This is a genomic window from Acetivibrio ethanolgignens, from assembly GCF_001461035.1.
GTDB classification, from domain to species: Bacteria; Bacillota; Clostridia; order Lachnospirales; family Lachnospiraceae; genus Velocimicrobium; species Velocimicrobium ethanolgignens.
In genome coordinates this window covers 1-57,671 of sequence record NZ_LNAM01000219.1, presented here as the reverse complement: position 1 = coordinate 57,671, position 57,671 = coordinate 1, and the positions used below count along the sequence as shown (strand labels likewise).

General features: G+C 42.5%; 51 protein-coding genes and 2 pseudogenes (1 of these 53 running past the window's edge). 5 read left to right on the top strand and 48 right to left on the bottom strand.

What is annotated here, in order from left to right:
* The 7 genes and pseudogenes from ASU35_RS17755 to ASU35_RS18975 form a co-directional block, all read right to left on the bottom strand.
* On the bottom strand, nt 1-534 hold the 5' portion of the coding sequence (locus tag ASU35_RS17755) for a metallophosphoesterase (protein WP_058354294.1). The gene continues 111 nt to the left of window position 1, outside the view; the window shows 534 of its 645 coding nt (coding positions 1-534); the start codon lies at nt 532-534; its stop codon lies beyond the left edge, outside the window.
* Between the two features lie 226 nt (nt 535-760).
* A pseudogene (locus ASU35_RS17750) lies at nt 761-1,117 on the bottom strand (AAA family ATPase); the annotation flags it as partial.
* Nucleotides 1,118-1,175: 58 nt separating this feature from the next.
* Nucleotides 1,176-2,015, bottom strand: coding sequence for a MerR family transcriptional regulator (locus ASU35_RS17745; RefSeq protein WP_058354293.1), 840 nt, complete (start codon nt 2,013-2,015; stop codon nt 1,176-1,178).
* Between the two features lie 124 nt (nt 2,016-2,139).
* Nucleotides 2,140-3,180: a Gfo/Idh/MocA family protein gene (locus ASU35_RS17740; protein ID WP_083504381.1), complete on the bottom strand. Its 1,041-nt coding sequence runs from the start codon at nt 3,178-3,180 to the stop codon at nt 2,140-2,142.
* An 87-nt stretch (nt 3,181-3,267) separates the two neighbouring features.
* The gene (locus ASU35_RS17735; protein WP_058354292.1) at nt 3,268-3,699 is read right to left on the bottom strand and encodes a flavodoxin; all 432 of its coding nucleotides are present in this window, start codon (nt 3,697-3,699) and stop codon (nt 3,268-3,270) included.
* 28 nt (nt 3,700-3,727) lie between these two features.
* Nucleotides 3,728-4,315, bottom strand: a complete 588-nt coding sequence (locus ASU35_RS17730) for a DUF3793 family protein (RefSeq protein WP_058354291.1) — start codon at nt 4,313-4,315, stop codon at nt 3,728-3,730.
* 11 nt (nt 4,316-4,326) lie between these two features.
* Nucleotides 4,327-4,464 carry a FeoB-associated Cys-rich membrane protein gene (locus tag ASU35_RS18975; RefSeq protein ID WP_083504380.1) on the bottom strand — a complete coding sequence of 46 codons (138 nt, stop codon included), beginning with the start codon at nt 4,462-4,464 and terminating at the stop codon, nt 4,327-4,329.
* A gap of 221 nt (nt 4,465-4,685) precedes the next feature.
* On the opposite strand from ASU35_RS18975, the gene ASU35_RS17725 reads away from it, so the two are divergent.
* Nucleotides 4,686-5,192, top strand: a complete 507-nt coding sequence (locus ASU35_RS17725) for a GNAT family N-acetyltransferase (protein ID WP_058354290.1) — start codon at nt 4,686-4,688, stop codon at nt 5,190-5,192.
* A gap of 326 nt (nt 5,193-5,518) precedes the next feature.
* Here the strand turns inward: ASU35_RS17725 and ASU35_RS17720 are convergent, their stop codons facing one another.
* From ASU35_RS17720 to ASU35_RS17670, 11 genes are all read right to left on the bottom strand, one after another.
* Nucleotides 5,519-6,049, bottom strand: coding sequence for a PD-(D/E)XK nuclease family transposase (locus tag ASU35_RS17720; RefSeq protein ID WP_278278088.1), 531 nt, complete (start codon nt 6,047-6,049; stop codon nt 5,519-5,521).
* A gap of 604 nt (nt 6,050-6,653) precedes the next feature.
* The gene (locus ASU35_RS17715; RefSeq protein ID WP_083504379.1) at nt 6,654-6,974 is read right to left on the bottom strand and encodes a thioredoxin family protein; all 321 of its coding nucleotides are present in this window, start codon (nt 6,972-6,974) and stop codon (nt 6,654-6,656) included.
* Nucleotides 6,975-6,986: 12 nt separating this feature from the next.
* Nucleotides 6,987-7,994 carry a permease gene (locus ASU35_RS17710; protein WP_058354288.1) on the bottom strand — a complete coding sequence of 336 codons (1,008 nt, stop codon included), beginning with the start codon at nt 7,992-7,994 and terminating at the stop codon, nt 6,987-6,989.
* A gap of 89 nt (nt 7,995-8,083) precedes the next feature.
* Nucleotides 8,084-8,392, bottom strand: a complete 309-nt coding sequence (locus tag ASU35_RS17705) for an ArsR/SmtB family transcription factor (RefSeq protein ID WP_058354287.1) — start codon at nt 8,390-8,392, stop codon at nt 8,084-8,086.
* A 69-nt stretch (nt 8,393-8,461) separates the two neighbouring features.
* Nucleotides 8,462-9,514 carry a sulfate/molybdate ABC transporter ATP-binding protein gene (locus tag ASU35_RS17700; RefSeq protein ID WP_058354286.1) on the bottom strand — a complete coding sequence of 351 codons (1,053 nt, stop codon included), beginning with the start codon at nt 9,512-9,514 and terminating at the stop codon, nt 8,462-8,464.
* Nucleotides 9,514-9,999, bottom strand: coding sequence for a cyclic pyranopterin monophosphate synthase MoaC (gene moaC, locus ASU35_RS17695; RefSeq protein WP_058354285.1), 486 nt, complete (start codon nt 9,997-9,999; stop codon nt 9,514-9,516). Before moaC ends, ASU35_RS17700 begins: the two co-directional genes overlap by 1 nt.
* Before the next feature lie 21 nt (nt 10,000-10,020).
* Nucleotides 10,021-10,725: a molybdate ABC transporter permease subunit gene (gene modB, locus ASU35_RS17690; RefSeq protein ID WP_058354284.1), complete on the bottom strand. Its 705-nt coding sequence runs from the start codon at nt 10,723-10,725 to the stop codon at nt 10,021-10,023.
* A 14-nt stretch (nt 10,726-10,739) separates the two neighbouring features.
* On the bottom strand, nt 10,740-11,642 hold the full coding sequence (gene modA / locus ASU35_RS17685; protein WP_058354283.1) for a molybdate ABC transporter substrate-binding protein: 903 nt from the start codon (nt 11,640-11,642) through the stop codon (nt 10,740-10,742).
* Nucleotides 11,643-11,684: 42 nt separating this feature from the next.
* Nucleotides 11,685-12,620 (bottom strand): MOSC domain-containing protein, encoded by a 936-nt coding sequence (locus tag ASU35_RS17680; RefSeq protein WP_058354282.1) that lies wholly within the window; start codon nt 12,618-12,620, stop codon nt 11,685-11,687.
* A 5-nt stretch (nt 12,621-12,625) separates the two neighbouring features.
* On the bottom strand, nt 12,626-13,603 hold the full coding sequence (moaA, locus tag ASU35_RS17675; protein ID WP_058354281.1) for a GTP 3',8-cyclase MoaA: 978 nt from the start codon (nt 13,601-13,603) through the stop codon (nt 12,626-12,628).
* Between the two features lie 10 nt (nt 13,604-13,613).
* Nucleotides 13,614-14,648: a molybdopterin-binding protein gene (locus ASU35_RS17670; RefSeq protein ID WP_058354280.1), complete on the bottom strand. Its 1,035-nt coding sequence runs from the start codon at nt 14,646-14,648 to the stop codon at nt 13,614-13,616.
* A 198-nt stretch (nt 14,649-14,846) separates the two neighbouring features.
* On the opposite strand from ASU35_RS17670, the gene ASU35_RS17665 reads away from it, so the two are divergent.
* The gene (locus ASU35_RS17665; RefSeq protein WP_058354279.1) at nt 14,847-16,175 is read left to right on the top strand and encodes a 6-phospho-alpha-glucosidase; all 1,329 of its coding nucleotides are present in this window, start codon (nt 14,847-14,849) and stop codon (nt 16,173-16,175) included.
* 55 nt (nt 16,176-16,230) lie between these two features.
* Here the strand turns inward: ASU35_RS17665 and ASU35_RS17660 are convergent, their stop codons facing one another.
* From ASU35_RS17660 to ASU35_RS17645, 4 genes are all read right to left on the bottom strand, one after another.
* A complete protein-coding gene (locus ASU35_RS17660; protein ID WP_058354278.1) occupies nt 16,231-16,761 on the bottom strand; it encodes a dehydroquinate synthase/iron-containing alcohol dehydrogenase family protein in 531 nt (176 codons plus the stop codon).
* Nucleotides 16,762-16,784: 23 nt separating this feature from the next.
* Entirely contained in the window at nt 16,785-18,944 is a 2,160-nt protein-coding gene (locus tag ASU35_RS17655) for a PTS sugar transporter subunit IIABC (protein WP_058354277.1), read from the bottom strand.
* A 33-nt stretch (nt 18,945-18,977) separates the two neighbouring features.
* Nucleotides 18,978-19,655, bottom strand: coding sequence for a transaldolase family protein (locus tag ASU35_RS17650; protein ID WP_058354276.1), 678 nt, complete (start codon nt 19,653-19,655; stop codon nt 18,978-18,980).
* A gap of 65 nt (nt 19,656-19,720) precedes the next feature.
* Entirely contained in the window at nt 19,721-22,126 is a 2,406-nt protein-coding gene (locus ASU35_RS17645; RefSeq protein WP_058354275.1) for a glycyl radical protein, read from the bottom strand.
* A 145-nt stretch (nt 22,127-22,271) separates the two neighbouring features.
* Here ASU35_RS17645 and ASU35_RS17640 point away from each other — a divergent pair, with 145 nt between their 5' ends.
* Both ASU35_RS17640 and ASU35_RS17635 read left to right on the top strand, forming a co-directional pair.
* The gene (locus ASU35_RS17640; RefSeq protein WP_341417699.1) at nt 22,272-23,255 is read left to right on the top strand and encodes a glycyl-radical enzyme activating protein; all 984 of its coding nucleotides are present in this window, start codon (nt 22,272-22,274) and stop codon (nt 23,253-23,255) included.
* 40 nt (nt 23,256-23,295) lie between these two features.
* Nucleotides 23,296-24,042, top strand: coding sequence for a DeoR/GlpR family DNA-binding transcription regulator (locus ASU35_RS17635; protein ID WP_058354274.1), 747 nt, complete (start codon nt 23,296-23,298; stop codon nt 24,040-24,042).
* Between the two features lie 10 nt (nt 24,043-24,052).
* Here the strand turns inward: ASU35_RS17635 and ASU35_RS17630 are convergent, their stop codons facing one another.
* The 18 genes from ASU35_RS17630 to ASU35_RS17545 form a co-directional block, all read right to left on the bottom strand.
* Complete coding sequence (locus tag ASU35_RS17630) at nt 24,053-24,589, bottom strand: DUF5662 family protein (RefSeq protein WP_058354273.1); 537 nt, start codon at nt 24,587-24,589, stop codon at nt 24,053-24,055.
* Nucleotides 24,590-24,974: 385 nt separating this feature from the next.
* On the bottom strand, nt 24,975-25,703 hold the full coding sequence (locus ASU35_RS17625) for an ABC transporter permease (RefSeq protein ID WP_058354272.1): 729 nt from the start codon (nt 25,701-25,703) through the stop codon (nt 24,975-24,977).
* Entirely contained in the window at nt 25,700-26,494 is a 795-nt protein-coding gene (locus ASU35_RS17620; protein WP_058354271.1) for an ATP-binding cassette domain-containing protein, read from the bottom strand. The genes ASU35_RS17625 and ASU35_RS17620 overlap by 4 nt, the downstream gene beginning before the upstream one ends.
* Complete coding sequence (locus ASU35_RS17615; protein WP_058354270.1) at nt 26,478-27,413, bottom strand: ABC transporter substrate-binding protein; 936 nt, start codon at nt 27,411-27,413, stop codon at nt 26,478-26,480. Before ASU35_RS17615 ends, ASU35_RS17620 begins: the two co-directional genes overlap by 17 nt.
* The gene (locus ASU35_RS17610; protein WP_058354269.1) at nt 27,410-28,009 is read right to left on the bottom strand and encodes a UbiX family flavin prenyltransferase; all 600 of its coding nucleotides are present in this window, start codon (nt 28,007-28,009) and stop codon (nt 27,410-27,412) included. Before ASU35_RS17610 ends, ASU35_RS17615 begins: the two co-directional genes overlap by 4 nt.
* 12 nt (nt 28,010-28,021) lie before the next feature.
* Complete coding sequence (locus ASU35_RS17605) at nt 28,022-28,912, bottom strand: 4-hydroxybenzoate octaprenyltransferase (protein WP_172794675.1); 891 nt, start codon at nt 28,910-28,912, stop codon at nt 28,022-28,024.
* 6 nt (nt 28,913-28,918) lie between these two features.
* A complete protein-coding gene (locus ASU35_RS17600; RefSeq protein WP_058354268.1) occupies nt 28,919-30,631 on the bottom strand; it encodes a menaquinone biosynthesis decarboxylase in 1,713 nt (570 codons plus the stop codon).
* Between the two features lie 15 nt (nt 30,632-30,646).
* On the bottom strand, nt 30,647-31,696 hold the full coding sequence (locus ASU35_RS17595) for an FAD:protein FMN transferase (RefSeq protein ID WP_058354267.1): 1,050 nt from the start codon (nt 31,694-31,696) through the stop codon (nt 30,647-30,649).
* 64 nt (nt 31,697-31,760) lie between these two features.
* The gene (locus ASU35_RS17590) at nt 31,761-32,840 is read right to left on the bottom strand and encodes a hypothetical protein (RefSeq protein WP_058354266.1); all 1,080 of its coding nucleotides are present in this window, start codon (nt 32,838-32,840) and stop codon (nt 31,761-31,763) included.
* A 65-nt stretch (nt 32,841-32,905) separates the two neighbouring features.
* Entirely contained in the window at nt 32,906-33,904 is a 999-nt protein-coding gene (locus ASU35_RS17585; RefSeq protein ID WP_058354265.1) for a polyprenyl synthetase family protein, read from the bottom strand.
* Nucleotides 33,897-35,915: an NAD(P)/FAD-dependent oxidoreductase gene (locus ASU35_RS17580; protein WP_058354264.1), complete on the bottom strand. Its 2,019-nt coding sequence runs from the start codon at nt 35,913-35,915 to the stop codon at nt 33,897-33,899. The genes ASU35_RS17585 and ASU35_RS17580 overlap by 8 nt, the downstream gene beginning before the upstream one ends.
* 113 nt (nt 35,916-36,028) lie before the next feature.
* Nucleotides 36,029-36,685, bottom strand: coding sequence for a Crp/Fnr family transcriptional regulator (locus ASU35_RS17575; protein WP_058354263.1), 657 nt, complete (start codon nt 36,683-36,685; stop codon nt 36,029-36,031).
* A gap of 33 nt (nt 36,686-36,718) precedes the next feature.
* Entirely contained in the window at nt 36,719-38,779 is a 2,061-nt protein-coding gene (locus ASU35_RS17570; RefSeq protein ID WP_058354262.1) for a methyl-accepting chemotaxis protein, read from the bottom strand.
* A 151-nt stretch (nt 38,780-38,930) separates the two neighbouring features.
* Nucleotides 38,931-41,048 (bottom strand): glutamine synthetase III family protein, encoded by a 2,118-nt coding sequence (locus ASU35_RS17565; protein WP_058354261.1) that lies wholly within the window; start codon nt 41,046-41,048, stop codon nt 38,931-38,933.
* A 162-nt stretch (nt 41,049-41,210) separates the two neighbouring features.
* Nucleotides 41,211-42,077, bottom strand: a complete 867-nt coding sequence (locus tag ASU35_RS17560) for a mechanosensitive ion channel family protein (RefSeq protein WP_058354260.1) — start codon at nt 42,075-42,077, stop codon at nt 41,211-41,213.
* A gap of 27 nt (nt 42,078-42,104) precedes the next feature.
* Complete coding sequence (gene glgB, locus ASU35_RS17555; protein WP_083504385.1) at nt 42,105-44,471, bottom strand: 1,4-alpha-glucan branching protein GlgB; 2,367 nt, start codon at nt 44,469-44,471, stop codon at nt 42,105-42,107.
* Nucleotides 44,472-44,494: 23 nt separating this feature from the next.
* Nucleotides 44,495-45,151, bottom strand: coding sequence for a YesL family protein (locus ASU35_RS17550; RefSeq protein ID WP_058354258.1), 657 nt, complete (start codon nt 45,149-45,151; stop codon nt 44,495-44,497).
* A gap of 121 nt (nt 45,152-45,272) precedes the next feature.
* On the bottom strand, nt 45,273-46,715 hold the full coding sequence (locus ASU35_RS17545) for an MFS transporter (protein ID WP_242861320.1): 1,443 nt from the start codon (nt 46,713-46,715) through the stop codon (nt 45,273-45,275).
* 154 nt (nt 46,716-46,869) lie between these two features.
* Here ASU35_RS17545 and ASU35_RS17540 point away from each other — a divergent pair, with 154 nt between their 5' ends.
* Complete coding sequence (locus tag ASU35_RS17540) at nt 46,870-47,379, top strand: flavin reductase (protein ID WP_058354256.1); 510 nt, start codon at nt 46,870-46,872, stop codon at nt 47,377-47,379.
* A 45-nt stretch (nt 47,380-47,424) separates the two neighbouring features.
* Here the strand turns inward: ASU35_RS17540 and ASU35_RS17535 are convergent, their stop codons facing one another.
* The 8 genes and pseudogenes from ASU35_RS17535 to ASU35_RS17500 all read right to left on the bottom strand — a co-directional run.
* The gene (locus ASU35_RS17535) at nt 47,425-48,588 is read right to left on the bottom strand and encodes a phosphoglycerate dehydrogenase (RefSeq protein WP_058354255.1); all 1,164 of its coding nucleotides are present in this window, start codon (nt 48,586-48,588) and stop codon (nt 47,425-47,427) included.
* A 32-nt stretch (nt 48,589-48,620) separates the two neighbouring features.
* Entirely contained in the window at nt 48,621-49,712 is a 1,092-nt protein-coding gene (serC, locus tag ASU35_RS17530) for a 3-phosphoserine/phosphohydroxythreonine transaminase (protein WP_058354254.1), read from the bottom strand.
* Between the two features lie 21 nt (nt 49,713-49,733).
* Complete coding sequence (gene ilvB, locus ASU35_RS17525) at nt 49,734-51,413, bottom strand: biosynthetic-type acetolactate synthase large subunit (protein WP_058354253.1); 1,680 nt, start codon at nt 51,411-51,413, stop codon at nt 49,734-49,736.
* 20 nt (nt 51,414-51,433) lie between these two features.
* The gene (ilvD, locus tag ASU35_RS17520) at nt 51,434-53,095 is read right to left on the bottom strand and encodes a dihydroxy-acid dehydratase (RefSeq protein WP_058354252.1); all 1,662 of its coding nucleotides are present in this window, start codon (nt 53,093-53,095) and stop codon (nt 51,434-51,436) included.
* A 40-nt stretch (nt 53,096-53,135) separates the two neighbouring features.
* On the bottom strand, nt 53,136-54,218 hold the full coding sequence (gene leuB, locus ASU35_RS17515; RefSeq protein ID WP_058354251.1) for a 3-isopropylmalate dehydrogenase: 1,083 nt from the start codon (nt 54,216-54,218) through the stop codon (nt 53,136-53,138).
* Nucleotides 54,219-54,467: 249 nt separating this feature from the next.
* The gene (locus ASU35_RS17510) at nt 54,468-56,189 is read right to left on the bottom strand and encodes an ABC transporter ATP-binding protein (RefSeq protein WP_058354250.1); all 1,722 of its coding nucleotides are present in this window, start codon (nt 56,187-56,189) and stop codon (nt 54,468-54,470) included.
* Entirely contained in the window at nt 56,186-56,881 is a 696-nt protein-coding gene (locus ASU35_RS17505) for a B12-binding domain-containing radical SAM protein (RefSeq protein WP_058354249.1), read from the bottom strand. The genes ASU35_RS17510 and ASU35_RS17505 overlap by 4 nt, the downstream gene beginning before the upstream one ends.
* A 532-nt stretch (nt 56,882-57,413) precedes the next feature.
* Nucleotides 57,414-57,671 (bottom strand): annotated as a pseudogene (locus tag ASU35_RS17500) (IS110 family RNA-guided transposase); the annotation flags it as partial.

The following is a 57,671-nucleotide window of genomic DNA, read 5'->3' as shown; positions in this document are numbered from 1 at the left end:
AGCATTGGACATAACTCGCTGGTAGCGGCTACCCTGGTCGGTCAGAGACAAGGAATAGAAATGAGGATCCGTTATCTGTACAATCCTTACGGTATTTTCCTCTTCTGTCCACGGAATCCGGCTACTTTCTTCCCATGCCGGAGCTTCCGGGACATCCTTTCCTGCTCTTTCATCTGCTGTACAGCCAGACAGTAAAAATAACACTATAAAAGTCAGCAGCACAGCGGCGCTATAATCAGGCATTCTTGCTGTCATTGTCTGGTTATCTCCATTACCAAGATTGTAGCTGGAAAGCTGCTCTCTCATACGGTAAGCCTGGTTAGAAAGCTTCTCGCTGGTAGCTGCACATTCCTCACTCATAGCAGAATTGGTCTGTATTACCCGTGACACCCGGGCAGAGCTTGTAGTTACCTGGTAAGCAGAAGCACTGATATTCGTTAATGCATACTGATTTTTCTCCACTAGCTTCTTTAAGGAAGTCCGAATGATTTTTACCAGATTAAAAGCTACGATACCACATATTATTACCGTCAAAATCTATTTTTTATACCTCTCTTTCCTACTAGAATATCCTTTAGTTTTTCATAAGCTGCAGTCTTTTCATAAATTCCCTTCTACACAGCCATTTTAAGTCGGAGCACTTGCGTTCTGATTATCAAGAGGCATTTTTTTGTTCCCAGATAATCTTCTTTTGTAAGCATCATCTGCTGATAGAACCACATATCCTCTCATTAAGTAAAATAAGCTTCTAAATGCTCCTCTATTTCCCAAACAACAGGTTTAGCATTTGTTCTGGATTATCTAAAAAAGATTTTGTTACTAAGTAAGGCTCCGTTTCCTTATACCCCTTTTTTTCAATTCCATCTTCGCCAAATTCGTATATATCAGCATTTGGATATGCCAACAGAATTGGTGAATGTGTAACAATAATAAACTGAGAATCTACTTTTTCTAATTCCTTTAAAATACACAGCATCGACATCTGTGTTGTGGGAGATAATGCTGCTTCTGGCTCATCTAGCAAATATATACCATTTCCCCTGAAACGGTTCATCATTAAAGAACGAAAGCTTTCTCCATGTGACTGGGAATGCATAGACTTTCCACCATAACCATCGAAGTTGCTGCCCTTAGCTCTTTTCTATTCCTGCTAATGATATCGATATTAAGAGAGATTAAACACCATAATACTTCTGAATAGCATATGCAACATATTCAGAACAACCGCTCCCAAATTGGCTGTCTGTCGCTTCGGCCAATTTCTGTTTTTGCAGATATTCACTTGCTAAATCCAAAAGTATGCTTCTAGCATTATCAAGTTTAAACATCTCCTTATAATTTTGTGCAAGCTGCTCGACTGCTTCTTTTTCTACATTAGCGTCACCAGTTTCTTTGGCTACCATAAACTTCTTATAAATTTCAGCATTTTCGTCCTGCTCCTGCTTCAATTCCTTAACATCACCAGTTGACTGCAGAATAGCTTCCATTGCCTTTTCTTTACTGCCATACCATTTAAAAACATCTGCAATCGCTTGTTCATTTAAAAAGCCTGCTGCCAAATGCTCCCGATATTTTTCCTCGCTCCCATATTTTAGTATCTGCTGCTTAAGTGATTCTTCTGACATACATCTCAATATATGGTCTAAAATTTTCTGAATTTCGTCATTGCTAAATGCCTCAAAGCTCATAGTATTAACTCCTTTCATCACGTCTGATATTAACTCAATAATCCCATTTAGTCGGTTTCGCTTTTGCTCGAGTAAATTTTTTTGAGTTAATAAAGCCTGCTCTTTATCATAATTAGGATTATCCATTATTTTCTTTATAGCTTCTAATGGAATATCTAATTCTTTAAAGAACATAATTTCCTGTAACCTTCCTAATGCTTTGTTGTCGTATAAGCGATATCCTGCATCTGATAATTCCGTCGGCTTTAATAAACCAATTTCGTCATAATATCTCAATGTTCTTATGCTTACTCCGCTTATCTCTGACACGTCTTTGACTGTCTTCATTACTTCCTCCTTTCAATTTTATCCTAAACCGTTACGCTACGAGAGAGTCAATACACAAATTTAATTTTTTTATTTAAGCAAAAATCACTCTTTATGATACCAAAAATTTTAACCTCATACATATCTAAAAAGCAGCAATGTGTTCTGTTATGCCCTCTGCCTGCTTTGCTGCTTCCATAATAGAAGCCATATTTTCCTCCTCCGGATATCTCATTCCCCACTCCATCCGAATATCTGTCATTATCTTCATAACATCAATAGTCAAATTCAGAAAGCCTTTATCCTCTCCGTTTATCGCAGCCTCCATATCCTCCATCTCATATTGCAGAGCACGACTTCTTTCTCCTTCACGGATAACCTCACGTTCGCCTGTCTGAGTATAGGTAATCACAGCCTCCTCAGCCCTCGGATATTCCATAATTTCAACATAAGCCTTATCGCAGGAAATCATCGCCCTCTTCGGCTGCTTAGAATGAAGTGTCAGAGAAATCGTTACCATCTGTCCATCTTCATTCATCATAAGAATCCCCGCCTGTTCATCTACTCCTGTCGGTGCATATTTCACCTGGGACATTATCCGGTCAGGTGTTTTCGTCATATAGAGCCGTGCCAGGGAAATTGCATATACACCGATATCCAGCATAGCTCCACCAGCCAGCTTCCGATTAAAAAAGCGGTTCGACATATCATATTCCTTGTAACTGCCAAAATTCAGCTGAATCATATTAACCTTTCCCAGCTGCCCTGAATGAATCAGCTTATACAGTTTTTTGTGCACCGGCATATGAAAAATCGTCATAGCCTCCATCAAAACAGCATGATTTTCCTTCGAAAGCTTTATTGCCTCTGACAGCTCCTCACTATTTAAGGTAATTGCTTTCTCGCACAGCACATGTTTTCCATTTTTTAAGGCCTCTCTCAAAAAACCAATGTGCGTATTATGCGGTGTTGTGATATATATAACATCCACCTGCGGATCAGAAAACATTTCATGAAAATCCTCATATACCTTGGTAACCTGATATTTTTCAGCAAAAGCCTGTGCTTTTCCATAGGTCCGATTCCCCACGGCATAAATCTCTTTCCCTGCATTATGAAGAGCCTGTGCCATTTCATTGGCAACGACTCCAGTCCCCAGAATTGCCCAGCTGTAATTTTTTCCCATTTACATTTCCTCCTAAAAAAATGGTATAACCACACTCAAGCAGGTTATACCATTTTTTTATTTATATGTCAATTCTTTCTGATTTTTCTAAGCTTCTGCCAGAAGCTTTCCAAGCTGCTCGCAGGCTGCCAAAGCCTCATCGTCTGGTGTTTCATTACAAATAACTCCTTCGCCGCCAAGGATTTCAGCTCCGGCTGCCTTCATTCTATCCTCCCAGTTACGCATCCATTGGCCGTCACCCCAGCCATAGGCACCAAATAAAGCGAGCTTTTTCCCCGAAACAAAATCCTCCAGCTCCTGCACAAAAGGCTCCATCTCGCTTTCCTCCAGCTCTTCTGCTCCCATAGCCGGGCAGCCAAGGGCAAATACCGTTTCTTCCTTAAGCTCACTGGCAGAAAGCTCTCCTACAGTCAATATCTTCGCTTCCTTTCCAGCAGCCTTAACACCTTTTTCTACTGCTCCTGCCATGATTTCCGTATTCCCTGTCTGTGACCAGTAAATAATCTTAATTTCACTCATTTTATATTATCCTCCATTCCGCGGACTCTCAGACCGCATTTACAATACTTTTTATACTATTGCCCTGATAAATCGTAATAACGGCTCTTTCCGTTGCCCGGTCAAAGGCTTCAAATAGCTGCTTTGCCTGCTCTGGATTTTCATATACCTTCCAGTAACCTTTATAGAGAAAATTCTGTCCCTGATGAACTATAAAACCAATCACATCCTCCACCGGATAGCCTAATAAAAGTCCCAACTCATGTGGAAAGCTTCTCTCATTCTTCATATAGCTTTCATAGCGGCGGGATATCTCCTCTAAAATTTCCTCAAGCTTTACCCTTTGATAGCCCAGCATTTGAAGCACTCTAAAAACCTCCGGGTTTTCCATATAAGCAAGCAGCTTATTTCTATCATAGATCAGATAAACCAGCTTATCCCTTACTTCATAAAGCAATCGGTAAAAAAGTCCTTCTCCCACCAGAACACCAGGAAAATTCATAGCACTGTTCTTATCTATAATCAGAAGATTGGCTGTTTTAATTCCTGTCAGTACTGGTGCACACTGCAAAGCCAGCTGAACCTCCAGACTTTTCTGATTCATTGTTTCTACAATCGCAAGCAGCTCTCTGCTCATACCATACCTCCTTAATGGCAGTGGCCACCGCAATGCTTACAGTCTCCTCCGCACTGAATTGACTTCCCTGCCCTTTTGTCTTTTATCATACCTTTTACAATTATACATACAATACATACAAGCAAAGCTCCAACAGCAGCTGTTCCCATATAGTTTCCTCCTTTTTAGCTTGCTCCGGTAAAAGAAAATTATGTAAGCCGAAATTGTTTTACCACTGCAATGTTATCTTTTCATTATTGAGAATGACTTTCATTTTCTTTAATGCATTTATATATTATCACTTTTCCCTACCCTTTGTCAATAATTTTTTCTATGGAACTATCTGAAGAAATATGATATGATAAGCTAAATTAAAAACGAGGTGATGATTATGGAGATAACTATTTTAGCAGTTACACCAGAAGATGCAGAGGCTCATATTGAATTTACACGAAAAGTGGGTGGGGAAACTGATAATCTGACCTTTGGCAGCGATGGTATTAAAATCACTATCAAAGAAGAACGTAACTTCCTGGAAAGCTTTCAAAATTCATCCAGAAAAGCTTTCTATGTAGCTAAAAAAGATGGACAAATCATCGGTAATGCAAGCTTTCGTTCCTGTTCCGGTGAAAGAATCTCCCATAGAGGAGAATTTGGAATTGCTGTTCTGAAATCCGAATGGGGGCAGGGCGTAGGAAGTATGCTTCTTGAAAAAATCATAAAATTTGCCAAAGAAACAGCCAAAGTTGACATTATATCCCTTGAGGTTAGAAGTGATAATGAACGAGCTATCAGTCTGTATAAAAAATTTGGTTTTCAGAAAATAGGAACCTTCAAGGGATTTTTCAAAATTGATGGAAAATATATTGATTTTGATTTGATGGAGCTGTTTTTATAAATTTTGGTTTATAGATTTGTTTTGATTTTCAAGAAACGAAAAGAGTGTTGGTATTATAGCTCTTAAGCTAGGACTACGAAGGGCGATAATTCTAAAAAAATGCATATCATTTACTACAAGTAACGAGTACGCGGACATTCGACCTCCTGTCTCAAGTCCGCTCAAAAAACCTCCGTGTTTTTTGCCTCTGTGGGCTATGCATTTTTAAGAATTATCAACCCTTCTCCGTATAGCTTATTCTCTATAATACCAACACTCTTTTTTGTCTCCTGAAATTCAAAAAATCTACAGTCCAAAATTCCTATCATTCCAAGTAATGCTTCAACCTAGTGAAAGGGATTATCCTCCTTTAATTTCTTATAGACACCCTCTACTGTATAGACAGGCAGTTCAGAAATAATCTTAGTAATCTGCTCAATTAAAGCTATATCTGTTTCCACTTCCTCTACAATTACTTCGACTGTTTTTCCCTTTTCCAATTTTTTCTTGGTTAGAGAAATAATATTAAAAAATTCTCCTTCTGTACGTCCCTGCTCACGTCCTTCACGGTAGCCAGTTCTGTGGTGGGAATGAATGTCCCATTCGTACATTTCTCTGGCTTCACATTCCAGCTGTATTATTTCGTCTTCGTTTAATTCCTTTAAAACAGCAACAAATTCTCCACATTCCGGATGGTTCTTTTCAATCATATCCAATTCCTCCCAGGTTTGGGCTTTAAAAAGCTGAGCCCAGTGATAGATTTCCTTGTGTTCCTCGTTACAGCCATTTTTTAGCTTATTTAATTCTATCACATACATAGACAGCTTGTCATCATATGGTTGAAAAGTTTCTGTGTTCAAAAAGCGGTATTTGCCAATCTGTTCCCCGTGATTTATTGTAATTTCTTTTATAGGACAGACAGGTTCTGCAAAGTTTTGCTTGCGATAGCTCGCTCCTTCTCAACTTCTCCTAAGATGTTCTATATAAAATCTCAGGAGAACCTTCGATTTTAAGAACATCTAAGGAGCGATTTTCGAACTCACTTCCGCAATATCGCAAGCAAAATCTTTGCAGAACCTGTCTGGTATCAAAGAATTTACATTTACTAAAAGCTTTCAATGCATAAACCAAATTTGTTTGAATGATTTTGGACTGTAGATTTTTGAATTTCAGGAGACAAAAAAGAGTGTTGGTATTATAGTGAATAAGCTATACGGAGAAGAGCTGATAATTCTTAAAAATGCATAGCCTACAGAGACAAAAAACACGGAGGTTTTTTGAGCGGACTTGAGACAGGAGGTCGAATGTCCGCGTACTCGTCACTTGTAGTAAATGATATGCATTTTTTTAGAATTATCGCCCTTCGTAGTCCTAGCTTAAGAGCTATAATACCAACACTCTTTTCGTTTCTTGAAAATCAAAACAAATCGATAAAGCAAAATGCTACTTTGGGTTTTCCTTCAAAATGCCACTCTTTGCACATTATATTACCTCTTCTTTAATGACCTCCAGAAATATTTTTTCAATATCTGCAGTCTTCAGTACTTTTCCCGCAGAAACAACCTTTTCATTAACAACCAGTCCCGGCATACTCATAATGCCATATCCCATAACCTTCTCCAAATCAGTAACGTATTCTACTTCTGCGGACAGACCTGCATTTTTTACTGCCTTCTTTGTATTCTCGTATAGCTCATGACAGGACTTGCAACCGGAGCCAAGCACCTTAATACTTACCAAAGAAGCTCCCTCATCACTACCACAGTAATTTTCTTTCTTCTTTCCAAAATTAAATAATCCCACTTTTAAATCCTCCTACACTAATAAATACTGAATTGTATTAAAAAAGTAACCAACAATGACAATTCCTATCGTACAAATAGCAATAAATATTCCTAACAGCTTTGGTTTTACTGCTTTTTTTAGCATAACCATTGACGGCAGGGAAAGGGTGGTAACACCCATCATAAAGGAAAGTACAACACCCAATCTTGCCCCTTTTGCAAGCAAAGCTTCTGCAATCGGAATACATCCAAATATATCTGCGTACATTGGTATTCCAGCAATCGTAGCAATAATAACTCCAAAGGGATTACCTGTACCCAATACCTTTACAATAATATCCTCCGGTATCCAATTATGAATAATTGCACCTATACCAACACCGACAAGCACATAAGGAGCTACCTTTTTTGCCGTCCAAATAACCTGTTCCCAGGCATATTTTAATCGGTCTTTTGGGGTAAGTTCTTTCTTCACAACATCTATGGATTTACCCTTTCGGATAAATTCCTCTACCTGATTTTCCAAGTGCATTTTTTCAATTAAAGTTCCGCCAGCAACCGCAATAACAAGACCGACTATTACATACACAATAGCTACCTTCCATCCGAAAATACTCATAAGGAGTACAAGCGAACCTAAATCCACCATAGGGGACGATATGAGGAATGAAAAGGTAACACCTAAAGGAAGTCCCGCACTGGTAAACCCTATGAATAATGGTATTGATGAACAGGAACAGAACGGAGTTACCGTTCCTAGAAGGGCTGCTATGATATTCGCCCATATTCCTTTCAAGTTTCCAAGTATTTTCTTAGTTCTTTCTGGGGGAAAATAGCTTTGAATATAGGAAATCATCAAAATAAGGAATCCTAGCAATACCATAATTTTTATGGTATCATAGATAAAAAACTCTATGCTTCCACCTATTCTGCTGCCTGTGTCTAGTCCAGCTGCTTCTAAACCACTGCCAATGAGTCTGTTTAACCATTTCATTCCTAAAACTTCATTTTGAAAAAAATCCCAGAGATTTTTTAGCATGATACTTCTCCTTTCATTCATGTATCTAAATATTCAAATCTTTCTATATTTAGGGTATATGATTAGTCGTGCGAAAAAGTTCACTAAAACTACTCTTTACAACACGACCTTTCATCTATTCTGTCAGAATGCTCAGTAAAATAATCTAAACACCTTCTGACTTCCCTTAATCCTTCTTCGGAAATAGAGTAATGCATCCATTTACCTTCTTTTCTTCCTACTACAACTCCTGCATCGCACAAAATTTTCATATGGTGTGAAAGTGTTGGCTGCATTATCTGCATTTCTTCCAAAAGACTGCAGGCACATCTTTCACCCTCCCGCAATAGCTCTAAGATTCTCAATCTATTCTCATCACAAAAGGCTTTAAACATGGCTGCTGCTTTTTTATTATCCATGATAGCATCTCCATCCATTGAAGTTTATCTATATGTATTATAGGCATTATATAGAAATTTGTCAATAGACTATTCCCTTAGCAGCAGTATTTTCTCCTCTGGCAGTAAAAGCCAGTCTGGCAATCCTTTTTCTTCAAAAAGCGGCCATTTTTCTCTCTGGACAAACCAGCAGATTTCTTCACCGGATGTATTTTGAGCCTCTAAAAAATATTTCCGCTCAAAGGGAAGCTCTGCTATACTTTTAGGCTGTACAGGAATAGAATTTTTACAGTGTTCTCCCCAAACCGGTATAAAATCGTGAGCCCGAAAACCAATATAAGCAATGTCCTCTGGAATTTCCCGTTCTATCAAAAGCTCTGTCTTCCACTCTGGAATCCAAAGCTTATGTTTCTCTGTTTTCTCTGCTTTTACGATATTTTTACAGCCAGTCAGTCGTGCAGCCTCCTTCCAGTGAGGGTTTTCAAAAAGCTCCTTTGTTTTTCCCTGACAGATGCTTTTTCCCTCATGAAGAATCAAAAGCTCCTCACTGAAACGATAGATTTCATCCCTGCTGTGGGAAACCAAAATCACAGTGCCCTTATAGTCTGCAAGCATTTCCTGCATCTCCTGCTGCAGCTTATCCTTTAAAAAGCCATCCAGAGCTGAAAAAGGCTCATCCAGCAAAATAACCTCCGGCTCATAAGCCATGATTCTGGCTAATGCCACTCTTTGCTGCTGCCCGCCGGACAATTCTGCCGGGAAACGCTTTTCTAATCCCTCCAATTGAAATTTTTCCAGCATTCCCTCCACCGTTTTTTCTTTTTCCTTTCGTTTTCCCGCTACGCCAGCCCCGATATTCTCCCAGACTGTCATCGTAGGAAACAAAGCATAGTTTTGAAACAGATAACCTACCCTCCGCTTCTGGGTTTTCAGGGAAAAGCCTCTATCAGAATCGTATAGAGTTACATCATCCACCAAAATAAAGCCGCTATCAGGTTTTTCGATACCGGCAATACTTTTTAATGTCATACTTTTTCCACAGCCATAGGCTCCTAAAATGCCAATTCTCCTGCTTTCACTGTCTAAACTGACCTCCAGATGAAAGCCCTCCAGCTTTTTTTCTATCTGCAGCCGAATTGCCATCACAAACCTCCATTTTCAGCCTTCCACTCTCCACTCTTTCCACCGGACTTACAAAGCAGATGGATTTCTCCCAGCTCCATGCCCTTATCTGCTGCCTTACACATATCGTAAATTGTCAGAAGTGCTATATTTACTCCCGTCAAAGCCTCCATTTCCACACCGGTTTTTCCTTCCGTCTTAACAATACACCGGGCTTCTATCTTGTTTCCCTCTAAGAAAGAAAAGCTGATTTCTACCTTGCTTAAATTTAAAATATGGCAGAGAGGTATCAGGTCTGAGGTCCGTTTTGCCCCCATAATTCCAGCAATCCTGGCCACTCCCAGCACGTCACCCTTTTTCATACCACCGCTCTTTACCAGTTCAAAGCATTCTTCAGACATACGGATTGTACCGGAGGCTTCCGCCTCTCTCTTTGTTTCCTTTTTATCACTGACATCTACCATAATGGCCTCACCCTGGCTGTTAAAATGTGTAAATTCTCCCATCGTTTCTCCTTTCAGCTATACCTACCAGCGTTTTACCTGTTTTATATTTTTTCCTGCAATCAAGTTCATGAAAAAGATAACAAAAAAGGCAATCACCAGCACAATGCCTACCCAGACACCGGCTGTTACATAATCGCCATCCTGAATTACCATAGCGATTCTTTGGGAAATGGTTCCTGTCTTGCCTGGAATATTACCAGCCAGCATAGAAGTCGCTCCATATTCGCCTAATGCTCTCGCAAAGGTCAGAATTGTGCCGGACATAATTCCCGGCCCTGCTGTCGGCATAACCACTTTCCAAAAAATCGCTACATCGCTCATCCCAAGGGTTCGTCCTGCATACACCAGATTAACATCAATCTGTTCAAAGGCAGCTCTGGCATTCCGGTACATTAGCGGAAAAGCAATCACCGTTGCCGCGATAACACAGCCTGCCCAGGTCTGGACAATTTTAATGTCAAAGTTATCAAACAGATACATCCCCAATGGACGCCTCCGGCTGAATATAAGCAGCAGAAAAAAGCCTGCCACCGTCGGTGGAAGTACCATAGGCAGAGTCAGAATACCATCTGCTACTGCCTTTACCCTTGTCCCTGCATGAATTACCCTTCGGGCAGCAAAAATCCCCAGAAAAAAGGAGATTATGGTAGCCACCACTCCTGTTTTCAGGGAAATAAACAGGGGCGTCCAATCTAAATCTTTTAAAATATCGATAATCTCCTTCATTCCGGGGCTGCCTCCTAACGCTCTACATTTGTATCAAAATAGTAAGAATCAAAAACAGCCTTTGCTTCATCAGAAAGAATAAAGGCAAGGAAGTCCTCTGCTGCTTTATTCTGTGCTTCATCTGCTTCTGCATTCTGTACTCTGGCAATTGGGTAAATAACATTTCCTGTCTTATCATAGCCTACGGTTTCCAGAACTACCACCTTGTCCTCATAACCATAGGTATCAGAGTAATAGGTGGTTCCTACCTCACAGGAGCCTTCCGTTACAGCCATCAGTACCTTGGACACATTATCCTGCTCGCTGATTTCCACACCACCTAAGCCTTCTGATACCTCCTGAGTAGTAATCTGGGAAACATCTTCAGCCTCTGGCAGGATGCCTAAGTTTACCAGTGCCTGACGGGTATACTTTCCAACGGGTACACTGCCTCCGGCCAAAGCGATGCTTTCTGCCTTATTAAGGGTTTCCAGTCCACTTACCTTGGTTGTGCTGTCCTTCAAGGTAATCACTACCACCTGGTTGTTTAGTACATTTGCACGGGTTCCTTCTACCAAAAGTCCGTCTGCCTCTAACTGATCCATCTGCTTTTGTGCCGCACTGAAAAAGATATCGCATTCATAACCCTCCTGAATCTGTGTCATAAGGGTTCCTGAACTGTCGGCATTAAAGGTAATCTTTACCTCTGGATGCTTTTCATTGTACTGCTTTGCCAGCTCCGTCATTACAGTATTCAGACTTGCTGCGATAAAGACCTGGATTTCTGTCTCCTCTACAGCCTTTTCTTCCGTTTCTATAGCCGGGGTCTGAGCTGCCGGTGTTTCTGTACCTGCCCCCTCGTTTTTCGACTGTCCACAGGCTGTCAATCCCAGTGCCATACAGCCTGCCAGCATAAGTGCTAGTACTTTTCGTTTCATATTTTTTCTCCTCCTTATGAATTAAAAATTATTTCTATCGTACTACTTTCTGGCACATTCGCCTTCCGTACCACGAAGAATTCCTAAGCCATGCGGAAGCTGTGGTAATAAGAAATCCAGTGCTTCTGCTACTGCCTTTGGACTTCCCGGAAGATTGACAATCAGCGTCCGTTTCCGAATGCCAGAAACGGCACGACTGAACATCGCCCGTTTTGTAATCTCCATGGAATAATTCCGTATTGCATCAGCAATACCATTTGCCATCCTGTCGCAGACAGCAATGGTCGCCTCCGGCGTTACATCCCGAACAGAAAAGCCGGTGCCGCCAGTCGTAAAAATAACATTAACCTGTCTTTGGTCAGCCAGCCTCCGAAGCTGATGCTCCAATGCCTTCTGCTCATCGGCTAAAAGCAGTGCCTCTTTTATCTCATAGCCTTCCTTTTCCAGCTTCTCTACAATCTTAGGACCGCTTAAATCCTCTCTTTCTCCCTTTGCTCCTTTATCGCTAAGGGTAATCACGGCTGCAGTAAACGGCCGGTCAGCCTTTGGCGGCTCCATTGTCACCTCATCGCCCACCTGAATAGCTCCGCCTTTAAGTACCTCTGTAAATACGCCTTCTCTTGGCATAATACAGTCTCCCATAACCTTATAGATTTCACAGTGGCTGTGGCACTCCTTTCCAATCTGGCTTAGCTCCAGAACTGCTTCTCCAATGTGAAAACGTGTACCTACTGGGAGAGCTCGGAAATCAAAGCCTTCAATAATCAGATTTTCCCCAAAGGCTCCAAAATCCACACTGGCACCGCGGTTTCTAAACTCCTCTATTTTCTCATAAGACAATAAGCTTACCTGCCGATGCCATTTTCCAGCATGGGCATCTTCTTCAATACCCCAGCTTTCTTTCAGCTCTGCTCTTTCTATTTCTTTTTTCTGTATTCCCCGTCTGTCACTGACGCAGATTCCCAACAGCTTGCCCATTTGCTTCAGCCCCCTATTCTTACCATTTCCTTTTCCTCAGTCATCTGCTCTAAATGTTCAAAGCAGTGCTCCCCAGGCTTTTTATATATGCTTTCCCGCATAAGTGCAAAGACCTCTTCTTCCTTCCCCTCCCGGAGTAATGTTTTCAAATCAGCTCCTATGCCATAGCACAGGCATGGCTTTAAAAACCCCTGGGAGCTTAAACGAATCCTATTACATTCCTGACAGAATTTTCCATGAATTGCACTGATAAATCCCACACTGATGGAAAGCTCTGGTATTCTAATATAAGAGGCCGGACCTGCTCCATGCTCACTGCCTGACTGTATGGTTTCCACAAAGCTTTGTGGATATTTCTTCATAATTTCCTTTTTTAGCCGACAGTTATCTACTGGCATAAACTTACGGCCATGCCCTACCGGCATCATCTCAATAAAACGAATCGGCACCTGCTTTTTGGCAGCCAGCAAAAGAAGCTTTTCCCACTGCTCCTGATTGCGGCCTTCTGTAAGTACGGTATTCAGCTTGACCGAAATACCTGCTGCTAAAGCCGCATCCATACCTGCCAGTACATCCTCATAGCAGTCTCTTCCGGAAACCTGGGCTACCAGCTCACGGTCTGCTGCGTCAAGGCTTATATTTACGCCGTCCAGCCCGGCTGCCTTCAGTTCCCAAGCCATTCCTGCCAGCAAAGCTCCATTCGTTGTCATGTTTACCTTTTTTATCCCGGGTATCCGCTTTAGCCGTTCCACCAGGGAAGCTACTCCCAGACGCACCAGCGGCTCACCGCCAGTAATCCGAAGGGTATCTACCCCCAGAGCTGCCCCCATTTGTGCCAGAGTCTCAATTTCCTCATAGGTTAGGATTTCCTGCATTGATACAGTATCAATGCCCTCCGGCATACAGTATTTGCATCGCAGATTGCAGCGGTCGGTAATGGAAATCCTCATATAATGAATATTTCTTCCAAACTGATCCTTCATTTCTTGTCACCTATTTCCCTTTTCCAAAGCCACAGTTCGGGAAGGTACAGACCTCACAGGAAAGGCACATGCCGCCTTCACCTAAAGCCGCCAGCTCCTCCCTTGTTACTGGGTCTTCTGCCATAATTCTAGGTAATACCAAATCAAAAACAGTCCGTTTTGCATACATAACGCAGCCCGGCAGGCCCATAATTGGTACTGTTTTTCCATCTCTTTCATAATAAGCCAATAAAAACATAGCTCCCGGCAGTACCGGAGCTCCATAGGACACAATCCTCGCACCGGTATTTTTAATCGCCAGCGGTGTCTTATCATCCGGGTCAACACTCATACCACCACTGACCAAAACCATGTCCACACCCTTTTCTATCATAAAAAGACAGGTTTTTGTAATCTCCTCATGGTTGTCCGGCAGCTTAACATGCTCCGTCATCACGGCATCATACTCAGAAAGCTTTTCCTCCAGCACCGGAGTAAAGGTATCCTGAATCCTTCCATAAAAGACCTCATTGCCTGTCGTTATAATACCGGCTGTCTTCTTTCTAAAGGGCAGTACCGTAAGCACCGGAGCCCCGGCACATTCTTTTTCTACCTTTTTTAGCTTCTCCTCCTCAATCACCAGAGGTATAATCCGGGTTCCACCCAGCTTGTCGCCCTTTTTTACAGGAAAATTGCCATGACGTACTGCTGCCATCAGCTCTCCTGCTGCATTTATCTTATAAAGCCGTTCCCTGTCGACCTTTAAAAGTCCGTCATAGGTGGCTCTCCATTCAATTTTTCCTTCCTTTGGCTCGGAAGCCTCCATATTTTCTCCCCGACAGATTTTATCCAGAATTTCAGCACCTTCATTTTCATGAAGCATACCTTCTTCCTTTTCCCATATGTACAAATGGTCCTTTCCCACACTCAGCAGTACCGGTATGTCCTCTTCTCTCACCACATGCCCCTTACGAAATACCGCATCCCTTGTTACACCCTTGATAATCTGGGTAATATCATGACACAATACATGACCTACCGCATCCTCTGTCTTAATCAGCTTCATTTACAGCATCCCCTTTTCTCTTTTCGTTATGTTTTCAAAAAAATAACGCTGTTGTTATTATAATACATTTTTTTTTATTTAGCAACTCTATTTATCTTCTTTCTTCCAAAGTGGTTGACACTCAGGATTTTTTGGCCTAGTATACAAATATAGCTTAATAAAGCAAGACAAAATAACACAAGACAAAAGGAGTTAAGCATGAAGCAGGAATTTAAAATTGTAATTTGTGGCGGAGGAAGCACCTATACACCCGGAATCGTAAAGGATCTGCTGCAGGAAAAGGCTTTAAGGATAAAAGAGCTTTGGCTGTACGATATTGACAAGGAGCGGCAGGATAAGGTCGCTCTTATTGTAAGAGAGGTTATCAAAAGCATTTGTCCGACGCTTGCCTTCCATGTAAGCACAGTTCCCGGGGAAGCCTTACTGGACGCTGATTTTATCATGGCACAAATGCGTGTGGGAAAGCTGGAAATGCGTGTAAGGGATGAAAAAATTGCTTTAAAGCACGGATGCATCGGTCAGGAGACCTGTGGTGCCGGAGGCATGGCCTATGGCATGAGAACCATCTATCCAATGGTTGAATTGATTGATTTATGTGAGAAATATGCCACTAAGGATTACTGGATAGTCAATTACTCGAATCCGGCAGCCATTGTAGCAAAGGCAACGCAGAAGCTCCGCCCCCATGCCAGAATTTTAAATATCTGTGATATGCCAGTGGAAATCGAAGCACGTATGGCCGAAATTCTGGGGGTATCAATCGAAGATCTGGAGACAGACTACTTTGGTCTGAACCATTATGGATGGTTCACTAAGGTTCGCTGTAAGGGTGAGGATGTGACAGAGCAGCTGAAAAACCATGTTTCAGAACATGGCTACCTTTCAAAGGCAAGCTACGATGACGCACTGGTCAGGGACCCGGATTGGCTTCACACCTTTCAGAATGCAGGAAAGATTATGCGGCTGTTCCCGGACTATCTTCCAAATACCTACTGGCAATATTATCTGCTGGGTGATGATATCCTAAGTGATTCAGATATTGAAAATACCAGAGGACTGCAGGTAATCCAGAATCGTGAAAAAAAAGTATTGAAAGCAGCCTGGCAGCTGGAGCAGGGTCATGAAATTAATTTGGAACAATTTTATGTCGGCATACATGGAAAATTTATCGTATCCGTTGTAAAAGCTCTTGCCTATGATACCAGGAGCCGTCAGCTGGTAATAGTTCCTAACCAGGGGATTATCAAAAACCTGCCAGAGGATGCCATGGTTGAGGTACCTGCCTATCTCACCTCCAGAGGACCAGAGCCCATACGTATCGGCAGTATCCCAAGCTTCTATAAAGGTCTTATGGAGCAGCAAAACGCCTGCGAAGAGCTTTTAGTAGAAGCGGCTATCGAAGGCTCCTATAGCAAAGCCTTGCAGGCATTTACAATGAACAGAACCATTCCTTCTGCCAACATTGCAAAAGAAATTCTGGATGAAATGATAGAAGCCAATAAAGAATATTGGCCGGAATTAAAATAGCTTTCTAATCCAGACACAAAGAAGGACTGCTTTACAACAGTCCTTCTAAACAGTTTTATAGGTTTTCCAAGCTGCCAGCAATCTGATCTGCTGCCTTCATTGCAGCAAAGACATCCTCTGGCTTAACCTCAAAAGGCATATTCAGCATCGTATCATTTTCTGCACAGCTTGCCGTCGCCGCCTCCATCAGCCTTTCATCCCTTACACCCTCCAGCTTCAGCTCTTTTAAGGTGGTAGGAAGACCACAGCTTTGACAGAAGCGAATTATTTTTTCCAGCTCTTCCATTGGTCTGTTCTCCAGCACCATCTGGCAAATTGTTCCAAAGGCAACCTTTTCTCCATGGAGAAGACTGTGGGTTTCCTCTAAAACAGTCAGTCCATTGTGAATGGCATGGGCTGCTGCCAGTCCACTGCTCTCAAATCCGATTCCACTTAAATAGGTATTCGCTTCTACAATATTCTCAACTGCAGATGTGCTTACTCCTCTTTCAACGGCCTTTTTTGCCTTCAAGCCATCCTCCAGAAGGGTATCACGACAGAGCCTTGCCAGAGAAATTGCCGCCCTTGTTGTATAGCCACCAACCATTGTAGCTGCATTTGCCGTATCTTTTATCCTTTTACCTCAAGAATCGCCTCACCTATTTTGGCTGCGCCTGTCGCCAGAGGCCGAACTGCCTTGTATTCATCTGTATTGCACACAATAAGCGGTGTTGTACACTTATATCCGGCAGCCTTAATCGCTTTCAGGTCAAAGGTCATCATAAGGTCACCTTTTTTCACCTTTTGGCCATCCTTTACATTTACGTTAAAATGCTGACCCTTTAGTTCCACAGTGTTAATTCCCACATGAATCAACAGCTCGGCACCATTTTCTGTAGTAAAGCTGATGGCATGCTTTGTATCAAACACACTTGCAATTGTACAGTCAACCGGAGCATAAACCTTTCCTTCCGCCGGTTCGATGGCGATACCATCTCCTAGTGCACCTGCTGCAAAGGCCTCATCCTCTACCTGATTCAAAAGGCAGATATCACCATTCATATAGGCGCCAAAGACTTCATCTGCTTTATTTGCAGTTTTCTTTTCAGAGGCTGTCACACCCACGCTGTCGTTGCCGTCCAGCGCACTTTCCGAAATCACACCAGAATGGATCTGCTCTACAAAATCCTCCAGATTTGACTTAACTATGGTTACCGAAGGTCCATAAATAACCTGTATCGCCTGGCCCTTTATAACCACACCGGAAGCTCCTGTGCTCTTAAGCAGAGCTTCATCTACCTTTCCGGAGTCCACAAGCGTCAAGCGAAGACGTGTGGCACAGCAGTCAATTTCCTTCAAATTTCCAAGACCACCTACTCCTCGAAGTATCGTTGCGGATTTGGCATCAAAATGTCCGGCTTCAGCCTTAGCCACTCCAATACCGGTTGCTTTGCGGTACTCATCCTTTGTATACAGATGAGCCTCCTCATCATCGCCTTCTCTACCTGGTGTCTTTAAATCCCACTTCAGGATAAAGTAGCGGAATACCAGGAAGTAAAGAACAAAGTATACTGCAAATACCGGAAGCATAATCAGCCAGTTGGATTTAGCCTGTCCCGGCAGCACTCCATAGAGGATGAAATCGATCAAGCCATCCGAGAAGGTAGTACCGATACAGATATTTAATACATGACAGGTAACAAATGCAAGTCCTGCAAAAACCACATGGATTCCAAATAAAAATGGCGCCAGGAACAGGAAGGTAAACTCAATCGGCTCTGTAATACCGGTCAAAAAGCTTGTCAGTGCTGCTGAAAATAAAAGAGAACCAGCCACCTTTCTCTTTTCCGGTCTGGCACAGCGATACATAGCAAAGGCTGCACCTGGAAGTCCGGCCATCATAAATGGATACTTACCAGTCAGGAAACGGCAGGCGTCCACAGAGAACTTCATTGTATTTGGAGAAGCCAGCTCCGCAAAAAAGATATTCTGTGCTCCATAACAGGTTACGCCGTCGACAATCGCCTGGCCTCCCATGCCTGTCTGCCAGAGAGGTATGTAAAAAATATGGTGCAGACCAAAAGGAATTAAGGCTCTCTCAATACATCCAAAGAGGAAGGTTCCAAAATATCCTGAGGCCATAACAAGATTACCGAGAGCAAAGATTCCATTTTGCAGAATCGGCCAGATGAAATAAAGTATCACGCCGGTAATAATGGCAAATACGGTACACACAATCGGAACAAAACGGGTTCCTGCAAAAAAGGACAATGCAGAAGGCAACTGTGTCTTATAAAATTTATTGCAGAGGGCTGCCGCCATCAAGCCTGCAACGATACCTCCAAACACACCCATCTGCAAGGTCTGGATACCCAGAGTCGACGTAATTGCTCCATCCTTAACCGTTTCCTGGACAACGCCATCAATAATAGAACCATCCAGCTGTAACAGGGTGTTAATCGTAACCAGCATGACAATATAGAAAATACCAGAGGACATAACGGCTACGCCCTTTTCCTTCTTTGCCATACCTAAAGCCACAGCCAGTGCAAATATCAATGCCAGGTTACCAAAAATAGCACCTCCGGCATTATTCATCAACAATAAGATGGAATATGGAATGGTTCCCGGATGTATCACTTCTGTTAATCCATAGGTAGCAAGTGTTGTTGGATTGGTGAAGGAGCCACCAATACCTAATAAAATTCCTGCAAAAGGCAATACCGCTATCGGCAAAAATAGCGATTTACCAATCTGCTGTGCAACTGAGAAAACTTTTCCACTTTTCATTTTACTTTCTCCTCTCTCTTCTGTTCGTAAGCTTTAGCAATTACTCATATTTTTCCCTGAGCCTGTCAATGCTTCAAAATCCCTTACAAAATCATCTACTGCTGCCGTAATTGCCTGATTTTTCACCAGTCCTTCAATTATCTCCGGCGCTGCTGTAGACGCTCCGATTCCATAAGCACATAGCTCCAGAAGCTGCTGTGAGTTTTTAAAGCTTGCCGCCAGCACCTGGGTTTTCAATCCATTATTTTTAAAAATGTCATGAATACTTTTTGCCACCTCAATGCCATTGTACCCCATATTATCAATCCGGTTGATATAAGGGGCTGCGTAGGAAGCACCACATTTTCCGGCCAGAAACGCCTGCATCGGTGTATAGATAGCCGTTGCCGTAATCTTAATTCCTTCTTTTTCCAGTGTCTTCATTGCCTTGAAGCCTTCTGGGATAGACGGAATTTTTACGTAAGTATTTTCCCCCAGCTCATCCACGATCCTGCGGGCCTCTTTTACCATACCTGCTGCTTCTTTGGAAACTGCCTGAACATGAAGCTCTGCTTCCTGTCCAATGAATGTACGGATTTCCTTTAATACCTCATAAGGATTTCTTCCACTTTTGGCCAGAATAGATGGGTTAGTTGTTACTCCGTCTACCGGATATACGTCGTAAATCCCCTTAATCAGCTCAATGTGGGCATCGTCAATAATCAGTTTCATCCTTGTCCTCCTTTTTTTATTTATATTCTCCGGCAGAAGAGAAAACCTCCTGCCGGGAAATATCACTATAAGGTTTGTTCTGTCCGCTCGATAATGTCGTCCTGGGTCTTTTTGGACAATACATTGAAAAATGCACTGTAACCAGCAACCCGCACAATCAAATCTCTGTGATTTTCCGGATGCTTCTGTGCATCCAAAAGGGTTTCACGACTGACTACATTAAACTGCACATGATATCCATGAAGTCTGTTAAAGAAGGTGCGAAGAAGGAATGCCAGCTTCTGCTTGTTTTCTTCTTTTTCAAGCATCTGTGGTGTTACCTTCTGGTTCAACAGCACACCTCCTGTAATTTCCTTTGTCGGAAGCTTTGATACACTCTTAAATACCGCTGTCGGACCACATTTGTCTGCACCATGGCTTGGAGAGCAGCCCTCAGCCAAAGGCTCACCAGCTTTTCTTCCATCTGGCGTTGCCAGGGTTCCGGCTCCCTGAGGAACATTAGCAGAAATAGAGGAGGTACCTGCATAATAGACACCGCCAATCGGACCTCTGCCATAACGGGTATTATGGTATTTTTTCATTTCATCAATATATACATTATATGCATTTACCACCAGCTGGTCAACGTAATCGTCGTCATTTCCGTATTTTGGTGCTGCCTGTAGAAGCTTTCGGATTTCTTCGTTCTTCTCTCCTGCAAAATCTGACTGCAATGCTTCCCAAAGCTCTGCCGGAGTCACCTTCTTTTCCTCAAATACAATCTGCTTCATAGCTGCAAGGCTGTCTGCAAGGTTGGCAATTCCTACCTGCAAATCACTGATAAAGTCATAGACTGCTCCACCTTCCTTCATATTCAGTCCACGCTCAATACAGTCATCGGTCAGAGCTGAGCAGAGAATGTCTGCCGTATCCTTTTCCAGAACCATATCGCAGGTTGCATCGATAATGGTACACTGGCGGCACATCTCGCGAATCACCTTATCCCAGCACTCCAATACCTGTTCAAAATCTGTAAAATCCCTAAAATGGCCCACGCCCTCGCAAAGCTTTGTTCCCGATGCCGGATCCACGCCATCGTTCATGGCAATCAGTAGCGCCTTTGGGAAGTTCAAAAAGCTCATACCGGTACACCGATAGCCCCATTTTCCCGGAACAGCTGTCTCTACACATCCGATAGCACTGTAGTTATAAGCATCCTCCGGCTTTACTCCCTTTTCAATAAAGCTTGGAATAATCACCTCATCATCATTGAAGGCCGGCATGCCAAAGCCGCATCTTATGACCTCAATACATTCCCGCATGAACTCGTCACTGAGATTTTTGTGGTATCTTACCGTAAGGTTTGGCTGTGTCAGGTGGCATTTAGCAACACTCTTTAAAATCAGCCAGCTCATCGGATTGGTAGCATCCTTTCCATCGGTAGTCTGTCCTGCCACAGTAACATTCTGGTACAGAGGAGAGCCTGCTGAAAACTGCGTATGGCTCCATGAACGGATTTTATTGATTGTATATGTCTTAAGCCACAGGTTGCACATGAGCTCACAGGCCTCCTCTTCGGTAATGAGCCCTTTTGCCAAGTCTGCCTCATAATAAGGATTCAGGTATTGATCCATCCGTCCGTAGGACAGGCTGTGTCCGTTTGACTCAATCTGAAGAATAAGGTGTACCAGCCACAGGCTCTGTACTGCCTCTCGGAAGCTTTCTGCCGGTTCATAAGGCACCCTTTTTAAAATCCGTGCCATTTCTAAAAGCTCCGCTTTTCTCTTGGCATCCTTCTCCTTCTCTGCTGTCTCTTCTGCCAGAAGGGCATAACGGCCTGCAAAGCTCTTTACCGCTTCTATCACAATCAGAATCGCCCGGTAAAAATAGCTTTTCTCAATATTCTTATAGTCTGTTAAATCCAAAGACTCCAGCTTCTTTTGTGTCCTTTTTTCATAATCCTTTAATCCAACCCGCAGCATATTGCCATAGTCTACGGCACAATGGGCATCTCCCGAGGTGATATTTCCCTCGGATTTGATAATCCCAAGGTCATAATACTGCTTGGAATGAGGCGGAAAAGCCGCCAACCCCCTGTCAAGCAGGGTATTGTGCTCCCAGAACGGTGCAATGTCTCGGAGCTTTTGCTTATTTTCTTCTGTAATATAAAACACATCACCATCGCGGTGTTCAAATTCATCCAGCTCGTCAATGACCCACTTCATTGCATATTCCGGGAAGATTGGTGCACTGCGGTTTGTGGAGGCCTGATTTCCTGCAATCATGGTCTGTGGCTCAATGAAAATGCTCATCTTCTCCAGTACATTTTTCAGCATCCTTGCCCGCTTCAATGCAAGGGGCTGATCCTGGTTCTCCTGATAGGTCTGCGTTGTAATCACTGCCCTCTCCACGCATACCTGCGGTTTTACGTTTAAAAGCTCTTCTCTGAAGCTTTCCATTCTTGGCGTCAATGTTCCAAAATAATTATTCATAATTTATCCTCCAATCTTATATATTTTATATGAAATATTAATATCTTTCCTTCGTAATTAAATCCTATCATATTTTCCTATTATTTGTCAATTATATTTCTAAAAAATCAAATTAATTTTCATATGAAAGTTTTTTTACTTTCTCTTGTTTACTTTTTACACCTTTCATGATAGAATAAAAATACATTCAAAAATACAAATACTTAAGAGAGGACTTGATTTTATTAACACAATAGAAACTGGTATTATTTTCAACATACAAAAATTCAGTCTCCATGACGGACCAGGTATAAGGACGGTTGTATTTTTTAAGGGCTGTCCTTTAAAATGCAGCTGGTGTGCAAATCCAGAAAGCCAGAATAGCAAAATTCAGATTTTATGGGATCGAGAAAAATGTACTGGCTGCCAGGTCTGCATTGCAAATTGTCCTTTCGGTGCTATCACTGGAAAAGAGAAAAACATTCTGATTAATCACGCTATGTGTAAGCAATGCCAAAGCTGTGTTTCTGGCTGCCCTGCCCAGGCTTTAAAGGCAGAAGGAGAGATTCGCAGCATTTCTGAAATTCTGAAGGTCTGTCTTCAGGACGAAGACTTTTACAAAGAAAGCGGTGGCGGTGTTACCTTGTCTGGTGGGGAGCCTCTTATGCATCCGGATTTTGCCATTTCACTTCTGAAGGCATTAAAAGAACACCAGATTCACACAGCCATAGAAACAACCGGTTATGCTGCCCCGGAGATTTTCGACCGGGTAACCGAAAAAGCCGACCTGCTGCTGTTTGACATGAAGCATTGGAAGGAAGAAAAGCATCTGGAAGGAACCGGCGTTTCCAACCGTCCTATTCTGGAGAACATGAAACGTGCCATAGCATCCGGGAAAAAAGTTCTCCCGCGTCTTCCTGTTATCCCGGAGTACAATAATTCTCTGGAAGATGCCAAAGGGTTCTCCGAACGCCTCAAAGAGGTCGATGCCAAAGAAATCCAGCTTCTTCCTTTTCATCAGTTCGGCGAAAGAAAGTATGATATGCTGAATAGGGAATACAAATATACCGATTTCCCAGCCCTGCACGAAAAAGACCTGGAAGCCTTCCGGCAGATTTTTCTTCAGGCTGGTATTCATGCCTTTTTTTAGGTGTTTAAAAATATAAAAGAAAGGAACTTATATCAGTACAATGACAAAAAGAACTCACCAGATTTTAGAATTGCTAACCACCGAAAAACGAGTCGAAATCTCTCTTCTGGCACAAAAGCTTGGAGTTTCTCAAGTAACTGTCCGAAAGGATCTGGATGACTTAGTTCAGAAGGGAATTATCACAAGAGAACACGGCTTTGCCGTCCTTCGTAGTACAGATGATATTAACGGAAGAATTGCCTATCACTATGAAATCAAAAAAGAGATTGCCCGGAAGGCAGCCGAACTGATTACAGAGGGTGATACTCTTATGATTGAAAGCGGAAGCTGCTGTGCTATTTTAGCTGATCTTCTGACTGCCACAAAAAAAGATCTTACAATTATTACCAATAGTGCCTTTATTGCCGATTATATCCGCAGAAAATCAAATTTCCAAGTTATCCTTCTGGGCGGAATCTATCAGCAGGATTCTCAGGTTCTGGTTGGTCCAATGCTTCGCCAATGTGCCGAGAATTTCTGCGTTGATTTGTTCTTCATTGGAACAGATGGTTATTCTTTAAGAACAGGCTTTACCAACCAGGATCAGATGCGTGCACAGGCAGTCCGTGATATGGCTCCACAGGCAGAACAGGTAATTGTCCTTACCGAAAGTGAAAAATTTGCAAAGCATGGTATTGTTCCTCTGAACATCAAGGGTAAAATTCAAAAGGTTATTACAGACCGGCACATAGATTCCGGGACTATTGCAGAACTTGAAAAGCAGGGTATCTGTGTAATTACTGTATAAAAGAGAACTGTTATTTTTTCCCTAAAAGCTCCTGTTTCATATAGCGGAAGGTCTCCTCTTCTCCTTTTTCCTTAAGCATGGACAAAAGGAACTGAAGACTTTTCGCAGTCTCAGGATGAACCATATAATGCTCCTTGGAATTTAAAAAATAATCCAGTGGGTCACTGTCCTTATAAGCATCCTTTCTATAAGTCTTGCTGGCTGCAATCCTATCACATACCATCTCCACCAAATACTTATCCGGCATCCTAAGACCAATCATCCCCTCCTTCGGGTCTAAACTGTAATCAATCCAGTACTCCAGATGGTGCTTATTTCGCCCCTTGTGATGAAGCCACGCCATGCTATAGCCCTTATCCTCACGTTCTGCATTATTGGGACTTCTGTCACCCTGATAATACTTTGCCCCTACTAAAAATTCTGTCGGAGAATACTTGGACAAATCATGTAAAAGTCCCTGCTTATAAAGCCCTGCCTTAAAGCAGTGCTTCATTACCAACCGTTTATGATGATTAATCGTTTTTAAATGTCCCAGCCACTTCCACATTTTACATCTAAGCCTCCAAATTCTGATATCTTCGAATATTATATTTCATTTTTCACTAATTATCAACCTTCTGGATGTATTGAATAATTTAGTATTGTAGATTTATTTTGATTTTCAAGAAACGAAAAGAGTGTTGTTATTGTAGCGAATAAGCTATACGGAGAAAGACTGATAATTCTTAAAAATGCATAGCCTACAGAGGCAAAAAACACGGAGGTTTTTTGAGCGGACTTGAGACAGGAGGTCGAATGTCCGCGTACTCGTCACTTGTAATAAACTATATGCATTTTTCTAGAATTATCGTCTTTCGTAGTCCTAGCTTAAGAGCTACAATAGCAACACTCTTTTCGTCTCCTGAAAATCAAAACAAATCTATAAATCAAAATTACCGCCTCACAACTCTCGTCTCCAAAAGCTCTAAAATCAAAAACAGTAACGCTCCCATCAATGAAATTACCAGAATACCTCCGTACATTTCCAGATAGGAAATTCTCGACCAGGCATCCAAAATATAATATCCGATACCAAGTCTGGTTCCATAAGCCTCGACTAAAAACAGTACAGCAAGAGAGGTTCCAACATTAATCCGCAGCCCGGTAAATAGTGATGGCAAAATCGCTGGCAGGGTAATATGAAAAAACATGTCTCTGGCACTGGCATTACAGCTTTGGGCTACCTGATAAAAGCTCTCATCAATTCCCAGGGCAGCATCCTTAGTCCCTATCATCACCTGAAATACTACTGTAAGTACAAGAATTACTATTTTAGAAGCATTTCCCAGGCCCAGAAGCAGCATCACCACAGGAAGCAGAGCTGTTTTAGGAATTGGATAGGCAAAATACACCAGTGGATTTAAAAAACGGCATCCATTCTTCTGATACGCCATAAAAAGCCCCAGCGGTATTCCCAGAAGCAGTGAAATCAGGATTCCGGCTGTAATCCGCAAAAGACTTGCCCCTACATGCAAAAAAATTCCTGCCTCTAAAACCCGCGGGAAATTTAAGTAGACAAAAAGGGGATTCGGGAGAGCTCTTGTATGTAAAAGGAGTGCTCCCAGAAGCCAGATAAGCTGTAAAAGGAGAAATCCCACTAAAAAGTTCCCTATCTTTTTCATGGCTTTTCTTCTCCTTTCCCATGCGCCGCTAAAACAGCCTCCCTTAATTTTCTTTTCATCTTAAAATATTCCTCTTCCTGACAGTCATAGCTTCCCTGCCACGGATTCTGATAGCAGGCAGATATTTTTCCGCTCTGATTCATTACAAGTATATCCGTAGCTAAAGCCATGGCATCCTCCAGCCGGTGGGTCACCATAACCGTCGTCGGCCGGTACTCTTCCCAAAGCTCCAGGCAAAGCATAGCTGCCTCAATCGACGACGCTGCATCTAAGGCCGCAAAGGGTTCGTCCATCAAAAGTAATAAGGGGCGCACTAAAAGGGCCCGTAAAAGGGCTGTCCGCTGGGCCTGTCCACCACTTAAGGAGGAAGGATATCTTGACAGAAGCTTTTCTATCGAAAGCCGCTCTGCCAGGGCTGTGAGCTCCTTTTCATACTGAGCTTCTTTAGAAGCAAAGTCCTTTCCATCCCGCAGCTGTACTCCAAACAGTGCATTTTCCTTTACCGTTTTCCATGGAAGAAGTCCATAGCTTTGTGGAATCAGTCCAATGGAGATTGTTCCCGGTGACAGCTCTGAGCCTTCAAAAAGTATTTCTCCCTTTCTTACCGGAAGTACCCCTGAAAGCCCATTTAAAAGAGTTGTTTTACCACAGCCAGATGGCCCCAGGATGCTTAGAAAACGTCCCCGCTCCATAGAAAAGCTAAAATCTTCCAATACTCTATTCCATTGTTTCTTTCCATGATACCCTAGTGTTACATCCTTGATTTCCAGCATACTAATCCAGCTTTCCAAGTAAATCCTCCGGCTTAAGCTCTGCCGGGCAAAGTCCCTTTGTTGCTGCCCAGTTAATTGCGTTTTGTAAATCTTCCTCTGATGGCAGGACATCCTTCCGGTACTCCGGCAGAACAATTTTTCCCTTTAACTCCTCAGGATAACCACACCTCTCAATTACCAGTTCTTCGTATTCCGTAATTGGAGTTGTATTTACATAATCTACTGCCTCATTATAGGCCTTATAAAATTTCTCTATAACATCCTTTTTTCCCGAAACCGCATCTTTTGTAAAAGCCATTACTGCCGGATACAGTCCAGCTTCATTTGCACTTCCAAGAATGACAGCATCGCTCTCCGCTGCCAGCGTAGAAAATGGGTCCGGCAAAAGTCCCAGGTCGATAGAGCCAGTCCGGAGCAGCTCCAGGCGTTCCGGAATTCTTGGTACAACCTCTTTTTTAAGATAGTCTGCACCATACCCCTTCTGCTCTAAAATATAATCCAGGCTATATTCAATCAGCGTATTTTCTGAAATTGCAATGCTTTTTCCCGCTGCCTCTGAAAGGTCTGTAATATCTGTCTTCTTTCCGGCTAGCAGTACATAGTCTCCATCTGTTACACCGGTAATTTTCATGTCAAGACCGGCATTCTGGTACATGCAGACACCAATATAGTCTGTAAAAACACCATCCAGCTCCCCAGCCTGCAAAGCTGCATCTCTGTCCTTTGCTGACTGGAAAACCTCCATTTCAAAATCAATACCGTATTTTTCATCCAGCTTCTGTCCCTCAATAACTGCCAGAGGTACAATATCCGAGGAATACATAACTCCCAGCTTTATAGTTGTATCCTCTGCCTTCTTCTGACAGCCTGTCAAAGACATGACACCTGCCGCTGCCAGCAGAGCTAAAATTCCTGATTTCCACATTCTCTTTTTCATTTTCTATTTCCTTCCCCTTTCCATCTATGATATAGCTGATTTTCCACCTTCAGGCAGTCTAATATTCTGCCCACGGTAAAATCAATAATTTCCTCCATACTGGACGGATGCTTATAAAATCCCGGGCTAGCCGGCAAAATCACCCCTCCACATTCGGAAAGTGTTGTCATATTCCGCAAATGAATCGTTGTCAGCGGTGTTTCCCGCGGTACGATAAGTAACGGTCTTCGCTGCTTTAAGCATACATCTGCCGCCCGGGTAAGAAGAGACGGCGTATAGCCGGCAGCCAGCTGACCTATCGTAGACATGGAGGCAGGCACAATGACCATGCCATCACAAGGATAGGATCCACTGGCAATTCCGGCAAACATATCCGTATTTTCTTCCGGGAAAAAATCCTTATCCCTCGTAAAATGCTCAGAAAGCCGCTGATAAAACTCCTCCTTTGCAAGCCCAGTCTCGTAAGGCACTACCTTTTCCGCCATTTCGCTGAATACAATATGCACCTGTGAGCCTGCCTCTAATAAGGCCTCTATGGTACGCAGAGCATACACACTTCCACTTGCCCCCGTTACTCCTACAATCCATGTCTTCATAGCATCTCTCCTCTACAGATATACATCCAATACACCTGCAATAATCAATACGATACCGGTAATCTGACTGATACTATAGGAAGCCAGATTGACCTGTTCTAAATGCCCCGGCGTTACCAGCTTATGCTGAACCACCATGAGCCCAAAGATAACAACGATTCCCACCAGTAAAATCCATCCGGTCTGGGGCAGCGAAATCAACCAGTAAAGTCCGAGGCATCCCAGTGCTCCTAAGTGAAACAGAGCACTAATAATCAAGCCACCCTTGATACCAAACCGTACCGGAATGGAATGCAAGCCATTGGCCTTATCAAACTCATAATCCTGGGAACCATAGATAATGTCAAAGCCAGCTGTCCACAGACAGTTAGCACCACCCAGAAAAATTGCCTGCCAGGAAAAGGCTCCTGTCACCGCCAGCCAGGCTCCTACCGGAGCACAGGCACAGGTAATTCCCAGCACCAGATGACATAGCCAGGTAAATCTCTTTGTATAAGAATAAATAAACATCAAAAACAGTGCCAGTGGTGACAGATACATACACAGCGGATTCAGCTTATAGGCACTGAATACTAAAAGTGCAAAGCAGAGTGCCACAAATACCAAGGTTTCTTTTACAGATACCTCACCCTTTGGAATCTGGCGGTTTGCTGTTCTTGGATTCTTAGCATCTATTTTTGCATCTATCACCCGGTTCAAGGCATTTGCTCCGGTTCTTGCACCTAATAAAGCCAGCATCGCCCAGAAAAACACTCCTGGCTCCGGTTTTCCGTTAGAGGCTGCCAGAAGTGATACTAAGGCAAAGGACAGGGAAAATATGGTATGACTGAACATTACCAGCTTTCCATAATCCTGAAGCTTTTGTATCACCCTTTTTACCAGATGAATTGCTTTTTCTATCATGAAAACTCAGACTTCCTTTCTGTCAATTCCGTATTCTGTCCACCGGCTGTCCACCAGCTTTTTTATCTCATCACTCATCACAATATCCTCCGGCCATGGATGCTTTAAGCCCTCTTCAAAAAGCTTCTTTGTTGCATCAATCGCTAACCTGCCCTCCTGATAAACAAAATCTCTGGAGGCATCAATATTGTTAAAAACTCTCCACATAACCTCGGAAGTATTTTTTGTATCAACATAAGCATCTACTACAACAGACAGCCGGTGTTCTCCTGCTTCTGCTGCCTCTTTGGCTTTTTTCTTTCCAGCAAAAGGGATTGTTTTCTCTATTGCGTAGACACCGATGCCTTCCTCTGCGGAAAACCTTTTTTCTCCAGTCGCATCCACACCAACACGGCTGCCAAATAGGGCCTCGTTAGAAGAATGATCCAATGCATCCAGCGGTCCCCTGGAAATCGTAATATCCCTTTCAAAATCTACTCTTTCCAGTATTGCCCTTTTTATTGCCTCTAAATCATAAGGGTCTATGGATTCTCCTATAGCTATCAAAAGCTTGGTATACCGCATCTGTCCCATACCCCATAAAAAGTTCATCACCGTCTGAGCAGCTCCCGGATATTCACACTTTACAGAAAGTATCGCACAATTATGAAAAACCCCCTCCAACGGCAGGTTCATATTCACAAGCTGAGGCAGAGCAAATTTAAGCATCGGCAGAAAAATCCGTTCTGTAGCCTTTGCCAGATAGCAGTCTTCCATCGGCGGTCTTCCAACAACGGTTGCCGGATAAACGGCATCCTTCCGGTGGGTAATACAGGTAACATGAAACCTAGGATACCAGTCTGCCAGTGAATAGTATCCGGTATGATCCCCAAAGGGACCTTCCCATGCCAGTTCCTCTTCCGGGTCTACATACCCCTCCAGCACAAACTGGGAGTCTGCCGGCACATAAATATCATTCGTCACACATTTCACCATGGCTACCGGCCTTCTCCGTAAAAATCCGGCTAAAAACATCTCATCTATCTTAGGCGGCAGCGGAGCCGTCGCAGCATAGGTCACTGCCGGATTACTTCCAATCGCAACAGAAACCGGCATCCTTTTTCCCATTCTTCGGTAAGCCTCATATATCCCGGCTCCGTCCTTATGCTTATGCCAGTGCATTGCTGTCGTTTCCTTATCCAGCACCTGCATCCGATACATTCCCATATTTTGTCCTCTGGAATCCGGGTACTTTGTAAATACCAGAGGCAGGGTCACAAACCTGCCGCCGTCCAAAGGCCAGCATTTTAAAATTGGTATTTTATCTAAATCTACATTTTTCTCTATTACCTGTTGACAAGCCGGCTTTTTCAGAGTAAAGGGCCTTTTTACCGGAAAGCAGGCTAAAAGCCGCAAAAGCCGCGGTATCGAATGGAAGAGACCTGAGAAAGTTGTATAATTTTCAATTCTTAAGTATTCTTCCACCTGCTTACCTATTGTATCGAGATTATCTGCTTCCAGTGCCAGACTCATCCGCTCATAGGTGCCAAAGGCATTGATAAGCACCGGATATCGGGAGTCCTTCACCTTTTCAAAAAGCAATGCTTTCCCATAGGATTTACTTACCCGGTCCGTGATTTCTGTAATTTCAAGGTCAGAGGAAACCTCTGTCGTAATCCGCAGCAGTTCTCCTCTCTTTTCCAGTTCCTTTATAAATTGATTCAGACTTTTATATGCCATAATTTTACCTTTTTCTTAATCTGCCAGACTTTTTTCAAAACCACTGCTGTATTCTATCGTCTTATCATCAAAAATCCACATGGCCTCTACCCCTTCCAAGCCTTCTACGAAGCTTAAGCCTTCCTCGTAGGTCATATTATAGACAGAGGTGGACAGGGCATCTGCTACACCGGAATCCGAACACAAGATGGATACTGCCCTAAAGTTTTCAGCCGGCATCAGAGTATCCGTATTGATAATATGGTGATATGGTTTGCCCTCTACCTCGTAATATCGCTGGTAGTCACCACTGGTTACAAGGGAAATATCTTCTACATATACCTTTTTTAAGTATTCCTCTGTTTCGTCATCAAAAGGATTTTGAATACCTACCTTCCAGCGTTCTCCATCTCCCTTAACTCCAATCGCACGGATATTGCCTCCCACGCTCATAAGCATCGAGGTTATTCCGGCTTCTTTGGCCGCTTTTGCTGCCTGTTCTACTGCATACCCCTTACCGATAGAGCCTACATCCAGACTCAAGCCTGCATCCTCCAGATATACCGTAGAATTTTCCTCATTAATGATTACCTTATCTATATCCACATGCTTGTTCGCCTCAAGCAGTTTCTCCATCGGCGGAAGCTTGGCATTTTCCGGGTCATCCAGTCCATCGGTACGATAATCATGCCAGATAGACAATACACTTCCAAAGGCAATATTGAGCTTTCCATCTGTCTTCTGATACATTTCCTTTCCCAAAAGCAAAAGATCAATAATCTTTTCATCTACTACCACAGGCTCCATTCCAGCCTTATCATTGATAGTCTTTATATTATTAATTCCATCATAATCATTATAAATATCATACAGCTGGTGATACTTTTCCAGCTCATCATATACAATCTGTACCTGTTCCTTAAAGATTTCCTCGCTGTCTGCATAGCCTATAATTTTAGTTGCTGTATCAAACAAAGTCAAAAACTCCGCCTGATACCGTTTCGGCTGGGATGCAGGGCTAAGGCTACAGCCAGTCAATGCCACTGCTGTTATCATTGTCATACATAATACTGCAATTCGTTTCATTTGCCAAAATTCCTTTCGTTTTAAAAAGGAGTGCTAAATGGCACTCCCTTTTTTTCTACAAATATTATTTTGCATTTGCAACAGCCTTGCTGATAACAGTCATGAAGTCACCAACATGAACAGTTACGTTAGCAGCCAGGTCAGCGTCTGCAGGAACACCCTCTGCTAAAGCAATACCCTTTACTTCATCAGCAGTCTTTCCTAAGCAGTAAGCAGCAAATGCAGCAGCCTGCTCATCCCACTCTTTACCGATGCTGGAGGCAGACTTCATACCATAGTTTTCACCTATTTCATTCTTTGTAGGAACAGCAGCTGTTAAATCTGTTGTAATCTTACCAGTAGCATCAAATTTTACAGTACCCTGGGAAGCATCTAAGATACAGCTTGTAATCTTGCCTTCAGCATTTACAGTAGTTGCTGTATAGTAGGAGTAAGCCTGTGCCTGTCCATCCTCGCCATCTGCAGCATCCTTAGATTTAGAAATTGTTGTATTTACACCAAGACCAAGCTTATCACCTGCCTTGGCACCCATCTCTGTTGCATTTTCCATAGCAGCTACAACACCGTTAATAAATCCACCTGCATGGATAGTAACGCTTGCTGCCAGATCTGCATCCTCAACAACGCCCTCTGCTGTCAGTGCGATGCCCTTGATTTCATCAGCAGTCTTACCTACACAGTAAGCAGCAAATGCAGCAGCCTGCTCGTTCCAGTCTTTGCCGATACCAGACGCAGACTTCATACCATAGTTTTCACCTAATTCATTCTTTGTCTGATATACAGTAGCTAAATCTGTTACAACCTTACCATCTTTAGAGAAGTTAATCTTTGTCTGAGCTCCATCAATTACACAGCCAGCTACTTTGCCTTCACCATCTACAGTTACAGCAAAAATAGCGGAATCTACCTGTGCAAGACCATCTTCTTCACCAGCATCTGTAGATTTCCCAAGAGAAGTGGAAACATAAAGACCTGTCTTTAATGCCCCTTCTGTAGCTGCTGGAGCCTCTGTCTCAGCTGGTGCTTCTGTCTGGGTAGTTGGAGCTTCTGTCTGAATAGGTGCCTCATCCTTTTTTCCACAGCCAACAGCCAGCATGGATACTGCTAGTGTCAGACTTAACAGAACTGCTAATTTCTTTTTCATAATAATTCCTCCATTTTAAAAAATTAAATAATCTATATTCAGCTGTTCTACAGCTAAATATCATCTTAAGCTTTCTTTTTTAGACCATAATAGGCCTTTTCTAAAATTTCCATCAGGAGTGCTTTCTTTTTCTCCGAAAGAAAAAGGGCCTCCAGCTGTTTCACCGCTTTATCAAAATATCGTTTTGAAATAGCCCGGGTAAAGCTCAAGCCTCCGGTTTTTTCTACGACCTCGTTCATTTCCTCCCGGGTCATTGTTCCTAAGGCCGCCTTTTCCTTAAGCTGTCTGCTCTCTTGAAATGCATGAATCAGCGGGAGGGTAATCACCCCCTGTTCATAATCGGACTGCACATTTTTCTTTGCAGTTCCCTCATCCATCTCAAAATCAATACAGTCATCCGTCAGCTGAAAAATCATACCCAGATACCTTCCAAACATCCGGTACTGTCTAAGCCGTTTTTCTTCCTTTTCACAAAAAATAGCTCCGCCATAAACCGCTGCTTCAAAAAGAGCTGCTGTCTTTCCGCTGATAATGCTCAAATAACGGTATACCGAAAGTTCAAGATTTCCGTTATTTATATGCTGCCGCATCTCTCCCATACAAATCTGGGATACATAATCCGGCAGTTCATGTCCAGCCTTCCGTTTTTCCTCATGACGCTCCTTCTTAAGTACCTCCATAGCCTCCCTAAGAGCTGCTGACAAAAGATAATCACCACAGATTACAGCTGTCTTTCTTCCGTATTTTTTTGAAATCGTAGGGATTCCTCTTCTGACCTCTGCGTTGTCCATAACATCGTCATGAACTAACGTTGCCAGATGTAGAATTTCAATGGCTGCTGCAAGGGACACTGCATCTTCATCAATGCTCCCATCTTCCTCCATCGCTGCCGCCAGCAGGGCATAGGTTCGGATAAACTTTCCTCTCGCCTTTTGCAGATGGGTAGTATAGGTTCTCACTAGCACCGGTGCAGAAAATAAAATCCTGTCAACCTCTGCCTTTGCCTGCTCTAATGCTGCATCAAATGTAAGCCCTTCTGTTTTCGCTACAGCTGTATTAATCATTGTATAGATACCACCTCTTTACAAAGCCAACCTTCTTCCACTGCTTCTTAAGCCACGGCAGAAAATAGTAATCCAGGCCCAGAGTTCTTCCGCCGCCAATCAGTACTGCAATTCCTGCAAAAATCATCCAGAAGGTATTTAAATAGAGCCCCGTTGTACATACAAACATAAATTGTAATACTAAGGATGCTGCTGATGCAGGAGTTGTAAATAAACCACCGATTAAAGCAAGTCCAATCAGGATTTCCATAACAACAATCATAATCTGCATAAACATCTGCATACCATCACTGGATAATACTACATTATCTACAAACCAGTTCATTAATGGAATATCCAGCTTAAATGCCAGGTCAGATAAAGTAGACGAAGCTAAATCCTTTCCGCTTACAAAAATAAACTCTACCCAGCTAAAAATATTAAAATCAAAAATCTTTGTTCCAATAGAGGCTGCTACTGCATCTGCTGCTCCGGAAACACTTGCTGCTGCGTCCACTACCGCCTCTGCTGTTCCAGAAGCACTCGCTGCCGCATCTGCTACTGCTCCGGTAGCTGCCTGAATACCATTTAAAATACTGTCATACCAGCCGCTTGCTCCACCAAAGAAGCCTGTCAGCTTCGGTGCATCAAACCAGCCTTCTACTATTTTCATAACACCTTCAAATACCCACACAGCACCCAGCCATACGCGTAACGGTACTAATAAAAAGCTTGGGGTACGGTTGGAAAAATGACCGCCTAAAAAGCTTCTGCAGTGACGGATAGTAAAGAACTCATGCTTTACATAACTGAAAATTTTATTCCATCCAAGCACCTGGATAAAGTAAACTACATTGATAAAATGCTTTGCAAACATAGCAAAGAAGGATGGCAGGTTGAGCATATGATTTGGAAGCCCTACTCTTGCTACACCATAGCGTCCACCCACGCAAACCATAACTCCATGGAAAGCAGGCTTATATTCCTCAAGCTGTCCCTGTCCGGTCACACTTGCAATAATGTTATGTGCTGCTACCTCTGCACTCTGCTCTGCATTTTCTACCATCTGAGGTACTGGCTTTTCCTCTCCCTCAGGGACATACAAAACATTGTCTCCGACAACATAAACGTCTTCTCTCTTCGTGCTTCTTAAATATTTATCTGTCTTAATCCGGCCTCTGGCTGCTGTCTCCAGCTCATTTCCAGTAGACGCTGCAATATCTGCACTTTCAATACCAGCAGTCCAGATAACAGTGCCTGCAGTGTGGCGGGTTACCTCTTCACCCTTCTTTAGCTCTATGTAATCCTCGCCTACACCAACAACACCAACACCAAAACGGGTTTCTACTCCCATCTTGTGAAGACGATGTTCTACCTTATTAGAGAGCTTCTCCGGAAGAATCGGAACGCTTCTTGGAAGCATATCCACATCCACCATCGTAACATCCTTTGGAGCAATTTCGTACTGTTCGCACAAAATTGGAACATATTCTGCCAGCTCACCGATCATTTCAACACCAGTAAAGCCTGCACCTACTACATAAAAGGTCAGAAGCTTTTTTTTCTCTTCCTGATTTGGTTCACAGGCAGCCCTGCGGAATAAATCATGAATCCGATCCTTTAAAATCACAGCATCCTCATAGGACCACAGCTTATAAGAATATTCTTCTACCCCCGGAGTACCAAAATAAGTAGGCTTAGAGCCTGCTGCTACAACCAAATAGTCATAACCATACTCAGCTTCGCCTCCAACAACCCTTTTACTCTCAAAATCAATGCTGTTAACCGTATCCAAAACAACATTTACCTTACGTCCGGCAAATACCTTCTTTAGACTGATGCGGATACTATCCTCCTCCACACGGTTCGCTGCTACCTCATGCAGCTCTGTGAGCATCGTATGGAATGGATTCCTGTCAATAATTGTAATAGCCACTTCGTCCAGCTTTTTTTGCTTTCTAAGCCGCTTTTCCAGCTTTTTGGCTGTCAGGATACCTGAATAACCTGCACCAATAATTACAATATTTTTCATTGTAGCACTCCTCTTTTCCTAAAACTCCTTTTCATCATCAAAAAGGGCATAGTGATATCTTGTTAATTATACCACAATGCCCCTCTTATGTCTGTGACTTTGTCACATAATCTTTATTGCTTTTCTAATTCTTCAATATCAAGAATTGTAATTTTCCCTCTGGATAGCTTTACAATTCCCAAATTTTCAAAATGCTTTAAGGTCCTGGATACAACCTCTCTTGCACTTCCAATATCCTTTGCCAAAGTCTCATGGGTAATGAAAAGTTCTTTGGAATCTAACAGCCTCATCTTTTGCAGAAGTCCCTTTGCCAGGCGTTTTCCCACAGTATTAAAAGCCAAATCAGAAACTACCTGCATCGCCGCCTGAAAGCGTTCTGTCAATATCTGCTGGGTAAAATCCTTAACAGCATTATTATCTTCATTCAGCCTCTGATATACCCAGGCGGGCAGCATACTGACCTCTGAATCCGTCTCTGCCTCCATATGAATATCCAGTGAATTCACATTCATAATGCAAACAACACTTAAAACGCACATGTCACCACCCATCAGACGGTAAAGCGTAACTTCATTGCCATCAGGGGTAGAAATAAACCCCCGGATAATCCCAGAACGAACAATCTTAAAGCTTGCTTCTCCCATTCCTACATGATACAATACCGTTCCTTTCGGGAAGGCTTTCGTCTCTATATTGGAAAGACTCAATTCCTTTTCTTCTTCTGTTAATGCATCCCAAAATGGTAATGTAGCCGCTAAAAAATTCTTCATAGTATCTTTCCAGCTATTCAGGCTTTAACAGCTTTAATTCAGCTTAAAGCTGTTAACAGCATCTGTCAGCTCTGTGGAAATTCCCTCCTGTTCCTCTGCCATTTTTGCCACTTCTTCCACAACTTCAGAAACAACCTCTATCGAATTCATGATATTGCTTCCATTTTCTGCTGTATTCTGGGAGGATTCTGCAATACTTTGAATTGCTTCCCCTACTTCTGTAATAATCCGTTCTATACCCTCTGTCATCTGTGCTATTTCCTTAGAAAAATCTTCAATAGCAACAGCATCCTGTCCATACTGCCTTGCAACGCCTACAAAGGTATCATAATCCGGTGTAACCGTATCCTTAACAAAAGTAAGCATAGAACTGGAATTTTTAACCAGCTCATCAAAAGCTTCCTGCACCTTTTCAATCGTTGTCTTAATTTCGTTTACTGCCAAAGAGGTATCTCCTGCCAGTTTTCCAATTTCACCAGCAACTACAGCAAAGCCTTTCCCCATTTCACCGGCTCTGGCTGCTTCAATAGAAGCATTCAGGGAAAGCAGATTAATCTGGTCAGCAATTCCTGATATTACCTCAGCCATCTCACCAATAGATTTCACAACATCTGCGTTCTGAATACTCTTGTTTAAATTATCCTCATGCTTTCGGCTAAGTCCCTGTGCCTGCTCATAGGAGCACTGGCTTGTTTTTTCAATTTTTTCAGCTCTTTCCTTAATTTCATTTGCCAGAGTTGTACTTCTTGCTGTCTGCTCTGACAATATCATAACAGAGGAATTTACTTCTTCTACAGATGCATTGACCTCCTCTGTTGCAGCTCCGGCAGAAGACATATTATCATTTACCTCACGCATTAGCTCTTCCATTGTTCTGAACTGGCTGGCAAGCTTCCTTCCAGTCTCTTCCAGTTCCTTACTGGCATTTCTGAAAGTCTCTGCATAGCTAAAAATACGAGAAATCAAACTCTTATTATTTGCATACATCTTATTCAAAGAGGTTCCCATGGCTCCCAATTCGTTCTTCTGCCTAATTTCCAATGCTTTAATCGTAAAATCACCCTCTGATAATTTTCCTGCAAAATCCTTTACCTTTTTAAGCTGTCTGGAAATTCCCGAAATCTGCCATAATATAACAGCAACTATCAACAGGATCACTACTGCCTCTACAATAAGCAGCTGCTTAGCTAAAGCTCTAATAGGGGCTCTCTGCTCATCGTCCTTCATCGTAACTACAAACTTCCATTTTAAAGAACCCAGAGTCGTAAAATAAGCATCTATCTGCTCCTTACCTTCTTTATAATTAACCTCTCCCCTTTCTGTAGAGAGTATGGTTTCTCCTGCCTTTGCCAGAGATGCATTTTCGCTTTCTGTAATCTTTTCATTCATTAATTTGGAGGTATCCTCCTGTGCCAGATACTGTCCGGCAGAATTAAGCAAAAATGCCCTGCCTGTTTTTCCTACCTGAACATTAGTTATCATCTGCTGAATTGTATCCAGATTGATATCCACCGTAACCGCACCTACAAATGCTCCATTTGCACCATAGACCGGTGCAGAACAGGAAGACATGACAACACCAGAAGTCTCATCATAATATGGTTCCGTAAATACAGCGTCTTTTGCTCCATTGGAAGCATTCGTATAAAATTCATAGGCAAAATAATCATATTCCGCATTACTGTAATCATAAGTAGTAACTGCACTATCTCCAGCCTTATAGATATACGGTCCTACATATTTTTCCTTTTCATCGTATACATATGGTTCAAACCAGATACCGCTTCCCATTACCATATCATTGGTATAGATGATTTCACCCAGCATAGCCTCATATTCCTTAAGGCTGGTTCCTGTATAGGTATTTCCGACTACACTGGCTATCTGTGATGCTAAGGTAGCCACACTATCCAATCCAGACTCAATACTTCCACTCTGGCTATCCAGCTGCATATTCGTCTCTACGGCAAGCTCTTCAGAAATAGTCTCCCGACTAAAAATGATACTGATTCCCGTCAATGTAGCCAGACCAATAATTACAACCGGGAGAATAAATGCTAATACTTTTATACTGATTTTTCTGTTCTGTTTCATCAAGGCATCCTCCTTTGTAGTCATATGCATATCTGCACAAAATTATTTATATTTATTATACTTCTTTTAAAGCTTTAATACAAGAAAAAGACTATGCAAAATCACATCTTTTTGCACAGTCTTTCCTTGTTTTTATACCATGTTCTCTTCTCTATACCTCAAAAAGTAAATCGCCATAGGTAGGTACCGGCCAGATTTCCTTATCTACTAAAAGCTCCAGCTCATCAATCGGTGCACGAAGCTCTGCCATGGCAGGAACCACAACGTCTTTGAAGTAATGTGCCTGTTCCTTTCCTTCTTCCTTTTCCGCTGCAGTCTCTGTTACCCTTTTAAGCTCTTTAAGTGCCTTCTGAGCCTTTGCAAGCAGACTGGAGCACTCTATTAAGAGCTCCTTCTGTACACTGACATCTGCCTCTGCACACACACTAGTCACAGCTCCAATAGACGCTGCCAGCTGCGTTGTATAACGGATAATCGCAGGTATGTATCTCTTTGCAGCCATATTGATCATAGTCTTTGCTTCAATATTGATTGCCTTTGCATAAGCCTCATAGTTAATTTCTGCACGGGATTCAAGCTCTGCCTTGGAAAGAACATGATGTCTTTCAAAAATAGCAATGGTTCTTTCATCAACCATAGCAGGAACTGCATCTACCATTGTCTTTAAATTTGGCAGTCCTCTTCTCTTAGCTTCCTCTACCCAGACATCAGAATAACCATTTCCATTGAAAATAACTCTCTGATGCTCTGCAATCGTTCGCTTAATCAAATCATGTACAGCCAGCTCAAAATTATCTGCCTTTTCCAATTCATCTGCCATTTCTTTCAGCACATCTGCAACGATAGTATTCAGTACAGTATTTGGTCCTGCAACAGACAGAGAAGAGGCTACCATACGGAATTCAAACTTATTGCCAGTAAACGCAAATGGTGATGTACGATTACGGTCTGTCGCATCCTTTTTTAAATCAGGGAGCGTATTTACACCGGTATTTAATCTGCCGCCCTGCTTAGAGCTCTTTGCCTCGCCGGTTTCTATCAGCTGTGCCAGCACATCCTCCAGCTGCTCTCCTAAATAGATAGAAATAATAGCAGGAGGTGCCTCGTTTGCACCAAGTCTGTGGTCGTTGCCCGGATTAGAAGCAGACATACGCAAAAGCGGTGCATTCTCATCTACTGCCTTAATAACGGCAGACAAGAATAATAAAAACTGTACATTCTCATGTGGTGTCTTGCCTGGATCTAACAGGTTCTTTCCAGTATCGGTAACCAGGGACCAGTTATCATGCTTGCCAGAGCCATTTACCCCGGCAAATGGCTTTTCGTGTAAAAGGCACTCTAAGCCGTGACGCTTGGCTACCTTCTTTAACAGCTCCATAACCAGCTGGTTATGGTCGGTTGCGATGTTCGCTGTGGAATAAATCGGAGCCATCTCATGCTGTGCCGGCGCCACCTCGTTATGCTGTGTCTTTGCCAGAATACCAAGCTTCCAGCACTCTTCATTTAACTCCTTCATAAAGGCAGATATTCTTTCCTTGATATTTCCAAAATAATGATCATCCAGCTCTTGTCCCTTTGGTGGCATTGCACCAAATAAGGTTCTACCAGTAAAAATTAAATCATCTCTCTGCAAATATTTTTCTCTGTCAATCAGAAAATACTCCTGCTCCGGTCCAACACAACAGGATACATTGTTTACATCCTCATGTCCAAAAAGCCTTAACACTCTGACAGTCTGCTCACTGATAGCCTCCATGGAACGAAGCAACGGTGTCTTTTTATCCAGTGCCTCTCCTGTATACGCACAAAAAGCTGTTGGGATACAAAGGGTTACACTGCCGGAAGCATCCTTCTTTAAGAAAGCCGGTGATGTACAATCCCAGGCAGTATATCCTCTTGCCTCAAAAGTAGCTCTTAGTCCTCCAGATGGAAAGGAAGAAGCATCCGGTTCACCCTTAATCAGCTCTTTCCCGGAAAATTCAAGAATAACACCACCATCGCTGGTTGGGGAAATAAAAGAATCGTGCTTTTCTGCTGTAATACCCGTCATCGGCTGGAACCAGTGGGTATAATGGGTGGCTCCCCGCTCCAGAGCCCATTCTTTCATGGCATGAGCGACAGCATTTGCCATTTCCGCGTCCAGTTCCAAATCCTTATCAATGGTCTCTCGAAGCTTCTTGTAGATAGGCTTTGGCAGCCGCTCTCTCATCACTGCATCATTAAATACATCTTTTGCAAAGATTTCTTCAATTACATTCTTTTTTTCCATAATTGCTCTTCCTTCCCTTCTGTCTGAACCATCAACTCTAATAATCTGATTTATACCAAATTATTCTATGCTTTTCAAGTCCTAAATTTGATTATTTTCATAACACTATCGTATAATATAAGAAGGCGTCCTCAAATAAATGAGAACGCCTTTGTTCTGATATCAAATATCAGAACCTTTTTCAATTTTGTCATCTCTACTGATATTTACATCCAGCTGATTAAATGGTATCACAATTTCATTTCTGTCAAATTCTTCCTTAATTTCCTCTAAAAGCTTCCATTTCAGTGTCCAGTAATTTTCTGTTTCCGTCCACACCCTGAGTCCAATAGAAATTGCACTTGGATCAAAGGAATTAACATAAATATCAATCGGTCGATCGCCAAGAACCATCTCCTGAGTAGCCAAAAGCTCAAGTAAAATTTTCTTCACCTTTTGAATATTCTCAGAGTAATCTACAGAAACCAGAAGATCTAATCGTCGTACCGATTCACGAGTAACATTGGTAATGCTTGAGTTTAACAAGCCTCCATTAGGAATCACCACTCTTCTATTATCTATCGTAAGAAGATGGGTATAAAAAATATCAATTCCTATCACTGTACCTTCTTCTTTTGTACCTGTTATAATATAGTCTCCTACCTGGAAGGGCCTCATAATCAGAATAAGGACACCACCTGCCAGATTACTTAAGCTTCCCTGAAGAGCAAGCCCCAGTGTCAGCCCCGCCGAGCCCAGAACAGCCATAATTGAAGTCACTGCAGCATCAAATACACTGACAGCCATAAAGGCTACAATAATATTCAGTGTAATATTGATAAATGACAGCAAAAAATGACTTAGTCCCTCTTCCATATTTGACCGCTCAAAGGAACGTTTTAAAATCTTATTCAGCCATTTTACAATTCTTCTTCCAATAAGGAAAATTAAAAGAGCTGCTAATATATCCTTTCCCAGGGCTTCTAAAGGTGGGGTAATTCTGTCCAGCCACGTCCTAAGCTCCGCCTCTTTTGCAAGCCATTCTTTCATCAAGCTACCTCATTTCCTATTACTCGCTTATTTTTTCTTTTTCCTTCCCTTTTTCACCGGTGCCTCTTTCTTCGTTTCCAGCTTCTCTGTCTTCGGCTTTTTATCCTCAAGCTTTACCGGTTCTGTTTTCTTTGCAGTTGTTTTTTTCACCACTGGCTTTTTTGCTGCCGGCTTCTCCGGTGTACAGGTAAATACAGCAATTCCGAGTGGTGGAACGGTAATCTGGATAGAATTGTCTCGTCCATCCCACTCCTGCTTTTTCGAGGTCTTAACTCTTGGATTTGTATTACCGTCGCCGCCAAATTTTACATCATCACTGTTAAAAATTTCCTTATATTTTCCTGCAAACGGAACTCCTACGCCAAATTTTTCCCGAACTACCGGTGTGAAGTTGCATACAACCAGCATGGTTTCCTCTTTTTTCGTAGTCTTACGAACAAAAGAAACGATACTCTTCTCCGCATCATTACAGTTAATCCACTCAAAGCCCTTTGGATTTGAATCCAGCTGGTAAAAGGCCGGATATTTCTGATACAATGCATTCAGGACACTTACATACTCCTGCATCTTTCTATGGCTGTCATACTGTTCTACCAGCTCCCACTCCAGGCTTTTTTCCTCACTCCATTCAGAAAACTGTGCAAAATCCTGTCCCATGAATAAAAGCTTCTTTCCAGGATGTGCCATCATAAAGCCATAGGCTGCTCTTAGATTAGCAAACTTCTGCTCATATTCACCTGGCATCTTGTTAATCATAGAACCTTTTCCATGTACTACCTCATCATGAGACAACACCAATATGAATTTCTCACTGTAAGCATATACCATGCTGAAGGTCAATCCTCCATGGCAGCCCTTGCGGAATAATGGATCTGTCTTCATATAGTTGGTAAAATCATTCATCCAGCCCATATTCCACTTATAGTCAAAGCCAAGGCCATCATTCTTGATGCTTCCGGTAATCTTCGGCCATGCCGTAGACTCCTCTGCAATCAAAAGAGCTCCATCCTTTCTCTTCTTGAATACGGTATTTAAGTGCCTTAACATATCCATAGCTTCCAGATTGCCATTGCCACCATATTTATTAGGCACCCATTCACCGTCATTCTTTCCATAATCCAGATAAAGCATGGACGCAACCGCATCCATACGGATACCATCGGCATGATATTTATCTACCCAGAATAGTGCATTGGCAATCAGGAAGTTGGATACCTGTGGTCTTCCGTAATTATAAATCAGAGTTCCCCAGTGTGGATGGCTTCCCTGTCTTGGATCAAAATGCTCATAAAGACAGGTTCCGTCAAAATTAGCCAGTCCAAAGGCATCTCTTGGAAAATGAGCCGGTACCCAGTCCAGAATAACACCAATTCCCTTATTATGCATATAGTCCACAAAATACATAAAGTCTTCTGGGGTACCATATCTGGCTGTTGCAGCATAATAGCCAGTCACCTGATACCCCCAGGAGCCATCAAAGGGATGCTCCATAATCGGCATCAGCTCTATATGAGTATAATTCATCTTCTTTACATATTCTGCAATCATCGGAGCCAGCTCTCTATAGTTGTAGAAAGCATTGTCCTCCTCGCCCTCCGGCACCTGTGGCTTTTTCCAGGAGCCTAAATGCAGCTCATAAATCGCCATCGGTTCCTTGTCATAATCTGCTTTCTTTCTCTTTTCCAACCACTTAGCATCCTTCCACTTGTGATGCTCCAGACTCCAGACAACACTAGCTGTATTAGGACGAAGCTCTGCTCCAAAGGCATACGGGTCAGCCTTCAATATTGGAAGTCCACCCTTTACCTTAATCTCATATTTATAAATCATTTCTTCCAGAACACCTGGTACAAAAAGCTCAAAAATACCAGAGTCCCCCAGACGCTCCATCTGGTAGGTTCTTCCGTCCCAGCTGTTAAAATCACCAACGACACTGACACGAATCGCATTCGGTGCCCATACAGCAAACTGTGTACCAGCTACGCCATTGATCCTCATTGGATGTGCTCCCAGCACATCATACACATTATAATGAATACCCTTAGTAAATAGATTTCTGTCCTTTTCTGTAATCACACCTGGAAAGCTGTAAGCATCCTGCATTTCCTTTACCTGGCCATCACCATAGGTAATAGAAAGGGTATATTCCGGAATTTTCTTTTCTGGCAGCAGTACTGCATAAAAGCCTTCCTCATCCACCAGCTCCATGGGATACAGCTTGCCGGTTTTTGTAACCTTTACCTCAAGCTTTCTTGCATAAGGAACAAAGGCTTGAATCAAAACACCCTGCTTTGTCACATGGGGGCCTAAAATCCTTCTAGGATGATCCTCTTCCGAATAAACAACCGCCTCGATTTCAGCCCAGTCCATCAAATCGTACAGTACACTACTCATATCCATTCCTCCATCATCTTTCTCTATTCTAAATACCACTCATCTTTTGCTCCGTCCTTCTCCTCTTCTTTGATATACTGCTTTAATACCCGCTCCATCGGGAACGAATACAAAAGAGCTCCTACTGCCGGTGCTATCAACACCGTAATAGGAACATATGCAGTTGCAACAGTCACAAGAACTATAATAACTGCCAGCAATATCGTATATGGAAGATGACGTATGCTCATGAAAAGCGACATCTTTAGAATCTCTCTTTTTTTCAAAGTAAACCTGGATAGCACCGGCAGCATATACAGTGCCGTAAAGCCTGACAGCAACCCCATAAAGGAATATACTGCCATAAGCAAAAGACCTGTTACTTGTCCTGTCTCCATAGCAAACAGCCCCTGACAAAATCTTAAATTCACCCCTAAAACAGCTATTACTGCCAACAGCAGCAGCCATAGAAGTGTCCCCTGAATAAGATTTTCCTTAAAGGAAGAAATAAAGCTTTGGAAAATATAGCTTCTATCTCTGCGAATAGACTTTACCGCTGTATAATAAAGGGCTGCTGTCGCAGCTCCTATCGTCACAACCGGAATGGAGCACACTACCCACAGAAGACTCAATAGTACCATATCAGCCACCTTAGACATAAATCCCATAATTCCACTGTTTGGATCAAAAAAATTTCCCATGGATTCACCCTCTGTTACTTATTTTGTATGTGTAAAAGCAATGCTTTTCCCCATTATAACACAAATCAAAAAAAAAGGGAACCGGCGATGTAAGAAATGCAAAAAGTTCAAAAAAGTACCTTTAGTTCCCTCTTTTTCCCTTTCCCTTCTGGACCTCCTGCATCCTTTTTTTGTCCAGCTTATAGTATTTCATGGCAAATACAGAACACAGCCATCCCGCTGCCGGAATCACACAGTACAAAAACAAAGTGACATACCGGATGGTATCCGTCACCTCATCTGTCACCTGAGGAAGTCTCTGTCCAAAGCCTGCCGCAGCCAGAACAATTCCCACAAAAGCAGTGCCAAGAGCAGCAAAGACCTTGTCCACAAAAGAAAACATAGCTCCCATTAATCCCGGTACATATTTTCCGCTCCGGTATACCTCGTAATCCGTACAATCAGCAATCATCGGCACTACCATATTATTCGTAATAGATTTACATCCATTTAGCAACACAAACAGCCAGAAAAATGCCCAGGTGATACCATTCCAGCAGCTCAGTCCAAAATGAATCCTATCAACACTTCCCTGCCAGAGCAGTAAAAACATCCATGCCTGCAATCCAATCGCTGCCCAGGTAGATAGCACCAATGCCTTTTTTTGCCCAAACCGCTGGGCAATCCAAATTCCTCCGCTCACTACCAAAAGTGTCGGTATTGCCGTAAGTACACCAATCAGCCCGGCAATCGAATAATCCTTCATCATAATTCCGAAAAGCATAACACCAACCGCAGTGTGCCCATAAACCGTAGCTGCAAAACGATTCATACAGGCTGATAGAATAAGCATCTGAATTGGCCGGTTGTGGATTATAACCTCTTTATAATCCCGAAGCCGTATCCGTTCTGTCTTTTGTAGCGGCTTCCTCAGCTTGGTTCTGCCTGCTGCCGGATCCTTTTCCCAGATACCAATGATTGCCAAAAGAGTGCATAAAGCAGATAAAATCACAACTACAAGGGTCAATACCTGGAATAGCTTTATAGAGTCAAAATCGCCAAACCTTGGTACTAAAAAATTTGACACAAATAAAGCAATTCCTCCATAGGAGGCCATAAAAAACATTGAATCAAAATAAGTCGCCAACGGTCTCTGAGCCGGATTATCTGTTAATGCTGACTGACCTGATTTTCCAACCACCGTCTGACAGGTATATCCAAGAATAAATACTGCATATATTAAAATAAAATAACCTACCCGCAAAAAGGAGGGGAGCAGGTGCATCGTAAAAAATAATAGCAGGCTGCTGGCTGCCATTAGGAAATTTCCAGCCACCATAAAGGGACGGAATTTTCCAAATCTGCCTTGGGTATGATCTAACAAATAGCCTGCTGCCGGATCTGTCACTCCATCAAATATGTTTAATGCCGTCAGAAGAAAGGATACCAAAACAACACCAATTCCTGCAACAGAATTGGCGTAATAGGATACATAAAGCATCATTGCCATATAAAGATTGGTAGCAGCATTATTCAGGGAAAAACACCCTATCTGCCAAAGCTTTGCATTATTATATCTGTCCAAGGCAATCTCCTTTTCTTTCGTTCTCTGCCATAACAGCTTATCTCTCTGCTGCTAGTATACTACATTCTTCAGGAAACAAAAATTAAAATTCTATTGAAAAATTCTTAAATTTCACCTATACTATTTTGAAAACAATGCCTAAAGGAGGATTTTTATGAATACATTTACTCTGGTTTCACCAGATTCCTTTGATTTCAGCCCATTCCAGATGATTGGGAAGGACTGGTTCGCCGTTACAGCTGAAAAAGACGGAAAGTTCAATGCCATGACAGCTTCCTGGGGTGGTCTTGGTATTATGTGGGGTAAAAATGCTGCTTTTATTGTCATCCGTGACAGCCGCTATACCAAAGAATGCCTAGATGCTTCCGAATTCTTTTCCCTGGCTGTTTTCGGAGAGGAAAAATACAGAAAAGCCCTCGGTTATCTGGGTAAGGCCTCCGGCCGTGATGAAGATAAGCTCACTACAGCCGGTCTTACTGTCAGCTATCACAAGAATATCCCTTATATTGAAGAGGCCTCCTGCATCTTCTTATGTCGTAAGCTGTGCTGCCAGAAAATTACTCCAGAGAGCTTTCTTGATCCCTCTATTCAGGATACCTGGTATCGTGACAAGGACTACCATAATCTGTACATTGCAGAAATCACTGGAGTTTTAAAGAAATAAGTCAAAAAGGATATGGATAAATCGCCCCCATATCCTTTTTAATTTTTATTTTACCAGACGTGCCCTCAAAACACCGTCGATTTTTGAAATTTTTTCCAATGCAGCTTCAGACGGCTCTACTGACGCATCCATTACTGTGTAGGCGTACTCTCCTCTGGACTTATTTACCAGATTTTCGATATTTACGCCCTCTTCGGAGAAGGCTGCTGTAAACTGGCTTAACATATTTGGAATATTCTTATGACAAATCGTAAGGCGACTTCTGGTATTGCAGCTTCCGGCATCACAGTCCGGATAATTTACAGAGTTGTGGATGTTTCCATTCTCCATATAATCCATAATTTCCTGTACAGCCATTCTGGCACAGTTATCCTCGGATTCCTCGGTTGAGGCTCCCAAATGAGGAAATGCAATTACCCCTTCCATATTTGCTGTTTTCGCATTTGGAAAATCCGTTACATATTTTGCAACCTTGCCGGAAGCCAATGCAGTTCCCATATCATCATCATTTACCAGCAAATCTCTTGCAAAGTTGAGAATAATAACGCCATCCTTCATCTGTCCAATCGTTTCCGCATTAATCATATGCTTTGTTGTATCCATTAACGGTACATGAACCGTAATATAATCACATTCACGGAAAATTTCCTCATTGGTTTTTACCAGATGCACACTTCGTGATAAAGAAAGGGCATGCTCAACGGAAAGATACGGATCACAGCCATAGACTTCCATACCAAGAGAAGCTCCTGCATTGGCTACCAGGACACCAATGGCTCCTAGTCCAATGACTCCAAGCTTTTTTCCCATAGCCTCCTTACCTGCAAAGGCTTTTTTCGCCTTTTCCATTGTCTTATTAATATTCTCATCATCACGATTTTCTGAAATCCAACGCATACCACCGACCAAATCTCTGGAGGCCAGCATAAGTCCAGCAACCACTAGCTCCTTTACACCGTTAGCATTGGCACCAGGGGTATTAAATACAACAACTCCAGCCTCTGCACACTTATCCAGTGGAATATTATTAACTCCGGCTCCAGCTCTGGCTACACAGCTAAGCCCCTCTGGCAAAGACAGGTCGTGCATAGACGCACTTCTTACTAAAACAGCCTGAGCATTTTCCAGCTCCTCAACAACCTGATAATTCTCTGTAAGAAGGTCCATACCATAAGGAGAAATAGGATTTAAGCATTTTACCTTTACCATGTTTCCCTCCACTTCTACAAAATTCCGTCTCTTTACAGGTTTTCCTTGTTTTCTTCCTCAAATTTTTTCATAAATGCAACCAGCTTCTCTACGCCCTCCTTTGGCATAGCATTGTAGATGCTGGCACGCATACCTCCGACAGTTCTGTGGCCCTTTAAATTTTCAAAGCCTGCTGCTTTCGCTTCCTTGACAAATTTAGCATCCAACTCTTCCCTTCCCGTTACAAAGGGTACATTCATTAAAGAACGGTCCTCCTTGCGGACAGTTCCCCTGAACAGCTCGCTCTCATCCAGAAAATCATAGAGGATTTTTGCCTTTTCTTCGTTTCTTTCCTTCATCGCAGCCAGACCGCCCTGTTTTTTCAACCACTGAAATACCTTGCCGCAGATATAGATGCCGTAGGCAGGTGGTGTATTATAAAGAGAACCTGCATCTGCGTGGGTTTTGTATTTTAACATGGTTGGTGTGCCAGGAAGTGTGTCCTCAGTAATCAAATCCTCACGGATAATTACAATAACAACACCTGCCGGGCCGATATTCTTCTGAACACCACCATAAATTACGCCATATTTTGTCACATCCACAGGCTCAGATAAAAAGCAGGAGGATACATCCGCTACCAAAGTCTTTCCCTTGGTATTTGGCAGAGTTTTAAACTTGGTGCCGTAAATCGTATTATTCTCACAAATGTAAACATAGTCTGCATCTTCGCTAATGGGAAGGTCGGAGCAGTCTGGTATATAGGAAAAAGTCTCATCCGCAGAGGATGCCACTGGGTTAGCCTTTCCATAAATACAGGCCTCTTGATAAGCTTTCTTTGCCCACTGACCGGTAATAATATAATCAGCCACCTTATTCTTCATCAGATTCATCGGAATCATGGCAAACTGCTGGGACGCACCGCCCTGTAAAAACAGCACCTTGTAGTTATCCGGAATATTCACAAGCTCTCTTAAATCCTTCTCTGCGGTATCCAGGATTTCCTGATATGCCTTGGAGCGGTGACTCATCTCCATAACGGACATTCCTGTACCGTTATAATCCAGCATTTCAGCTGCTGCTTCCTTTAAAACCTCCTCCGGCAGAACCGCCGGGCCAGCGGAAAAATTATATACTCTTCCCATGCTTATATCCTCCCTTTATACTCATTTTTGTTTTAAATCATCCTCATCAAATACCTCTTCTATTGCCGCTCCTGCCGGTACCATCGGGAACACTTTATCATCGCAATCAATAATGCAATCAATAACTACCGGTCTGCCTAATGAAAATGCCTTTTCAAGAGCCGGATAAACCTCTTCCTTTTTGGTGACACGGATTCCTACCGCCCCCATAGCCTCTGCCAGCTTCACAAAATCCACACTGTCATCCAATATGGTGTTGGAGTAACGTTTCTCGTAAAACAGTGTCTGCCACTGACGTACCATACCAAGTACATGGTTGTTGATGACAATCTGTACCACTGGAATATTGTAGCGAACAGCGGTAGCAATTTCATTCATGTTCATGCGGAAGCATCCATCTCCTGCCACATTGACAACCTGTTTTTCCGGAAAGGCTATCTTCGCTCCCAGGGCGGCTCCAAGGCCATAGCCCATGGTTCCTAAGCCTCCAGAGGTCAAAAGAGTTCTTGGCTTTTTGTATCGGTAGAACTGAGCTGCCCACATCTGATGCTGGCCAACCTCTGTCACAACAATGGCATCTCCCTTTGTTACTTTATAAAGTTCCTCAATAATATATGGGCCTGTTAATCCGTTCGGATAATATTTTAAAGGAAATTCCTTTTTAATTTCCTGAACATGATTTACCCATTCCTTATGGCTCATCTGCTCCAGATGGGCATTAATCCTTTTTAATACCTCTTTTACATCTCCGATGACACTGGCATCACTTATCACATTTTTATTGATTTCTGCCGGATCTATATCAATTTGCAGAATTTTTGCATTTTTAGCAAATTTTTTAGCATTGCCAGTAACACGGTCACTAAAGCGGGCACCTACTGTCACGAGAAGATCACAGCCGGTCACACCCAGGTTGGCAGCTTTCGTACCATGCATTCCAAGCATTCCCATATAAAGCTCATCCGTTCCCGGAAAGGCACCCTTTCCCATTAAAGAATCGGTTACCGGTGCATCCAGCTTGTGAGCCAAGGTGATAAGTTCTTCTGATGCTCCTGAAATAACGGCACCTCCACCAACAAAGATAAAAGGCCTTTTGGACTTCTTCATCATCTTCAAAGCCCGCTCTATATCGCTTTCCAAAATACTGTCTGCCTGATGCTCCATCAGCTCTGGCTTTACATAGGTATATTCTGCCTTACTTGCAGTTACATCCTTTGGAATATCCACAAGCACCGGCCCCGGACGGCCGCTCTGTGCTATCCGAAAGGCTCTCCGAATCGTTTCTGCCAGCCTTTTTACATCCCTTACAATAAAATTATGCTTTGTAATCGGCATTGTCACACCGGCAATATCAATCTCCTGAAAGCTATCCTTTCCTAAAAGAGAAACACCTACATTAGCGGTAATTGCAACAATAGGAACGGAATCCATATAAGCAGTTGCAATACCTGTGACCAGATTGGTAGCCCCCGGACCAGAGGTCGCCATGCATACACCGACCTTACCTGTTGCTCTTGCATAGCCATCTGCTGCATGAGAGGCTCCCTGCTCATGGGAGGTCAGAATATGGCGAATCTCCCCGTTATGTTTATATAAAGCATCATAAATGTTTAAAATAGCTCCGCCGGGATAGCCAAAAACGGTATCCACTCCCTGCTCCTTTAAACATTCAATGACAATTTCTGAACCTGTTAACTGCATAGTACACCTTCCTTTTCTTCCTATTTCTCCAAAATGGCACCGCGGTTGCCGGAGGTAACCATCTTTGCATAGCGTCCAAGATAGCCTGTCGTTACCTTAGGCTCTCTCGGCACCCATGCCTTTCTTCTTCTGTCCAGCTCTTCTTCACTGACTACAAAGTCCAACTTATTTTCTGGAATATTAATTTTAATGATATCACCCTCTTCTACCAGAGCAATCGGACCACCAACGGCTGCTTCCGGTGAAACGTGACCAATCGAGGCTCCTCTGGAGGCTCCGGAGAAACGACCATCGGTAATCAGGGCTACTGTAGCTCCAAGACCCATACCGGCAATCGCAGAGGTCGGATTTAACATCTCTCTCATGCCAGGTCCACCTTTTGGACCTTCATAGCGGATAACCACAACATCTCCCGCCTTAATCTTTCCACCAGTAATCGCTGCAATCGCATCCTCTTCACAGTCAAAGACTCTAGCCGGGCCCTCATGCACCATCATCTCCGGTGCTACTGCAGACTGCTTTACGACACCGGTATCCGGTGCCAGATTGCCCCGCAGCACCGCAATACCACCAGTCTGGCTGTAAGGATTGTCAATCGGTCGGATAATTTCCGGATTTCTATTGACACAGCCCCTGATATTTTCGCCAACGGTCTTTCCTGTTGCTGTAATTAAATCGGTATATAATAGGTTCTTTTTATTTAATTCATTCATAACAGCATAGACACCTCCGGCCTCATTCAAATCCTCCATATAAGTATGGCCAGCCGGTGCCAGATGGCACAGATTTGGCGTTTTCTTGCTGATTTCATTCGCAATGTCAAGATTTAAGTCGATGCCGACCTCATGAGCAATCGCCGGAAGATGCAGCATACTGTTAGTGGAGCAGCCAAGGGCCATATCTACCGTCAGGGCATTTAAAAATGCCTTTTCCGTCAGGATATCTCTCGGTCGAATATTCCTTTGCAAAAGCTCCATAACCTTCATACCGGCATGCTTTGCCAGACGGATTCTCTCGGAATATACAGCCGGAATAGTTCCATTACCACGAAGGCCCATACCAAGAACCTCAGTAAGACAGTTCATGGAATTAGCCGTATACATACCAGAGCAGGAGCCGCAGGTCGGGCAGACCTTGTTTTCAAATTCCTCCAGCTCTTCCAACGTCATTTTTCCTGCAACGTGAGCACCTACAGCCTCAAACATACTGGAAAGACTTCTTTTTTCTCCCTTGACATGACCTGCCAGCATCGGACCGCCGGATACAAATACTGTAGGCACATTAATTCTGGCTGCCGCCATTAAAAGTCCCGGAACATTCTTATCGCAGTTCGGTACCATAACCAGAGCATCAAATTGATGAGCTAACGCCATACATTCCGTAGAATCTGCAATTAAATCCCGGGTCACCAGAGAATATTTCATGCCAGTGTGCCCCATAGCAATACCATCACAGACAGCAATCGCCGGAAAAACGACAGGTGTACCGCCAGCCATGGCTACACCAAGCTTGACGGCTTCTACTATCTTATCCAGATTCATATGACCTGGTACAATTTCATTATGGGAGCTTACAATACCGACTAACGGTCTATCCATCTCTTCCTTTGTAAAACCAAGTGCGTTGAACAGGGAACGGTGGGGTGCTTGCGAAATCCCCTTTTTTACAGCATCACTTTTCATCTTCAAAGACCTCTTTTCTATGTATAATAAATAAAATCTCTTAGATATTGGAAACGATTACATCGCCCATTTCCTTTGTGCCTACCTCTTTGCAGCCTTCAGACATAATATCCTTTGTCCGGTAGCCATCCTTTAATACCTTTTTTACTGCTTCTTCTACCGCATCTGCCTCCTTATCCAGATCAAAGGAGTAACGAAGCATCATCGCTGCTGAAAGAATGGTTGCAATTGGATTAGCCATGTTCTGTCCGGCAATATCCGGTGCAGAGCCATGACTTGGCTCGTAAAGTCCCAGCTTTGTTTCATTTAGGCTGGCAGAAGATAGCATCCCGATAGAGCCTGTCACCATACTGGCTTCATCGGATAAAATGTCGCCAAACATATTCTCTGTCAGAATAACATCAAACTGAGCCGGATCCTTAACCAGCTGCATCGCACAGTTATCGACCAGCATATGCTCCAACGTAACCTCTGGATAGTCTGCTGCGACCTCTTCTACAACCTTTCTCCAAAGTCTGGAAGAATCTAAAACATTTGCTTTATCTACACTTGTCACTTTTTTTCTCCGCTTCATTGCAATATCAAAGCCACGCTTAGCAATCCTGCAGATTTCCTTTTCATCATAGGTCAGTGTATCAATCGCCTTTTTTATACCATTTTCCTCAACCGTTTTTCGTTCTCCAAAATACAGACCGCCGGTCAGCTCTCTTACAATAATCATGTCAAAGCCATCTTTTGTAAGCTCCTCCTTTAGCGGACAGGCCGCTTTAAGCTCATCATACAGATAAGCAGGCCGAAGATTGGCAAAAAGCTTCAACTCCTTTCTTATCTGTAATAATCCTGCCTCCGGACGCTTGGATGGCTCCAGCTGATACCATGGAGATGTCTGGGTATTCCCGCCGATAGAACCCATCAATACAGAGTCACTAGCCTTAGCCTTAGTCACAGTCTCCTCTGTCAATGGAACGCCATAAACGTCTATAGATGCTCCTCCCATTAAAAGCTCTGTATAATGAAAGGTGTGGCCATAGACCTTGCCTACCTTATCCAGCACCTTTTGTGCTTCTCTTACGATTTCCGGGCCTATCCCGTCTCCCGGAATGACTGCAACGTTAAATTCCATTCGTTACCTCCTTCGTATCCGCCGGATACTTAAAAATTTAGTTATATTCTAGTGTATACATAAACTTCACCGCAGTCAAGTGTAAATATCTGAAAATTCTGTTTCCATAACAGCCAGGCTTCCTACGGTCTAAGTAAGCGAAATACCATATATCACAGTAGCAAAAACAAGCACTGAAACACCCTAATTTTAAGGGTTTCAGTACCTGTTTTGATGCTGCCAAAAGCGGGAACATAGGCATATACACTATTAACAATCGTCATCTCCGATAATTTGTTCACAAAATAAGCTCTTAAACACCCCATCCTCTAAAAGAAGTTCAGAAAATCCTCCCTTCTGACAAAGCTCTCCATTATCAAGGACATAAATACAATCTACTTCCTTCAGGCTGGATAACCTGTGACTTACAATTATCACCAGTGTAGATTCCTTTATCTCATTTAATGCCTTTTGTATAATCTGTTCACTGATAGAATCTATATTACTGGTTGCTTCGTCCAGTATTAAAATCGGTGCCTTTTTCAATAAAGCACGTGCAATTGATATTCTCTGAAGCTGTCCTCCTGATATATTTTTCCCCATTTCCGCTATAACGGTATCTAACTTATCTGGAAATGGTTCTACAATCTTATCAATTTCCATTAATTTTATAACTCTCTGAATTTCATCCTCTGACGCCTCTGGATTTCCAATACAAATATTATCGTATACACTCATATGAAACAAATAGGTATCTTGTGAAACCAAAGAAATATTACTTCTCAGCTCTTCAATAGAGCTTTCACCTATCCTATGCTCTCCCCAGAATACCTTTCCTGAAGATGGCTTTTGCAGACCCATCAATATATTTAACAGGGTCGTTTTTCCAGAGCCGCTTTTGCCTGCAATTGCAACCTTACCCTTGCCTTCCAGCTCAAAGGAAAGCCTTTTCAAAACCTCATGGGAGCCATAGGAAAAACTAACATCCTCTAATCGGATTCCCCCTCTGCTTTTTTTCTCATATAGTTTTCCTGAAATCTCTTCACTCTCAAGACATAAAATCTGATTCATTCTATCAATATTAATCTGATATTTTCTATAGTCAACTGCCATATCTGCAATATCCTGTGCCGGAGAATACAGCTTTGCAACATAGGTTTGCAAGGCAACGAGCATACCAATTGTAAACTCACCCTGAATAACCAAATAGCCACCAACGCATAAGGTAACCAGAGTACCCAGCGTTGTAGCCAAGCTCATAAGCTGGCTAGAAAATTCACTTTTAATTTCCATATTACAGTTGTGCTTTTTCAATACTGTGCTAAGCTCTTCAAAACGCTTTGTAATTAAATTTTCCAATTGAAAAATTTTAATCTCCTTAGCACCGTTCCATGCATCCGTAATGGAGGAGTTTATTTTATCTGCATCCTCTCTCGTATCCATATATAACCTTCTTAGCTTTTCGTTATAATAACGAAAAATAAAAACATAGATACCGATGGTCCATAATGCCAGAATAGCCATCAGCCAGCTTTTTCTTGCAATAATAGCCAGAGTTGCAAGGAAGGTAATAAAGGATGAAAAAATGCTTGGAAATAAATACCCCCATATAGAATGGACAACACCGGTATCTCTAACCAGCCTTTCTAAAATCGAACCTAGCTTATGCTCTCTGTAAAAACCTAATGGCAGATGTACCAGCTTACGAAACATCTCATTTCTCAAATCTGTCACTATAGCATTCTCCAAATTTACAACGAAATACTTGATTGTAAGAGCAATTCCACCCATAAGCAGGTATACAGACAAGAAAAATAAAGCAAAAAAAATGATATTTTGTAAATTTCTTTTTGGTATAATGCTGTCAATAAAATACTGCATTAAATAAGGCCCCAGCAGAGATAAGGCAATAAATCCTAGATACAAAACACCAATTATCAGTTCTTTAAAAATATATTTTTTACTATAGTAAGCTATTATTGATTTTTTCATGTTTGAATGTTCCTCCCTAAAAGTTCTCCAAGCAATATAGAATCTCTTTTCCTAATCCGCCCATGTATCTTATCTCTATTATTTTTATATTTTCCCCACAAAATCAACCCTTCTATCAGATATTTTCTAAGCTGCTCCACATCTAAGCCCTTAGTTTCAAAGACCGGATTGAGAAAATTATATTCTTCCCACTTATCTGTAATAAACTTGATACCTAATTCATCCCTTTTTTCATAAACATACGTTCCAGGAAATGGCACCATTGCATTAAATGTACAAGAGGTCGCTCCACTATTCAACAATTCTTCAGCAAATTTCAATGTTTCCTCCACCGTATCAGCAGTATCACCCGGGTGTCCAATTATAATACTGCATGAATTATATATTCCTGCTTCTTGTGCCCATTTTACTGCATTTCTAATCTGATCCAAAGAAATACCTTTCATGGATTCATTCAAAATTCTCTGCGAACCACTTTCAACTCCAAAATTAACCTTTACACAGCCTGCCTTATGTAACAATTTTAGCAGTTCCAATGATACTCTATCAACACGTATTCCACATGACCAAAGATGTGGTTTTGCTTTGATCATTTCCTCGCAAAAACTCCTCAATCGCTCCGTATCAAATCCAAAAGCATCATCCCAAAATATAGTAACATCCTTTGGAAATTTATTTCCTAAATAGTCCAATTCCTCCCTATTAAGTCAAGTCTTTTTTCCTTAAAAATCAAGGTTTTTTCAGTATATTATCAATAAATATCTCAGAAGAAGGAGCCATAGGTATGGACATTTCTCTGTATCTGGTACGAAAATAGCTGGTTTTGGGTACACGAAATAAAACGTCTTGAGTTTCCTTCTACATGGCCTTGTGTATACCCATCCTTCTACGGCAGCGTACCTCCCGTGTCTACCAGGATCTCCCGCATTTCTACAGGGTCCTAACTTCCTTCGTCCCGCCTATCCATAACCAGGGTGTCAGCTTAGCTCCTTGTCAGGGTCATGCCCTATGGAAAATATTCCTGCCGACTACTGGCTCATTCTTTGTCTTAAGTCTTACTGACCTGTTCTGTACGATCCACAAACCAGCACCTTTCGGTGGACGTTTTTCTGACCCGTTTCTCATACCTTTCAGCTTTCCTGTCACAGCTGAATTCAGCTCTCAAATCTGTTTTCTAAAGGCTCAATTCAACTGTGACAGGGGGATTGCTTTTGTCTCTGGTTGTTATGCTGCCTGCATCTGCGCTCTTCTAATGTCTCCCATCAGTTTCTCCGCATCATAATCTACACCTTTTGTAAGGATCGCGTAGAATACCCTTATAACCTTGCAGGCTACCGCAACCACTGACTGCATTTTTTTCAGCGGATTTTTCTTGCGGCTCCGATAATACTCATGTATTTCCCGAAACTCCGCATTCTTTCCAATCAGCGATATCGCTGCCTCATACAGCACATATCTCAGGCGCTTCCGTCCGCGGTGACT

Bases quoted from the DNA above. Each gene is read 5' to 3' on its own strand.
- ASU35_RS17745 (WP_058354293.1), bottom strand. From the start codon at position 2,015: ATGAAGACAGTCAAAGACGTGTCAGAGATAAGCGGAGTAAGCATAAGA.
- ASU35_RS17740 (WP_083504381.1), bottom strand. From the start codon at position 3,180: ATGGGAAAAAATTACAGCTGGGCAATTCTGGGGACTGGAGTCGTTGCC.
- ASU35_RS17735 (WP_058354292.1), bottom strand. From the start codon at position 3,699: ATGAGTGAAATTAAGATTATTTACTGGTCACAGACAGGGAATACGGAA.
- ASU35_RS17730 (WP_058354291.1), bottom strand. From the start codon at position 4,315: ATGAGCAGAGAGCTGCTTGCGATTGTAGAAACAATGAATCAGAAAAGT.
- ASU35_RS18975 (WP_083504380.1), bottom strand. From the start codon at position 4,464: ATGGGAACAGCTGCTGTTGGAGCTTTGCTTGTATGTATTGTATGTATA.
- ASU35_RS17725 (WP_058354290.1), top strand. From the start codon at position 4,686: ATGGAGATAACTATTTTAGCAGTTACACCAGAAGATGCAGAGGCTCAT.
- ASU35_RS17710 (WP_058354288.1), bottom strand. From the start codon at position 7,994: ATGCTAAAAAATCTCTGGGATTTTTTTCAAAATGAAGTTTTAGGAATG.
- ASU35_RS17705 (WP_058354287.1), bottom strand. From the start codon at position 8,392: ATGGATAATAAAAAAGCAGCAGCCATGTTTAAAGCCTTTTGTGATGAG.
- ASU35_RS17700 (WP_058354286.1), bottom strand. From the start codon at position 9,514: ATGGCAATTCGGCTGCAGATAGAAAAAAAGCTGGAGGGCTTTCATCTG.
- moaC (WP_058354285.1), bottom strand. From the start codon at position 9,999: ATGGGAGAATTTACACATTTTAACAGCCAGGGTGAGGCCATTATGGTA.
- modB (WP_058354284.1), bottom strand. From the start codon at position 10,725: ATGAAGGAGATTATCGATATTTTAAAAGATTTAGATTGGACGCCCCTG.
- modA (WP_058354283.1), bottom strand. From the start codon at position 11,642: ATGAAACGAAAAGTACTAGCACTTATGCTGGCAGGCTGTATGGCACTG.
- ASU35_RS17680 (WP_058354282.1), bottom strand. From the start codon at position 12,620: ATGGGCAAGCTGTTGGGAATCTGCGTCAGTGACAGACGGGGAATACAG.
- moaA (WP_058354281.1), bottom strand. From the start codon at position 13,603: ATGAAGGATCAGTTTGGAAGAAATATTCATTATATGAGGATTTCCATT.
- ASU35_RS17670 (WP_058354280.1), bottom strand. From the start codon at position 14,648: ATGAAGCTGATTAAGACAGAGGATGCGGTAGGTCATGTATTGTGTCAT.
- ASU35_RS17665 (WP_058354279.1), top strand. From the start codon at position 14,847: ATGAAGCAGGAATTTAAAATTGTAATTTGTGGCGGAGGAAGCACCTAT.
- ASU35_RS17660 (WP_058354278.1), bottom strand. From the start codon at position 16,761: ATGGTTGGTGGCTATACAACAAGGGCGGCAATTTCTCTGGCAAGGCTC.
- ASU35_RS17655 (WP_058354277.1), bottom strand. From the start codon at position 18,944: ATGAAAAGTGGAAAAGTTTTCTCAGTTGCACAGCAGATTGGTAAATCG.
- ASU35_RS17650 (WP_058354276.1), bottom strand. From the start codon at position 19,655: ATGAAACTGATTATTGACGATGCCCACATTGAGCTGATTAAGGGGATT.
- ASU35_RS17645 (WP_058354275.1), bottom strand. From the start codon at position 22,126: ATGAATAATTATTTTGGAACATTGACGCCAAGAATGGAAAGCTTCAGA.
- ASU35_RS17635 (WP_058354274.1), top strand. From the start codon at position 23,296: ATGACAAAAAGAACTCACCAGATTTTAGAATTGCTAACCACCGAAAAA.
- ASU35_RS17630 (WP_058354273.1), bottom strand. From the start codon at position 24,589: ATGTGGAAGTGGCTGGGACATTTAAAAACGATTAATCATCATAAACGG.
- ASU35_RS17625 (WP_058354272.1), bottom strand. From the start codon at position 25,703: ATGAAAAAGATAGGGAACTTTTTAGTGGGATTTCTCCTTTTACAGCTT.
- ASU35_RS17615 (WP_058354270.1), bottom strand. From the start codon at position 27,413: ATGAAAAAGAGAATGTGGAAATCAGGAATTTTAGCTCTGCTGGCAGCG.
- ASU35_RS17610 (WP_058354269.1), bottom strand. From the start codon at position 28,009: ATGAAGACATGGATTGTAGGAGTAACGGGGGCAAGTGGAAGTGTGTAT.
- ASU35_RS17605 (WP_172794675.1), bottom strand. From the start codon at position 28,912: ATGATAGAAAAAGCAATTCATCTGGTAAAAAGGGTGATACAAAAGCTT.
- ASU35_RS17600 (WP_058354268.1), bottom strand. From the start codon at position 30,631: ATGGCATATAAAAGTCTGAATCAATTTATAAAGGAACTGGAAAAGAGA.
- ASU35_RS17595 (WP_058354267.1), bottom strand. From the start codon at position 31,696: ATGAAACGAATTGCAGTATTATGTATGACAATGATAACAGCAGTGGCA.
- ASU35_RS17590 (WP_058354266.1), bottom strand. From the start codon at position 32,840: ATGAAAAAGAAATTAGCAGTTCTGTTAAGTCTGACACTAGCAGTATCC.
- ASU35_RS17585 (WP_058354265.1), bottom strand. From the start codon at position 33,904: ATGATTAATACAGCTGTAGCGAAAACAGAAGGGCTTACATTTGATGCA.
- ASU35_RS17580 (WP_058354264.1), bottom strand. From the start codon at position 35,915: ATGAAAAATATTGTAATTATTGGTGCAGGTTATTCAGGTATCCTGACA.
- ASU35_RS17575 (WP_058354263.1), bottom strand. From the start codon at position 36,685: ATGAAGAATTTTTTAGCGGCTACATTACCATTTTGGGATGCATTAACA.
- ASU35_RS17570 (WP_058354262.1), bottom strand. From the start codon at position 38,779: ATGAAACAGAACAGAAAAATCAGTATAAAAGTATTAGCATTTATTCTC.
- ASU35_RS17565 (WP_058354261.1), bottom strand. From the start codon at position 41,048: ATGGAAAAAAAGAATGTAATTGAAGAAATCTTTGCAAAAGATGTATTT.
- ASU35_RS17560 (WP_058354260.1), bottom strand. From the start codon at position 42,077: ATGAAAGAATGGCTTGCAAAAGAGGCGGAGCTTAGGACGTGGCTGGAC.
- glgB (WP_083504385.1), bottom strand. From the start codon at position 44,471: ATGAGTAGTGTACTGTACGATTTGATGGACTGGGCTGAAATCGAGGCG.
- ASU35_RS17550 (WP_058354258.1), bottom strand. From the start codon at position 45,151: ATGGGAAATTTTTTTGATCCAAACAGTGGAATTATGGGATTTATGTCT.
- ASU35_RS17540 (WP_058354256.1), top strand. From the start codon at position 46,870: ATGAATACATTTACTCTGGTTTCACCAGATTCCTTTGATTTCAGCCCA.
- ASU35_RS17535 (WP_058354255.1), bottom strand. From the start codon at position 48,588: ATGGTAAAGGTAAAATGCTTAAATCCTATTTCTCCTTATGGTATGGAC.
- serC (WP_058354254.1), bottom strand. From the start codon at position 49,712: ATGGGAAGAGTATATAATTTTTCCGCTGGCCCGGCGGTTCTGCCGGAG.
- ilvB (WP_058354253.1), bottom strand. From the start codon at position 51,413: ATGCAGTTAACAGGTTCAGAAATTGTCATTGAATGTTTAAAGGAGCAG.
- ilvD (WP_058354252.1), bottom strand. From the start codon at position 53,095: ATGAAAAGTGATGCTGTAAAAAAGGGGATTTCGCAAGCACCCCACCGT.
- leuB (WP_058354251.1), bottom strand. From the start codon at position 54,218: ATGGAATTTAACGTTGCAGTCATTCCGGGAGACGGGATAGGCCCGGAA.
- ASU35_RS17510 (WP_058354250.1), bottom strand. From the start codon at position 56,189: ATGAAAAAATCAATAATAGCTTACTATAGTAAAAAATATATTTTTAAA.